General features: G+C 37.1%; 57 protein-coding genes and 1 riboswitch. Of the genes, 12 read left to right on the forward strand and 45 right to left on the reverse strand.

Going from position 1 to position 56,760, the window contains the following annotated elements; genetic code table 11:
• Window positions 1-240 (forward strand): hypothetical protein (locus tag ACQKN2_RS10750; RefSeq protein ID WP_427414963.1); only part of this gene is annotated, 240 nt, incomplete at its 5' end.
• Here ACQKN2_RS10750 and ACQKN2_RS10755 read toward each other — a convergent pair.
• A complete protein-coding gene (locus ACQKN2_RS10755) occupies window positions 237-1,925 on the reverse strand; it encodes a methyl-accepting chemotaxis protein (protein ID WP_427414964.1) in 1,689 nt (562 codons plus the stop codon). The two genes, ACQKN2_RS10750 and ACQKN2_RS10755, sit on opposite strands and share 4 nt — an antisense overlap.
• Window positions 1,926-2,228: 303 nt before the next feature.
• Between ACQKN2_RS10755 and vrrA the strand changes: the two genes are divergently transcribed.
• Together vrrA and ACQKN2_RS10765 are read left to right on the forward strand one after the other, a co-directional pair.
• Window positions 2,229-2,768, forward strand: coding sequence for a VrrA/YqfQ family protein (gene vrrA / locus ACQKN2_RS10760; RefSeq protein WP_427414965.1), 540 nt, complete (start codon window positions 2,229-2,231; stop codon window positions 2,766-2,768).
• A 72-nt stretch (window positions 2,769-2,840) separates the two neighbouring features.
• A complete protein-coding gene (locus ACQKN2_RS10765; RefSeq protein WP_427414966.1) occupies window positions 2,841-3,809 on the forward strand; it encodes a 4-hydroxy-3-methylbut-2-enyl diphosphate reductase in 969 nt (322 codons plus the stop codon).
• 41 nt (window positions 3,810-3,850) lie between these two features.
• Here the strand turns inward: ACQKN2_RS10765 and ACQKN2_RS10770 are convergent, their stop codons facing one another.
• Both ACQKN2_RS10770 and ACQKN2_RS10775 read right to left on the reverse strand, forming a co-directional pair.
• The gene (locus ACQKN2_RS10770; RefSeq protein WP_427414967.1) at window positions 3,851-4,552 is read right to left on the reverse strand and encodes a response regulator; all 702 of its coding nucleotides are present in this window, start codon (window positions 4,550-4,552) and stop codon (window positions 3,851-3,853) included.
• 237 nt (window positions 4,553-4,789) lie between these two features.
• Window positions 4,790-6,370, reverse strand: a complete 1,581-nt coding sequence (locus tag ACQKN2_RS10775) for an ATP-binding protein (RefSeq protein ID WP_427415063.1) — start codon at window positions 6,368-6,370, stop codon at window positions 4,790-4,792.
• 112 nt (window positions 6,371-6,482) lie between these two features.
• On the opposite strand from ACQKN2_RS10775, the gene ACQKN2_RS10780 reads away from it, so the two are divergent.
• The 3 genes from ACQKN2_RS10780 to ACQKN2_RS10790 all read left to right on the forward strand — a co-directional run bounded on the left by ACQKN2_RS10780 (window position 6,483) and on the right by ACQKN2_RS10790 (window position 9,878).
• Window positions 6,483-7,532 (forward strand): TRAP transporter substrate-binding protein, encoded by a 1,050-nt coding sequence (locus ACQKN2_RS10780; RefSeq protein WP_427414968.1) that lies wholly within the window; start codon window positions 6,483-6,485, stop codon window positions 7,530-7,532.
• Window positions 7,533-7,873: 341 nt separating this feature from the next.
• Window positions 7,874-9,139 carry a dicarboxylate/amino acid:cation symporter gene (locus ACQKN2_RS10785; protein WP_427414969.1) on the forward strand — a complete coding sequence of 422 codons (1,266 nt, stop codon included), beginning with the start codon at window positions 7,874-7,876 and terminating at the stop codon, window positions 9,137-9,139.
• 202 nt (window positions 9,140-9,341) lie between these two features.
• The gene (locus ACQKN2_RS10790; protein WP_427414970.1) at window positions 9,342-9,878 is read left to right on the forward strand and encodes a tubby C-terminal domain-like protein; all 537 of its coding nucleotides are present in this window, start codon (window positions 9,342-9,344) and stop codon (window positions 9,876-9,878) included.
• A gap of 191 nt (window positions 9,879-10,069) precedes the next feature.
• Here the strand turns inward: ACQKN2_RS10790 and ACQKN2_RS10795 are convergent, their stop codons facing one another.
• Window positions 10,070-10,762: a stalk domain-containing protein gene (locus ACQKN2_RS10795; RefSeq protein WP_427414971.1), complete on the reverse strand. Its 693-nt coding sequence runs from the start codon at window positions 10,760-10,762 to the stop codon at window positions 10,070-10,072.
• 383 nt (window positions 10,763-11,145) lie between these two features.
• On the opposite strand from ACQKN2_RS10795, the gene ACQKN2_RS10800 reads away from it, so the two are divergent.
• A complete protein-coding gene (locus tag ACQKN2_RS10800) occupies window positions 11,146-11,325 on the forward strand; it encodes a hypothetical protein (RefSeq protein ID WP_427414972.1) in 180 nt (59 codons plus the stop codon).
• Between the two features lie 65 nt (window positions 11,326-11,390).
• Here ACQKN2_RS10800 and ACQKN2_RS10805 read toward each other — a convergent pair whose 3' ends face one another.
• Both ACQKN2_RS10805 and ACQKN2_RS10810 read right to left on the reverse strand, forming a co-directional pair.
• Complete coding sequence (locus tag ACQKN2_RS10805) at window positions 11,391-12,152, reverse strand: PhzF family phenazine biosynthesis isomerase (protein WP_427414973.1); 762 nt, start codon at window positions 12,150-12,152, stop codon at window positions 11,391-11,393.
• Between the two features lie 160 nt (window positions 12,153-12,312).
• A complete protein-coding gene (locus ACQKN2_RS10810; RefSeq protein ID WP_427414974.1) occupies window positions 12,313-12,480 on the reverse strand; it encodes a PhzF family phenazine biosynthesis protein in 168 nt (55 codons plus the stop codon).
• A 375-nt stretch (window positions 12,481-12,855) separates the two neighbouring features.
• On the opposite strand from ACQKN2_RS10810, the gene ACQKN2_RS10815 reads away from it, so the two are divergent.
• Complete coding sequence (locus ACQKN2_RS10815) at window positions 12,856-13,356, forward strand: amino acid oxidase (RefSeq protein WP_427414975.1); 501 nt, start codon at window positions 12,856-12,858, stop codon at window positions 13,354-13,356.
• Window positions 13,357-13,474: 118 nt separating this feature from the next.
• Here the strand turns inward: ACQKN2_RS10815 and ACQKN2_RS10820 are convergent, their stop codons facing one another.
• The 12 genes from ACQKN2_RS10820 to ACQKN2_RS10875 form a co-directional block, all read right to left on the reverse strand.
• Window positions 13,475-14,011: an NADPH-dependent FMN reductase gene (locus tag ACQKN2_RS10820; RefSeq protein ID WP_427414976.1), complete on the reverse strand. Its 537-nt coding sequence runs from the start codon at window positions 14,009-14,011 to the stop codon at window positions 13,475-13,477.
• Between the two features lie 206 nt (window positions 14,012-14,217).
• Window positions 14,218-14,466: a DUF2164 domain-containing protein gene (locus ACQKN2_RS10825; protein ID WP_323647226.1), complete on the reverse strand. Its 249-nt coding sequence runs from the start codon at window positions 14,464-14,466 to the stop codon at window positions 14,218-14,220.
• 558 nt (window positions 14,467-15,024) lie between these two features.
• Window positions 15,025-15,180, reverse strand: coding sequence for a hypothetical protein (locus ACQKN2_RS10830; protein WP_427414977.1), 156 nt, complete (start codon window positions 15,178-15,180; stop codon window positions 15,025-15,027).
• Between the two features lie 134 nt (window positions 15,181-15,314).
• Window positions 15,315-15,539, reverse strand: a complete 225-nt coding sequence (locus ACQKN2_RS10835; RefSeq protein WP_427414978.1) for a hypothetical protein — start codon at window positions 15,537-15,539, stop codon at window positions 15,315-15,317.
• Between the two features lie 15 nt (window positions 15,540-15,554).
• Window positions 15,555-16,676: a Nif3-like dinuclear metal center hexameric protein gene (locus ACQKN2_RS10840; RefSeq protein ID WP_427414979.1), complete on the reverse strand. Its 1,122-nt coding sequence runs from the start codon at window positions 16,674-16,676 to the stop codon at window positions 15,555-15,557.
• Between the two features lies 1 nt (window position 16,677).
• A complete protein-coding gene (locus ACQKN2_RS10845) occupies window positions 16,678-17,370 on the reverse strand; it encodes a tRNA (adenine(22)-N(1))-methyltransferase (protein WP_427414980.1) in 693 nt (230 codons plus the stop codon).
• Window positions 17,371-17,540: 170 nt separating this feature from the next.
• Entirely contained in the window at window positions 17,541-17,891 is a 351-nt protein-coding gene (locus ACQKN2_RS10850; RefSeq protein WP_323647236.1) for a cytochrome c, read from the reverse strand.
• Between the two features lie 842 nt (window positions 17,892-18,733).
• The gene (locus ACQKN2_RS10855; protein WP_427414981.1) at window positions 18,734-19,297 is read right to left on the reverse strand and encodes a hypothetical protein; all 564 of its coding nucleotides are present in this window, start codon (window positions 19,295-19,297) and stop codon (window positions 18,734-18,736) included.
• 250 nt (window positions 19,298-19,547) lie between these two features.
• Window positions 19,548-20,675: an RNA polymerase sigma factor RpoD gene (gene rpoD, locus ACQKN2_RS10860; RefSeq protein WP_053484645.1), complete on the reverse strand. Its 1,128-nt coding sequence runs from the start codon at window positions 20,673-20,675 to the stop codon at window positions 19,548-19,550.
• A gap of 32 nt (window positions 20,676-20,707) precedes the next feature.
• The gene (gene dnaG, locus ACQKN2_RS10865) at window positions 20,708-22,540 is read right to left on the reverse strand and encodes a DNA primase (RefSeq protein WP_427415064.1); all 1,833 of its coding nucleotides are present in this window, start codon (window positions 22,538-22,540) and stop codon (window positions 20,708-20,710) included.
• A 207-nt stretch (window positions 22,541-22,747) separates the two neighbouring features.
• Complete coding sequence (locus tag ACQKN2_RS10870; RefSeq protein ID WP_427414982.1) at window positions 22,748-23,560, reverse strand: pyruvate, water dikinase regulatory protein; 813 nt, start codon at window positions 23,558-23,560, stop codon at window positions 22,748-22,750.
• A 19-nt stretch (window positions 23,561-23,579) separates the two neighbouring features.
• A complete protein-coding gene (locus ACQKN2_RS10875) occupies window positions 23,580-24,212 on the reverse strand; it encodes a helix-turn-helix transcriptional regulator (protein WP_323647243.1) in 633 nt (210 codons plus the stop codon).
• Window positions 24,213-24,667: 455 nt separating this feature from the next.
• On the opposite strand from ACQKN2_RS10875, the gene ACQKN2_RS10880 reads away from it, so the two are divergent.
• Window positions 24,668-26,053 (forward strand): glycine--tRNA ligase, encoded by a 1,386-nt coding sequence (locus tag ACQKN2_RS10880; RefSeq protein WP_427414983.1) that lies wholly within the window; start codon window positions 24,668-24,670, stop codon window positions 26,051-26,053.
• Between the two features lie 273 nt (window positions 26,054-26,326).
• Here the strand turns inward: ACQKN2_RS10880 and ACQKN2_RS10885 are convergent, their stop codons facing one another.
• The 15 genes from ACQKN2_RS10885 to rpsU form a co-directional block, all read right to left on the reverse strand.
• Window positions 26,327-26,869, reverse strand: a complete 543-nt coding sequence (locus tag ACQKN2_RS10885; protein WP_427414984.1) for a hypothetical protein — start codon at window positions 26,867-26,869, stop codon at window positions 26,327-26,329.
• Window positions 26,870-27,156: 287 nt separating this feature from the next.
• Window positions 27,157-28,875, reverse strand: a complete 1,719-nt coding sequence (locus ACQKN2_RS10890) for an HD-GYP domain-containing protein (protein ID WP_427414985.1) — start codon at window positions 28,873-28,875, stop codon at window positions 27,157-27,159.
• Window positions 28,876-29,789: 914 nt separating this feature from the next.
• Window positions 29,790-30,584 (reverse strand): DNA repair protein RecO, encoded by a 795-nt coding sequence (recO, locus tag ACQKN2_RS10895; RefSeq protein WP_427414986.1) that lies wholly within the window; start codon window positions 30,582-30,584, stop codon window positions 29,790-29,792.
• Window positions 30,585-31,057: 473 nt separating this feature from the next.
• Window positions 31,058-31,975: a GTPase Era gene (gene era, locus ACQKN2_RS10900; RefSeq protein WP_427414987.1), complete on the reverse strand. Its 918-nt coding sequence runs from the start codon at window positions 31,973-31,975 to the stop codon at window positions 31,058-31,060.
• Window positions 31,962-32,375, reverse strand: coding sequence for a cytidine deaminase (locus ACQKN2_RS10905; protein WP_142509859.1), 414 nt, complete (start codon window positions 32,373-32,375; stop codon window positions 31,962-31,964). The genes era and ACQKN2_RS10905 overlap by 14 nt, the downstream gene beginning before the upstream one ends.
• 76 nt (window positions 32,376-32,451) lie before the next feature.
• Window positions 32,452-32,808: a diacylglycerol kinase family protein gene (locus tag ACQKN2_RS10910; RefSeq protein ID WP_427414988.1), complete on the reverse strand. Its 357-nt coding sequence runs from the start codon at window positions 32,806-32,808 to the stop codon at window positions 32,452-32,454.
• Window positions 32,809-33,282, reverse strand: coding sequence for an rRNA maturation RNase YbeY (gene ybeY, locus ACQKN2_RS10915; RefSeq protein WP_427414989.1), 474 nt, complete (start codon window positions 33,280-33,282; stop codon window positions 32,809-32,811).
• An 8-nt stretch (window positions 33,283-33,290) separates the two neighbouring features.
• Window positions 33,291-35,411, reverse strand: coding sequence for an HD family phosphohydrolase (locus ACQKN2_RS10920; RefSeq protein ID WP_427414990.1), 2,121 nt, complete (start codon window positions 35,409-35,411; stop codon window positions 33,291-33,293).
• A 347-nt stretch (window positions 35,412-35,758) separates the two neighbouring features.
• Entirely contained in the window at window positions 35,759-36,715 is a 957-nt protein-coding gene (locus ACQKN2_RS10925) for a PhoH family protein (RefSeq protein ID WP_427414991.1), read from the reverse strand.
• Window positions 36,716-36,717: 2 nt separating this feature from the next.
• Window positions 36,718-37,836 (reverse strand): sporulation protein YqfD, encoded by a 1,119-nt coding sequence (locus ACQKN2_RS10930; protein WP_427414992.1) that lies wholly within the window; start codon window positions 37,834-37,836, stop codon window positions 36,718-36,720.
• A complete protein-coding gene (locus tag ACQKN2_RS10935) occupies window positions 37,826-38,086 on the reverse strand; it encodes a hypothetical protein (RefSeq protein WP_323647264.1) in 261 nt (86 codons plus the stop codon). The genes ACQKN2_RS10930 and ACQKN2_RS10935 overlap by 11 nt, the downstream gene beginning before the upstream one ends.
• 55 nt (window positions 38,087-38,141) lie before the next feature.
• Entirely contained in the window at window positions 38,142-38,630 is a 489-nt protein-coding gene (locus ACQKN2_RS10940) for a hypothetical protein (RefSeq protein WP_427414993.1), read from the reverse strand.
• A 26-nt stretch (window positions 38,631-38,656) separates the two neighbouring features.
• Window positions 38,657-39,661 (reverse strand): flotillin-like protein FloA, encoded by a 1,005-nt coding sequence (gene floA, locus ACQKN2_RS10945; RefSeq protein ID WP_053484661.1) that lies wholly within the window; start codon window positions 39,659-39,661, stop codon window positions 38,657-38,659.
• Between the two features lie 3 nt (window positions 39,662-39,664).
• Window positions 39,665-40,975, reverse strand: coding sequence for an NfeD family protein (locus ACQKN2_RS10950; RefSeq protein ID WP_427414994.1), 1,311 nt, complete (start codon window positions 40,973-40,975; stop codon window positions 39,665-39,667).
• A 331-nt stretch (window positions 40,976-41,306) separates the two neighbouring features.
• Complete coding sequence (gene rpsU, locus ACQKN2_RS10955) at window positions 41,307-41,480, reverse strand: 30S ribosomal protein S21 (RefSeq protein ID WP_004227078.1); 174 nt, start codon at window positions 41,478-41,480, stop codon at window positions 41,307-41,309.
• A 252-nt stretch (window positions 41,481-41,732) separates the two neighbouring features.
• Window positions 41,733-41,875: riboswitch (cyclic di-AMP (ydaO/yuaA leader) on the forward strand.
• Between the two features lie 144 nt (window positions 41,876-42,019).
• Between rpsU and ACQKN2_RS10960 the strand changes: the two genes are divergently transcribed.
• On the forward strand, window positions 42,020-43,357 hold the full coding sequence (locus tag ACQKN2_RS10960) for a TrkH family potassium uptake protein (RefSeq protein WP_427414995.1): 1,338 nt from the start codon (window positions 42,020-42,022) through the stop codon (window positions 43,355-43,357).
• 24 nt (window positions 43,358-43,381) lie between these two features.
• Entirely contained in the window at window positions 43,382-44,038 is a 657-nt protein-coding gene (locus ACQKN2_RS10965) for a potassium channel family protein (protein ID WP_427414996.1), read from the forward strand.
• Window positions 44,039-44,095: 57 nt separating this feature from the next.
• Here ACQKN2_RS10965 and ACQKN2_RS10970 read toward each other — a convergent pair whose 3' ends face one another.
• The 4 genes from ACQKN2_RS10970 to ACQKN2_RS10985 form a co-directional block, all read right to left on the reverse strand.
• Window positions 44,096-44,665 carry a manganese catalase family protein gene (locus ACQKN2_RS10970; RefSeq protein ID WP_427414997.1) on the reverse strand — a complete coding sequence of 190 codons (570 nt, stop codon included), beginning with the start codon at window positions 44,663-44,665 and terminating at the stop codon, window positions 44,096-44,098.
• 208 nt (window positions 44,666-44,873) lie between these two features.
• Window positions 44,874-45,137 carry a spore coat protein CotJB gene (locus ACQKN2_RS10975; RefSeq protein ID WP_427414998.1) on the reverse strand — a complete coding sequence of 88 codons (264 nt, stop codon included), beginning with the start codon at window positions 45,135-45,137 and terminating at the stop codon, window positions 44,874-44,876.
• Complete coding sequence (locus tag ACQKN2_RS10980; protein WP_427414999.1) at window positions 45,130-45,357, reverse strand: spore coat associated protein CotJA; 228 nt, start codon at window positions 45,355-45,357, stop codon at window positions 45,130-45,132. The genes ACQKN2_RS10975 and ACQKN2_RS10980 overlap by 8 nt, the downstream gene beginning before the upstream one ends.
• Window positions 45,358-45,658: 301 nt before the next feature.
• Window positions 45,659-46,144, reverse strand: a complete 486-nt coding sequence (locus ACQKN2_RS10985) for a DedA family protein (RefSeq protein ID WP_427415000.1) — start codon at window positions 46,142-46,144, stop codon at window positions 45,659-45,661.
• 378 nt (window positions 46,145-46,522) lie between these two features.
• On the opposite strand from ACQKN2_RS10985, the gene ACQKN2_RS10990 reads away from it, so the two are divergent.
• A complete protein-coding gene (locus ACQKN2_RS10990; RefSeq protein WP_427415001.1) occupies window positions 46,523-46,684 on the forward strand; it encodes a hypothetical protein in 162 nt (53 codons plus the stop codon).
• A 63-nt stretch (window positions 46,685-46,747) separates the two neighbouring features.
• On the opposite strand, the gene deoC is transcribed toward ACQKN2_RS10990, so the two are convergent.
• From deoC to ACQKN2_RS11030, 8 genes are all read right to left on the reverse strand, one after another.
• Window positions 46,748-47,419 (reverse strand): deoxyribose-phosphate aldolase, encoded by a 672-nt coding sequence (deoC, locus tag ACQKN2_RS10995; RefSeq protein WP_427415002.1) that lies wholly within the window; start codon window positions 47,417-47,419, stop codon window positions 46,748-46,750.
• A gap of 253 nt (window positions 47,420-47,672) precedes the next feature.
• Window positions 47,673-48,866, reverse strand: coding sequence for a hypothetical protein (locus tag ACQKN2_RS11000; RefSeq protein ID WP_323647329.1), 1,194 nt, complete (start codon window positions 48,864-48,866; stop codon window positions 47,673-47,675).
• Window positions 48,867-48,894: 28 nt separating this feature from the next.
• Window positions 48,895-50,109: a M20 family metallopeptidase gene (locus tag ACQKN2_RS11005; RefSeq protein ID WP_427415065.1), complete on the reverse strand. Its 1,215-nt coding sequence runs from the start codon at window positions 50,107-50,109 to the stop codon at window positions 48,895-48,897.
• Between the two features lie 176 nt (window positions 50,110-50,285).
• Window positions 50,286-51,584, reverse strand: a complete 1,299-nt coding sequence (locus ACQKN2_RS11010) for a hypothetical protein (RefSeq protein ID WP_427415003.1) — start codon at window positions 51,582-51,584, stop codon at window positions 50,286-50,288.
• A 270-nt stretch (window positions 51,585-51,854) separates the two neighbouring features.
• Window positions 51,855-53,204, reverse strand: coding sequence for a tRNA (N(6)-L-threonylcarbamoyladenosine(37)-C(2))-methylthiotransferase MtaB (gene mtaB / locus ACQKN2_RS11015; RefSeq protein ID WP_427415004.1), 1,350 nt, complete (start codon window positions 53,202-53,204; stop codon window positions 51,855-51,857).
• A gap of 627 nt (window positions 53,205-53,831) precedes the next feature.
• Entirely contained in the window at window positions 53,832-54,620 is a 789-nt protein-coding gene (locus ACQKN2_RS11020) for a CsxC family protein (RefSeq protein ID WP_427415005.1), read from the reverse strand.
• Window positions 54,621-54,847: 227 nt separating this feature from the next.
• Window positions 54,848-54,997 carry a hypothetical protein gene (locus ACQKN2_RS11025; protein WP_427415006.1) on the reverse strand — a complete coding sequence of 50 codons (150 nt, stop codon included), beginning with the start codon at window positions 54,995-54,997 and terminating at the stop codon, window positions 54,848-54,850.
• 218 nt (window positions 54,998-55,215) lie between these two features.
• Window positions 55,216-56,760 (reverse strand): BC_2427 family protein (locus ACQKN2_RS11030; protein WP_427415007.1); only part of this gene is annotated, 1,545 nt, incomplete at its 5' end.

The following is a 56,760-nucleotide window of genomic DNA, read 5'->3' on the forward strand; positions in this document are numbered from 1 at the left end:
TGTTTTATCTGTGCGAAAGCGAAGCGTCAGCAACAAATGTTTTATCTGTGCGAAAGCGAAGCGTCAGCAACAAATGTTTTATCTGTGCGAAAGCGTAGCGTCAGCAACAAATGTTTTATCTGTGCGAAAGCGAAGCGTCAGCAACAAATGTTTTATCTGTGCGAAAGCGTAGCGACAGCAACAACAAAGCGCCCAGCCGGAACGGAAATCAACCACTCACTTTGCCGATGCGCCTCTTAAATTTTAAATTTATTCATTTCTTCCTTCACGGACACCGCTTCTTCACTTAATGCCTTTGCAACAGCATTAATTTCTTGAATGGTCGCAGTTTGCTCTTCTATTGTCGATGCTATTGTTTCAGATTGTAGTGCAGTATAATTGGAAGAAGTGGACATTTCATTGACCGATGCTGCTATTTCTTCAGTACTTGCAGAAATTTGTTGCGTAGAAGCAGACACATCCTCGATCTGAGATGTCATATCACTAATTGCTTTTAAAATTCCTTCAAAAGCATTCTGGGCATTCTGAATAAATGTGACACCCTCATCTACATTCAATACAGTTACACTTACAGCCTTTTCTACTTCCTTCGTTTCTTGCTGAATAAGTGCTATTACATCCACTATTTGATTGGCAGATGCTTTGGATTCCTCTGCTAATTTGCGTACTTCATCTGCCACGACCGCGAAGCCTTTACCATGCTCTCCTGCACGAGCCGCTTCAATCGCAGCATTTAGTGCTAGAAGATTTGTTTGCTCCGTAATCTCAGTAATTACTTTCGTAATATTAACGATTTCAGCTGATTGTGTGCTTAGCTTTTTAATACGTTCATTTGTTGCATAAGAAGATTGTTGGATAATCGACATTTGGTCTTCTGCGACATGCAACGTTTTTTCACCATCATTTGCAATAGATTGAGTGTCGACTGCTTTAGAATGAAGCATTTGAGTTGCCTCTACTATACGTTGAACACCTTGGGCAGTTTCATCCATTGCGATTGAACTTTCGCGACCAGTAACCGCCGCTTGGTTGTCTCTAATCGCCATTTTCTCCACAAGATTTGCAATATCATGAGAGGAATTTGAAATTTCATCTGTACTTGCTGCTAACTCTTCAGCTGCTGATGTTGTATGCTCAACATTTGCAGTCATGCTATGTATTAATGAATGTAAATTAGACTTCATCAAATTAAAAGAATCTGCCAAATCTTTCATTTCATCCTTCGTTCTAACTTCGATATCCTTTTGGCATAAGTCTCCTTTAGCAATTTCCTTTGCTGCAGAAGTTAACTTATTAACAGGAACAACGATGGAACGTACAAATAGTATCCCAACTACTACACAAATCATTAAAATAATACAGAACATCCATAAGAACCACTGCTTATTATCATCAATAAGCTTTTCAACATGTGCTAAAGAATTTTGCGTGTCTGTAATGTTTTCTTGTTGAAACAATTCTACTTTGTCATTAATCTCAACTGATGTAGTATCAAATTTCAGCATTATTTTATTTCCTAGCTCAGGCCCTCCTTGAATATAACTATGAGCCATTTTCTGACCAGAACTATAATACTCATCAAACGCTACTTTAATCGCATCTAATTTTTCCTGCTCTTCCGGATGCATTTTTTTCACTTGTTCCAAATTTTCATAAAAAATTTTGCTATATTTTTCTGCTTGCTCAAATCCATCATCTAAATTATTGAGTGCTCTTGTGGCACTAATATCCGTTAAATACTGCTGAACCTGTACAACTGCTAACTTCATTTCATCTGCTAATAACGTCGTTTGAAGTGTTTTTTCTTTTATCAAATGTACTTGCTCTAGTTGGGATTTGGCATTTTGTTGCTGAAAAATCCCCATCACTAAAACTAATACGACGATAAGACCAAACGACACTATACTTCTCACTTTAATTGTCACAGAATACCCCCTATTTTTGTCTAGTAACTTCAAAATCATCTTTTTGTAATGTAATGATTTACCAACAAAACATTATACCCTTCTTATCGATCGAAAAAGTGAAAAAATGTGTAGTTTTCAAGAATTTTTTACCACTTATTGACTACATATAAAATAAGAAAACCTGACAGGATATAGTGAGACACATTTACAATCGCCCTAGTTATTTATTTGAGCGTGTCGAACGCTAGCTTACCCATCTGCATATCATATTTATAATCAGGTATGTCATCAATGTTAAATCACTATTGAAAGGAGATCGTTATGGTATTTAGACCACAGTTCCCGATGTATCCTGGTGGCATGAGAATGCCCATGCAAATGCCTATGCAAATGCCGATGCAAATGCCAATGCAAATGCCTCCACAGATGTCACCACAGTCCTTTTTCCCGCCTGGAGGCTTCCCAAATCAACCACGAATTCCGGGTGGCTTTCCAATGTCTAGTGGAATAGGATCATTTGGAGGACAAATGCCAATGCCATCCATGCAGGAACCTTCAAAAATTGGTTCATTTCTGCAACAGGCGAACAACTTATTTAACTCAGCGAAAACATATACGCCTTACATTCAGCAAGCAATGCCAATGGTGAAAAATATTCCGTCACTTTTAAAATTGTATAAAGGATTTCAAGGTCTTCCTGCTGCAGGAGCTGCCGCGGGGGCTGGAGCAGTAGCAGCTGAAGCAGCGGCTAGCGGAGGAGCAGGTTCTACTAAAAGTCGAAAAGCGTCTCGACAAAATGCATCATTAGCTCCTGCTGACCCACTTCCATCTAAGCCCCGTATATTCCAGCCGCCTATGTAGATGAGGTTTCTTTGTATTCGCCCTTCCTGTCCGTTATAATGTAGATAGGTAAGCTTGAAAGGAGTCACAACCATGCAAGTATTAAAAATTAATCCACGTGGCTATTGCTACGGTGTAGTTGATGCGATGGTCATCGCTCGAAACGCCGCACTCGATAAAACATTACCAAGACCTATCTACATTTTAGGTATGATTGTGCATAATAAACATGTCACGGATGCCTTTGAAGCAGATGGCATCATCACATTAGATGGCGAAAATCGTTTAGAAATTATTGAACAAGTTGAAACTGGCACTGTTATTTTCACAGCGCATGGTGTTTCACCTGAAATTCGTGAAATTGCGAAGCGAAAAGGCTTAGTATCCATTGATGCTACATGTCCTGACGTAACAGTTACACACGATTTAATTCGTGAAAAATCATCAACTGGCTATGATATTATTTATATCGGTAAAAAAGGCCATCCCGAGCCAGAGGGAGCAATTGGCGTTGCACCAGATCATGTGCATTTAGTGCAATCATCCACTGATATTGATGCATTAAATTTAACGAATGATAAATTACTAGTAACGAATCAAACGACGATGAGTCAATGGGATGTCGCTCATTTAATTGATAGTTTAAAAGAGAAATTCCCACATATTGAGGTGCATAAGGAGATTTGTTTGGCAACCCAGGTTCGTCAAGAGGCAGTTGCACAGCAAGCGGGGGTAGCAGATTTACTTATTGTTGTTGGTGACCCAAAATCCAATAACTCAAATCGTTTAACACAAGTGTCTGTTGAAATAGCAGATACGCCATCATATCGAGTTGCAGACGTTTCTGAACTAAAAATTGAATGGTTAAAAGGAATTAATACCGTCGCTGTCACTGCAGGGGCGTCAACGCCAACACCAATTGTAAAAGAGGTTATTTCATTCCTTGAGCAATTCGATGAAAATGATGAATCAACACATAGCATTAAGCGTACAATTACATTAGATAAAATTCTACCTAAAATTAAAACGCCAAAGCCTGTTGATAAAATTATGCCTTACTAACTGAAAAATCCTGATTGTCTGTTTTGACAATCAGGATTTTTTTATTTACTAAAATAATAGTTAACCGGACGACCAATGCCACCATAATGCACATCCATCGTAATTTCCTCTTGCTTCTCTAAATAATCCAAGTATCGTCTTGCTGTTACACGTGCAATACCTATACCACTGGCAACTTCTTCGGCCGATGCCCCTTCTACAGATTGCAAATAGTGCACAACCTTCTCAAGTGTTGCACGATTAAAACCCTTAGGTAGACTTTTTTCCGACCTTACGAAATTTGTTTGCTGAACCTCATTATGCCCATCATGATAATGGAATAATTGATCGAGCTCGCCCTGTGTTAACTCACGCTCTGTTTGTATTTGCTTTTTGAAGCGTAAATAATTTTCAAGCGTGCCTTGCACTCGTTCAAATGAAAAAGGTTTCATAATATAATCAAAGACGCCAAGATGCAGGACCTGTTTGACAGTTTCCAAATCATTAGCAGCGGTTACCGTAATTACATCTACCGGTAATTCAAGTTCACGAATTTTTCGTAAGCTGGTCACTCCATCCTGTTCTGGCATGAAAATATCCATAAATACTAATTCTGGTTTAAGTTTTCGAATTTGAGCAATCCCCTCTACTCCATTTGAGGCTTGTCCAATTACTTCAAATCCAGCTATCTTTTCGATAAATTGACGATTAACTTCTCGCACCATTGGATCGTCCTCTATTAATAAAACCTTTGTTTGTGTCACTGTTAGCCCTCCATACACTCTGTTCTATCTCTATATGTGTAAATTTTTAACTTAAGGAAGCTATCTAAGAGAGCGTCACATTGTTCCCATAGAATTTCTCGCTTCTACTTCAACTATAAATACTTAAATCCTTAACTTTCCACTTTCTAGAACGTCAAATGAACTCCAAGTAGTCGCCCAGTCTCTTTACTCTAATCAAAAAACAAATGTTACCCTCAGCCTTTGGTGATACGCCTATTAAGTATGGTAAAAAGTTATTAAAAAACTTGTTCCCTTATTTGCATCACTTATTACTTCAATTTCTCCCTTTCCTTTCTGTACAATTTCTTTTATTAAATAAAGTCCAATGCCTCGACCTTTTTTCTCTTTTGTTGAATAACCGTTATCAAAAATATGTGATTTTACTTCATTTGTCATGCCTATACCATTATCCGTTACTAAGATTGCCAGTACATCCTCATCTTCATCAACAGAAACATGGATCATTTTTTCTGTAATTTGTACATCCCTTAGTGCATCAAAAGCATTTTCGATTAAGTTACCAAATAAAATAACGAAATCATGATGGTCTAAATTGTTAGGAAATGTTGTCAAACGGCTTTCTCTGTCAATCTCCAGTATGATCCCCTGCTCTTTCGCATAGGAAATTTTACTTAGTAATAGCCCTGAAATATTTTCATTTTTAATCCGTTCATTTAAAAAGTTTGTAATTTCATCGTGTTCTTCTTTTACTTGCGTTAAGTACGATAGTGCTTGTTTATGATGTCCAAGCTGCAAAAGACCAGCAATTGTGTGCAATTTATTTTTATGCTCATGTGTTTGTACGCGTAATGCTTGTACAAATGCCTTCACACCGGTTAATTCCTCTGCAAGCTTTTTCACTTCTGTACGATCCTTAAACATAGCTACAGCGCCAACCGTTTTTCCATTAACTTGTATAGGAATACGATTACTCATAATACTGTGATCATTAATATAGAGCTCACGATTGAAAATAGGTTGATCTAGCTCCAAAATTTCCGGTAATCGTGTATCAGGTAATACATCAAAAATTTTCTTCCCAATTAATGTTGATGGTTGTTTATGTACACCTAATATTTCAGATGCTTTTTCATTAAATATTGTGATGGTCAATTCATTATCTATAGCAATAATTCCTTCATGCATCGCGTTAAAGGTTTCTGTTCGTTCTACATACATTTTAGCAATTTCATGAGGCTCAAGCCCAAACATTTGCTTTTTCATATGAAGGCCTAACGTATGAGCCCCCCATGCACTAAAGAAAAGAGACAATAAAATAGTAATCATTAATTCTGTTTGAATCGATTGTAGTAACTCCGCAACAGTTAAAACACTATAGCCTGCTACTACTACACCTATTTGTCTTCCTTCCTTACTCATAATCGGAACGAATGCCCGTAGCATATCTCCATGTTTACCATGTGCGATGGATGTATAATAATGCTCAGAGAACGCTGCGTTTAGATCACCTGATTGCGAGACTTGCCCAATCTCTTCTGCATTTGGATGTGAGTACTTGCGCCTTTGCATATCAAGGACAACAATATATTCTGCACCATTTATATCACGTATTTCTTCCACTACAGGATTAATGTGTTTCGTAGCCTCATTAAAATTATTATTTGCAATGTACGTTTTCAGCTCAGGAAGCTGTGATACGGTTTTTGCCACGAGTACAGCCTGATTTCCAAGCTTGTCCTTTTGTTCATTCATGACATACCCTAGCAAAAATGTACCACCTATACTAAAAGAGAGCATGAGAATAAAAAAAGTCAAAGACATAATTTTTCTCTTCATCGATAATTTTTGAAATTTCAAGATGTCCGCCTCCCTCTTACTATATTTTAGCTTACTCCATATGTTAGAATAACAAAAACATCAGAAAATACGAAAAAATTGGGTGTAATAGATGAAAAAATTTATTATTGGAACAATAGTAACCGTTTTACTATTAACGATAGCGATTGGTGTTCAACAAGGCTTACTATTCTCCAAGCCTCTTCCTTATGACGATGAGCAAAAAGGCTTGGATACACAAATTACAATTCATTTAAGTCATGTGGTAGCTGAGAATACTCCAAAAGGACAAGCGGCAAGTAAATTCGCCGAGCTTGTTGAGAAAAAAACAAATGGTGAAGTGAAGGTACACGTCTACCCAAACTCTTCCTTGTTTAATGATGAAAATGAGTTTCAGGCTTTGCAAAATGGAGAAGTAGAAATGATTATCCCTACTTTTTCAAAGATGACATCCTATGTACCAAATTGGCAGGTTCTTGATTTACCTTACCTTTTTAATACGGATGATGAAGTCCACAAAGTTCTTACAGGTTCGATTGGTGAACAGTTGTTAAATGAGCTTGAACCTTTTCATATAAAAGGACTGGGCTTTTGGCATAATGGCTTTAAACATTTAACCTCTGTCAATCACCCGATTCATACATTTGAAGACTTAAAAGGCTTACGAGTCCGTACAATGCCAAGTAAAACTCTTGAAAAGCAATTCGAGGCTGTTGGGGCTACACCAATTCCAATTTCCTTTAGTGAGGTTTTTACTGATTTAGAATCAAATACCATTGATGCGCAGGAAAACACAGCATCAAATATTTATTCTAAAGGTTTCTATAAAGTGCAGAAGCATATGACCTTAACTAAGCATGGCATTTTAGGATACGCTGTTTTAATTAATGATAAGTTTTGGGAATCTCTACCTCCGAAAATTCAAAAACAAATTATGGAGGCTATGAAAGAAACAACAGACTGGCAATTTGAACAGGCTATAGAAATGAACGAAGAAGATTTGCAAAAACTTGAGCAGCAAGATAACTTTGAGATTTATACGATGAGCGATAAGGAACGGCAACGCTTTAAAGAAAAACTAGCACCTGTCTATGATTTTTATAGAAACAATGTACAAAATAACGATGCTTTATCGGAAATTGAAAAAATTGTTTCCCCTTAGAGTAAAACTTTAACTTCTGTATGCCGAGGCATACTTGATTCAGAAGCGTTTTCTTCACTGCCCGTTTAATGCGGGAATACTTTTGTTCATTAATGATGAAATCCTCACTTACGTGGGGATTTTTTTCTTTTGTATTATAATAGATTCTAAAATTACAAAACTACTATAAAACAGCTTCAAACCCTTACTATCACTAATTTTATCGACTCCCTAACTAAAAATGAACAAAATGAACAATAGAAACATTACGGTCATAAAAGCTATTGTCGGAAAATTTCAGCTATGATAACCACATGAAAGCGTTCACATAATATTCATAAGTAGTGTAAGGGGAGAACTTTATGCATATAAATTTTAAAAACTTAACTGTACAAGTACTGATTGCCATTGTGCTAGGTATTATTGTAGGTGCTACGTTTCCAGAGTTCGGAGCGCAGTTGAAAATATTAGCAGATATTTTTATTAAATTAATTAAGATGTTAATAGCTCCTATCATTTTCTTAACAGTTGTTATTGGAATTGGTAGTATGGGCGATGTAAAAAAAGTTGGTAAAATTGGCGGGAAAGCATTAATTTATTTTGAGATTGTCTCTACTTTCGCACTAGCGATCGGCTTAATCGTTGTCAATATTGTACAACCTGGTAAAGGATTTAATACTGCAGCTGCCAACGGTGCAGATGTTTCTCAATATACAGAGGCGGCAGCAGCTACAGAACATGGTATTGATGCATTTATTATGCAAATTATACCTGATAATGTTGTCGGCGCACTTGCAAATGGAGAGTTATTACCTGTTTTATTCTCAGCTGTTTTATTCGGCATAGCTGCTGCTGCTATTGGTGAACCAGCTAAACCAGTTATTACATTTTTCGAACGAGTAGCAGATATCTTCTTTAAAATTGTTAATATGGTCATGAAGGTTTCCCCGATTGGTGCATTTGGCGCTATGAGCTACACAATCGGAAACTTCGGTCTTAAATCACTTGGAAACTTAGGATTTTTAATGTTATCCGTGTATATTACAATGTTTATTTTTATCGTAGTGATCATAGGTCTTATTTCACGTTACTTCGGGTTTAGTATTTTTAAGTTTATTAAATATATTAAAGATGAAATTTTTATCGTTATTGGGACATCATCATCAGAATCTGCACTGCCTTCGATGATGCGCAAATTAGAAAACTATGGATGCTCGAAACAAGTCGTTGGTCTTGTCATTCCAACGGGGTACTCCTTTAACCTTGATGGTACGTCCATTTACTTATCCATGGCAGCTATTTTTATCGCACAGGCTTATGGAGTTGATTTAGATGTTTGGCATCAAATTACATTGCTTGCTATTTTAATGCTAACATCTAAAGGTGCAGCCGGTGTAACAGGCTCAGGCTTTATTACGCTCGCAGCAACATTAGCAGCATTCCCTATGATTCCAGTAGAAGGGATTGCACTTTTAATCGGGGTCGACCGCTTTATGTCAGAGGCTCGCGCCGTGACAAACTTAATTGGTAACGGTGTAGCAACTGTTGTCGTTTCAAAAATGGAAAAAGAATTCGATCCAGAACAAGAAAAACGTGCTCTTGCAGGAGAAGTCACAACTCAATCATAAAAATGAAGGCTGACCGGACGTGAGAATTTCACATGTTCGGTCAGCCTTTTTTATTGTTATATCTTATTGATTCCTATTCAATTACTATGTATTTTACGAATTTTTTTTGTGATTCAACGCCCTCACTGTTTATCAAAATTTTGTTAAAGGTGAAACCTGGCGTTAAGCTTCCCCGTATAGTAAGTAGATTGGAGGCTTTTTTATGACTACATTTACCCTTACCTACCCAAAAGCTTTCGAAAGCTTTGCAAATATCCCTATTGTGAATGAGCAAAATGAGACGGTTTGTGTGCTACAAAAGGTTGAACGTTCATCCGTTGGAAAAGTAATCAACGCTGTCATGCTCGTTGCTGCACAACAAACATTGCCACATCGCTATGAAACATGCACTACTTTAGGGGCACCACTTTTTCAAGTGCAATTTACACCTTTAACAAAGGGTGTTAGTCATCAACTTATTATGCCAGATGGATCCATTTTACAAATAAAACGGAAGACGGTTCAATTACTTGAATCCTCCTACTCCTTTTCATTGGATGGACTCGCTTTTCGCTTTGAAAAGGATTTTACTTCAACCGCCTATTTATATTGTAATGATGAAAAGATCGCAAGCGCTAGTACTATAGAAACTGAACTTGTGCGTACTGGAATATCTTTTAAACTTTTTAACTCTGACGATACGCTCTTTGTTGCTTTGCTAGCAACTCTGTATCAGGCTTTATTCTCAATGAGTAATTAGTAGGCTCGCACTTTACTACAATAAATGTTGGGGAAAAGGTCACTGTCTTGTTGGGTTGAAATGAAGTTTCGATATAACTTGATTTGCGAGAAAAGAAGAATCTGTTTTTGAAAAAAGTTCAATCGTATAAAGGAACTCCCTTATAAAAACTTCTTTTAAGTTTCAGATTCTTCTATATTTACTTTGTTAAATTATTGAATAAATTTAGGATTTAATATACCTAAACCACTGCCTTCCATTTCAAACTTCACTTTTGAAGCACCTTCTAAATTAACATTAACCTTTACCTTGTCTTTTATCGATCCACTATCATAAATCAATTTATTATCTGCGTAAATTTTCATAGAACCTATGCCGAAAGAACCTGCCACTAACTTTTTAACTGGTGCTAAATACGTTTCAAACCCTTTGTACTTTCCATTAGCTAAGTATTCAACTGTATGATCTTGTACAGCCCCTCCACCATGATATCCACCAAGTTGATAGGATTGTTCAAACTTCTCTCCAGTACTAATCACAATAGAGCTTGGGTTATGGAAGAAGTGGTCTTCATCACTCCCAATCGGTTTTACATCTTTTAAAGAGATGAATTTTGGAACATCACCAATATAAACGGATTTTGATTTTCCATCCCATGTCACTTTTTTCCCTAAAGATTCAGCAATAAAACGCATTGGAACATAAGTAGTACCTTCATAAATAAAGCCAGATTGACCCTCTGGTGGTTTTTTTCCAACCTTATCTACATAGTAATTGATTGTATCTTGAAATACGCTAATCTTTTTCATATTGCTCGCTGCTTCCGTTGTTGAGAAGTAAGTAAAGGTTAAGCCTCCTAATATAAAAAAGCCTAAATAACTTGTTACTATAAGTAGTTTTTTCATATAATCACTCCTTAATATATATAGTTATATGTAATTATACCAAAAATTACATACTATATTTCAAATTATTAATCAACTATTGACTATAGTGGAATAAGAAGAAATTCTGCTTATCCTCACAGGATTATTAAGTAATCTTTATTCTACATATTAGATTTCAATGACTATTCAACAAGTATGATGTATGACTTCGAAGCCTCTTAAATGTCGATTGATATGATTCATAAAAGCTAGTGATTATATGTCTTCCACTACTGCTAGAATCATTCAATATATTCCGGAACACGAAATAAATTCGCTTTGTTTTGACCATTTTATGCCGTCCTTCTAAAAAAGGAGTACACTAAATAGGTAGAAATACTATACTTTCGGAGGCATTCAAAATGGATACAAAAGCTGCAGACATTAAAAATTTAATGACGCTAGATCTACTTGTTCAAATTCTAGAGGAACGCGGTATTATGACAGATAGGGAATTAAAAGAACGTCTCACTAATAACGTTAAACTTTCCTCTATGGATGCAGATTTAAAAGAAAAAGTCATTGAACAAATAAAACATTAATGGCATGGATGCATATCAAAAAGGGCCGCTTCCTCAGCAATAAAAATACTATAAGCGGCACCTTTTTAAATATGCACTTGTATTTCCCTCAAATGTACAGCCGTTCCTGTAATCGAAATATTCAATTTCCCCGCATCTTTTTTTACATGTACATGTACACGCCCATCCTTCCCAAGTTCCTGACCCTGTTCTACAGTAAGTGTTTTTGGCAATTGGGCTTCCCGATCGATATAATTTGCAAAATATGCTCCCATAACACCAGAGGCAGTACCTGTAGTTATATCTTCAATTGTTCCAGAATAAGGTGATGAAAAGTGTCTTGCGTGCATATCAACATTCCTATCAATTGCCTCTAAACAAAAAGGATGCAAGGATGCTTTTGGCATTTCTTCTAGAATAGCTGGAAAATCTACAGATTGCGGCGTCATTTTGTCAAAGTATGATAAATTTTTAATAGGGATTAGCAATGTCCAAATTCCTGTGCTTCCATAAACTATCGGTAATTCAGGATGTATTGCTTCCTCTGTTAGTCCAATTGATTGGGCAAGTTTAGATCTTGAACCGTTAAAGGCTTCAAACTGAGGTGTTGCATGTTGCATGGTGATGTAAATTCGTCCTGCTTTTTGTTCTTTTATCTCAATTGTGAGAATTCCTGCCTCCGTTTCAATAGTTAGTTTTGATTTATCTTCTAGTAAACCTTTTGTTTTTAGTGCATATATCGTTGCCATTGTTGCATGTCCACATAAATTCATCTCATGCCCTGGTGTGAAATAACGTATACGTAAATCTGCTTTATCCGATTTTAGCGCAAAGGCAGTTTCAATCAATTATGCCTCGGCATAATTGCGTCCGGAATCGGCTTTGTGCTTAGGCCTGCGTGATGCAGGTCAGTTAGCCGTTATCGCATGGATGCGATGTTTTTAGGCTAACATCCTATATTGAAATCCTTTCCGATTCCGTGACATCCGCCGGAGGCTTTAACTTCTTTTAGCGGGTGTCCAAACACCCGCTAAAGAAGTTAAAGCCTACTTGCTTAGCAATAGCCTGCATTTCTATTTCACTATACTGATCTCCCTCAACGACAACACCTGCTGGATTCCCCATATTAGGGATCGTGCTAAACGCATCATAATGATGGACAGTAACCATTTTCATATACTTTTCCTTCCTTTATTTAAGTTTTGGCATTCTTAGTTTGTTTTTGTGTCACACTAGACTCCAATCCTTTTTCTTTAATATCCAATTCACTTGCATTAATGGATACGAATTCCATACAGAAAAGTTCCATTATTCTTAAAATGATGAAGTGATTCTAAAATATCCCCTTTTATAAAAAGGATTAGCACAGAAGCATTTAGCAACGCTAAACTACCATAAAAATACCTAATCAATCATGCATCGACATAAAAAACGAAACAAACGCAACGATACCATTAAGAAAAATGATAGCACAACAAATTTTTTGGGAATATTTGTAGAATGATAATATATAATATAAGAACAGTATTACTAAAAAAATGGGGAATCAATTTGAAGAAAATTTTATTCATATTAATTTTGTTATTATTGGTTGCATGTTCAAATGATGAAGTTAAATATGATGGAGCACCTTTAAAAATTGCTGTAGTTGGTGATATTCCTGAATTACATAACGAAAAAATTCATTTCGAACCAATTTCATTAGATGAATTTAGTGAAGATACATTGACTATTTCAACAAATTTTGATGCTGTAATGATAACACCAGTGATGTTTGAAGAAGCATCAGATGATAAATTTGTTAAAGTTTATAAAAATTCTAAAATACCTTTTATTTTTTTTGATTCAACAAAACGTAATTTGCCATTTACAAACGAAGGGCTTACCTATGAATCAGCTCATTGGGAAGCATTAAATAATGGTTCTCATACGACAATTTATTTATCTAATATCGATGCAAATCGCGAAGATGCTTGGTACTTCTATTTAAAAGGTGAAAAAGAGTTAGATATCCTTTACAAAGAGATTTTTCAAAAGATTGAAACGTTATAAAGGTAGATTTTTATGTATTTGCCACTTGAAAACCTGCGTATTTACACAATAATCCAATAAAGCAGAGCCAAATAAAAAAAGCAATATGCACTCCTTACTGTACATATTGCTTAAGCTTTTATCGAATTGTTTTTAATGCTGTTGCCCAAGGGATAAGTTGATCAAGCATTTGATTTACTGAATCTACTTGCATTTCCTTTGGTTTAAATACTGTACCATTTTCGAAATCTGTAAATAAAGATAAAGCAGGATGTACGCGAACATCCGCTACTAATAATTCACCAAGAATTCCGCGCAAATGTTCAGCTGCTCTTGCACCACCAACAGAGCCGTAAGAAACAATACCTGCGGCCTTATTATTCCATTCCACGCGTAAGTAGTCTAATGCATTTTTTAGTGCACCCGTAATGGAATGGTTATATTCTGCAACGATAAAAACAAAACCATCACATGCAGCGACTTTTTGTGACCATGTAGCTACTCCTGAAGCATCTCCACCAGGCTCGCCTAGAAGTGGTAATTTAAAATCCGCGATATCAATAATTTCATACTCTGCATCACCACGTTTTCCAGCTACTCCCTTAACCCATTCGCCCACTTGTGGACTTAAACGACCTTCACGCGTACTCCCTAAAATAACCCCAATTTTCAACATAATATTCCTCCTTCATTCATCCCTCAAATTGTGACCGAATCATTCATTTGAACTAAAAACGGTTCTCTTAGCCATGTTGTACAGGAATGCGTTTCTTTATTCAATACAAAGATGGTTAATGAAACCATTGTTTTTTACTTCGAATTAAATTATCTTCAATCCAAGATAAAAGTATCATATATTTATGAAAATTTCCAATTATTTGATTATTTTATTTTAATAGGTCTTTCTAATGCCGCAAGTTCATCCTCAATCGATGCATATTGTCTTTCTACAACATATTTTGTATCCGATATAGCTGCATTATAAATATGTGGAGCAATATTTTCCTTTATAAAATCAAATACTCTTTCTGCTTCAAATTCTGAAATATCCTCATCTCGATTATTGTAGAAAAATCGTTGAATATCAGCTATTATTGTTTCCTGTTGTTCTTTTGTTAAACGAATAAACATTAAAAAATGCTCCCCTCACTACAATTTATACTCACCTATCATAACACTCTAAAATTAATCCATGCATATACAAAAAGACTGAATTATATTAACTATAGCCTTTGTATAGAGTTGAAAAACAAAATGCACAAAAATAATTTGGTGAATGTTATGGCACTTGCAGTGAGGGTGATTTCCGTTCCAGGCTACTCGCTTTCCTGTGGGCGAGCGTCGAGCCGCTTCCTCCGCTTAAGCTCCGTGCAGGGTCTCGCCTGTCTCGCTTTCCCACGGGAGTCGAGTAGCCTTCCACTCCAATCAATGATAGCGTAGTACTTTTAATTTGTGCAATTAAGAATGAACGCTATGGCCAATTAACATAATTAAACAGAATAGGTAATATTATTGTACATCTACTGCGCAAATATTTTGCATACTATCACTATGAATTAAAAAGTGAAATGCTAAAAGATACTTACTAAACGAAGTCGAGGCTGGGCAACATAAAAAAGGATTCACGCAAAGTTTTGTGTATGAATCCTTTTCGCTCTTCGGAAGGTGGATGTCGATAAAATTTAAAAGTTAGGTGATAAAACGTGAAAGTTGGGCGATAAAATTTAAAAGTTGGGCAATAAAACGTGAAAGTTGGGCGATAATTTCTGAAAGTGTTTCGATAAAACTAAAAGTTGGAGTCATTTTGTTAAAAGTGGAGGCTGGGCGGCTCATCGGACGCCCCAAGGAAAGCAGCCCCTAGTTTTGCCGAAAAGCCATATTTTATATAATAGGACACATTAATTTCTTTGACGCAATATTTTTTCAACAACATGAAAAGGCTGAATTATATCAAATTCTATAATTCAGCCTTGTTATTATTACTGGTTACATTTAAATGAATAGTTTGTTGATAGAAACTTCTTTTCTTTAGAGACGATGGCCTCTCCACCATCTTTTTCACATTGCTCGGTCATAGCATCAATTTTTTTGGCATTCATTGTATTCGTCATAAATGTCATGCCTACCCCAAACACAGCAATTAGTAAACCAATCATAATCCATAACTTGCCGGCTTTATTGCCAGCAGGTCTTTCATTCTTCACAGATATTCCCCTCTCTTACACGAATAAAAACGGTTCTGTATGAACTGTAGATTGTACAAATTCAACAGAATATTTTTTATCCTCACACATTCTTGCCATTTTTTTAGCTACTCCGGCAATCATCACCTTCTCTACATGATGACCTGGATCTACGATTTGCAAACCAATTGCTTGAGCGTCCTGGGCAGTATGGAAATACATATCTCCTGTTAAAAATACATCTGCTCCAGCACGTTTCGCAGAATAGATATATTTATTGCCGTCGCCACCGACAAGCGCAACTTTTTTAACCTTCGACTGTAAATCGCCAACAACTCTTACAGCGGGTACGTCTAGCTGTTTCTTGACAAATTGCGTGAATTCATGAAGAGTCATTTCTTGTGGTAAATAACCAACTCGTCCTAAGCCCATAACATTTGTTTGCTGGTCTAGACGAATGAGATCATAGGCAGGTTCTTCATATGGATGTGCGTTTAACATTGCCTTTAACACACGATTTTTTACGGGTTCCGGAAATACTACTTCTACCTTCACTTCTTCTTCAACGTGTAATTCACCAATAGAACCTACATGTGGATTTGCACCTTCTAATGCACGGAAACGCCCTTCTCCCATTGTCGTATAGCTACACGCTTCATAATCTCCAATACGGCCCGCTCCTGCCTTTGCTAATGCTTCACGTAAATCAGTGGCATTTGTAGTCGGTATAAAAACTACCAACTTCAACATAATTTCCGCATAAGTTTCTTCTAGAATAAAACGGTTTTCAAGCTGTAGCGCATCTGCTAGTAAATCGTTGACACCACCTTCAGCCACATCTAAATTCGTATGTGCTGCATAAACAGCAATATCATTTTTAATAAGCTTTTCATATAAACGCCCAGCTGGATTGTCAGTACGAATATTCGAAAGTCGTCTGAAAATCGGTGGGTGATGCGCAATTATTAGTTCGCATCCTTGAGCAATAGCCTCATCCGCTACTGCTTCATTCACATCTAACGTGACTAATACTTTACTTACAGGTTTGTTTAATGTGCCAATCGCAAGACCAATTGGGTCATTTTCCATACAGGCTAGCTTTTTAGGCGACCATGATTCGAACAATTGGATAATTTCCTGACCGTTTACTGTTTTCATCTCACAGAACCCCTTCCACTAAATTGAGTAGAGCCACTAACTCTGCACGTTTTTCTTCAATTTCAGGTGTTTGATCTGCCCCTTCAATAGACTGTAATACACGTTGCCAATTTTCTTTTTCACGCGACCATTTTTTAATAAATGCTGGTGATTTTCGTTGCATTAATCTTGGACCAAATAAAATTTCCGGTTCCGTTAACGTCATTGAGCTTCTTTGCAATACAAGAATTTCATAAATTTTTTCGTCTTCCTCTAAAATCTCTTCGTCCTGGATTGCCCAATTATGTGCTAATGCCCATTCGCGAATCACTTTAGCATGAATATTTGGCTGCAAAATAAGCCTTGTTACCCCATTTAATTTCTCAGGATGCTTCTCTAAAATGGAGACAATCAGAGGCCCGCCCATTCCAGCAATAGTTACGGTATCAACATGGTCCGCTTCTTCCACTGCCGCTAAACCACTCACAAGTCGTACTGTAATTTTTTCTGTTAAGCCTTCTTTTTGCACTTGTCCAACTGCTGATTCAAATGGCCCTTTCACTACTTCCCCTGCTACTGCATAAGAAGCAATACCTTTATGAATTAAGTAGCATGGTAAATATGCATGGTCGCTCCCAATATCAGCTACAACCGCGCCTGAGGGAACAAAGCTTGCTACTGTTTCTAATCGTTTTGATAATTTTTGTGCATTCATTTTTTTACCGCCTGTCTTCAATAGTGTCCATTCTTAGTATGTATGATGTCGAGAAAAAAAACAAATGGAGTTGTCTCAAAAATTTTGAGCAACTCCATTTTACTGAAGATAAATAAATTGTAGCTGCACCAATTACGATTAAACGCTTTCAGTGCAGCTACATCTTTAAACTATTTTAGAGTTGAAATGTACTTAGCGATTTCTTTTGCTTCCGCTTCAGTTTTCATTCCAGGTTGCATTGGAGTTCCTTCGATACCCTTAGTTAAGACTTCAACGATACGAGCCTCATCTAAGCCATGTAAGTTTGGACCTACAGAACCAGTTAAGTCAGCAGCGTGACAGCCGATACAAGATTGTACTAAAGCTGAGCCGTCATCAGTAGCTTCTGTCTTTTCGCCACCGCCCTCTTTTTCAGCAGCAATCTCTTTTTTGTTCTCTGCACCTGTTAAAGACATGAAGAAAATAAGACCAATACCAAATGCAAGAATTAAGATGTAAGGAACGACTGGATTGTTTTTCATATGTTTCCCCTCCTCATTGTAAATCTACTTCTATTATAATATAGAATCAGTCAACATCTAATATTGTACTTCATTAACCATGAAACGAAAAGACCATTCGCTAAGTTTTCCTTTGTTTGTAACAAATTCGACATTTCTGTATCTATTGGATAAAATATGTCTTGAAATCACCAATATTTGGACTATCTATACTCTATTTAGCATTAAACTTTTGCTTCATTACATGTTGTTATCTTTCCTCTCTTTTCGCATCATATACCAAGAAAATCAAAATAACTTATTGATATTTGCTATTAGAAAATTTGTATTTCTGATATTGGAAAATATAGAATATTAATAGTTCATTACCAAAAGTTGTGGATGATTTTTATTATTTTAAAGTATGCCATATATAAGTTGATTGGAGTGGAGGTTGGGCGACTCCTCGGGGATCAGCGATAGGGGAACAAAGGCTAAAACCATCACATCCTGTGATAACGCCTTCGTGACCAACATCGTGTTAGCCCGAGACCCTGCAGCGAGCACATAGGGGAACGAAGGCTAAAACCATCACGTCCTGTGATAACGCCTTCGTGACCAACATCCTGTTGCCCCAAGCGGCTCATCGGACGCCCCCAGGAAAGCGCCCAGCCGGAACGGAAATCAACCATACGTTATGGTGATTAGCCATGATAATAGGACTTATTGCTATGGCTCAATACTCAGATTATTGTTTTTAGTCGTCAGCAATTTACATGGGATAAATTTCGAGATCACATTTTGATGCAAAAAAGAATCCGTAAGCTATCGAAAGCAAACAGATTCTTGTCATTTGTCAGCGAACTAATTTACAAAATAAGTTCTTATAATAAGTTTATGATATAATAGCTAATCAGTGCTAGTAACCCTAGGACACCTGATACCGTGAAATAAAGTAGCTTCATTTTAAAACCTGACCAAAGCCAAACCCCACAGTTCGCTGCAATCAAGCAAAACAATGCAATATTATTTCCGTTAAAATATGTAGTGTAAATTCGAATAGACATACTAAACAATAAAACAGCGGCCAACAAATGGAAAACAGGCGCTAATAAATCATTTTTTCGTGCCATTCGAAATGCCGTCAGAAATAATACTAAAGCAGCTATTCCAACGACAACCGTTAAAATGATCATGTAGGAGGTTATTGTAAAATAAATAGTTAGCAGAGCAATCATCGCAATACATATACCTGCAATTATAAATAGCAGCCTTCTCTTTTCTGAAGGCAATATAGCTTGTTTATGATGTACGGGTTCTAATTCCTCTATATCTGCCCCCTCGGCATAAAGAGCCGCTAAAAAGTCACAGTATTGTTCTGGTAATAGCTTATTTTGCTTCCAAAACAAAATCTCATTCAAGATTATTTTTTTTCGAGGATTTGTCATAGTTTTTGCTCCAAACATTGCTTTATATGGTTGTTATTCCAATTTTATCTCAAAACATTGCAAAACACATCTATATAAAGTAGCAAAAATATTAAGTTTGTCACATTCTAGTACATAATATAAACATTTTCGAAACAATATTTTCTTTTGATAGACTTCGCTTATACGAGTATTCTCCTGATTCAATAGTAGCGCAAAAAGGGCTATCCAATTAGTCATCACTAATTAGATAGCCCTAACCTGTATAGCTTTATTCTAAGAAATCTTTTAAACGTTTACTACGAGAAGGGTGGCGTAGCTTTCTAAGCGCCTTCGCCTCAATTTGACGAATACGTTCACGTGTTACACCAAATACTTTCCCTACCTCTTCTAATGTACGTGTGCGACCATCATCTAGACCGAAACGTAAGCGAAGGACATTTTCTTCACGGTCAGTTAATGTATCTAACACGTCCTCTAATTGCTCTTTTAACAATTCATAAGCTGCATGGTCAGATGGAGATTGAGCTTCAGAATCCTCAATAAAGTCCCCTAAATGTGAATCATCTTCTTCTCCAATTGGTGTTTCAAGAGATACTGGTTCTTGCGCAATTTTTAAAATTTCACGGACTTTTTCAGGTGTTAAATCCATTTCTTCCCCAATTTCTTCTGGAGATGGTTCGCGACCTAAGTCTTGTAGTAATTGGCGTTGTACACGAATTAATTTATTAATTGTTTCGACCATATGCACTGGAATACGAATTGTACGTGCTTGGTCCGCAATAGCACGTGTAATCGCTTGGCGAATCCACCATGTTGCATAAGTGGAGAATTTAAAGCCTTTACGGTAGTCAAATTTCTCAACAGCCTTGATAAGCCCCATATTCCCCTCTTGAATTAAATCAAGGAATAGCATTCCACGGCCAACATAACGCTTAGCAATCGATACAACAAGACGTAAGTTCGCTTCTGCTAGACGTTTACGTGCTTCTTCGTCACCTTGCTCAATACGCTCAGCTAGAGCGATTTCTTGCTCGGCAGAAAGTAAATCAACTCGACCAATTTCTTTTAAATACATACGTACAGGGTCATTTATTTTAACACCCGGTGGTACACTCAAATCATTTAAATCGAAAGTCTCTTCGCTCGCTTCTTCTTTCATTAAGCTTTCTTCTTCAAACTCTTCTTTTCCAATGATTTGAATGTCTTTTGCCTTTTCAAGATCCTCAGCAAAGTGGAAAATCTCTTCGTTCTCCAATTCATAAGGCGCAAGTTTCTCTGAAATTTCTTTCATTGAAATTTCACCTTCTGTTTTTGCTTTTTCTTGTAGTATCTTTTTTGCTTCGTCTAATGTAATTTCTACTTCTACCTCTTTTGAACGTTCTGACTTGTCCGCCATAAACCTTCCTCCTTCTAAACAACCGAATCGGGTTAAATCGCCGATAACGATTTTCTTAAATGAATAATCTGTTGGGCGATTTCAAGTGCACGCGCATACTCGTGCATCTTCTCCGCTTCCTTTGACTCATGCATCTTTTGTTGAATTTCTTGCTCAATTCTATATTTTTGCAGCTGACGTATTGAGTCTGTGACCTCTGCCTCTGCTTGGTCGGGATCCCGTTCCGTTAAAGCCGCTTCCATTACTATCTTGCGTAATTCAGAGTCATCTAATATCTCAACAAAACGCTGATAATCAGGATGACCATATTCCTCATAAAATCCTACTAAGCGAACAAAAACTGCCAAATAGGCATCTCGTACAAACGGTTCTTTTTGCTCACTACGTAATACCCTGTCCACTACATCTATATTATGAAGCATATGAGCCAGTAATAAACGTTCGGCACGTTCAGCTGCGTCCATAGGCTTATGTTGCTGCGTGACCGGCATCGAAGGCGTTTGAACAGGCATCTCTACTTTTGTAGAACGTACCTGATTTGCCTCTAGCTTTCGGAATTGAGCATAAATCGCTTCTTCCGAGATATTTGTCTCATTCGATAGCTGTCTTATATACAAATCTCGCTCAACCGGTGACGATCTACCTACCAGTTGCTCAAGAACTTCTTGAATATATTGAAGCGTATCATTTTCAAACTGAAAGTTCTTATTTCGTCTAGCATGCATCATCATAAAAGCAATATACGCATGAGGGTTTTCCAAAATTTGTTCTTTAAATGCTTGTCCACCTAAACTACGAATGTATTCATCGGGATCTAGCTTATCTGGTAACACCGCAATATTGACTTTCATACGTTCCGTTTGAAGTAACTGTGCCGCTCTTTTTGCCGCATCAAAACCTGCATTATCACCATCATAGCAAACCGTAACCTGCTCTACTAAGCGCTTTAGCTTTGTGATATGCTGATTCGTAAGCGAAGTGCCCATTGTTGCTACAGCATTCGTTACACCAACAGAAGTTGCTGCTAAAACATCCATAAACCCTTCCATCAATACTACTTGACGATTTTTTCTAATGGAGGTTCGTGCTTTATCTAGGTTATATAGCACTTCGCTCTTTTGAAAAATCGGTGATTCTGGACTATTTAAATATTTTGCCTCTTCACCAGTCGATGCAAGAATTCGTCCAGAAAATGCTATAATCTTACCGTTCTCATCACGGATGGGAAACATAATACGCCCTCTAAAACGATCAAAATAGCGTTCTTCCCCTTCACGTTTGATCACTAAACCACTTTCCGCGATTTCTTGTAAGTTATAACCTTTTCTTTCAAGCAATATCGTTAATGCATCAAAGCTTGGAAGAGACCATCCAATGCTATTAGATTCTATAAGTTCCCTTGTAAATCCTCTTTCTAGCAAATAATTTAAAGGTTCTTCTCCATCTTCTGTATTTAACAGTAAATGTTGAAAAAAATCTGCTGCAAAAGCGTGTGCTTCTTTCATCCTTTCTTCTGCTTTAGATACCTTTTTCGCTACTTCAGGTAAACTAGGCCCAACATCTAAATGTATGCCAACACGTTCACCAAGTTTCACAACAGCGTCAGGAAAAGAAATACCTTCTATATCCATGACAAAAGTAATAGCATTACCACCTGCACCACAACCAAAGCAACGGAAAATTTGTTTGTCTGATGACACAGAAAAAGATGGCGTTTGTTCTCCATGAAAAGGACAGAGACCAAACCAATTGCGCCCACGCTTAGTAAGCTGCATGTATTCGCTTATGACATCAATAATATCCGATTGTGTGCGAATCTGTTCAATCACTTCTTCAGGAATCTTCCCTGCCAAATCCATCACCATCTTTAAATTACGTTCTAAAACACAATTCGCTATCCGATTTAAAAATCCTTTATTTCTCGACAAAAAAATAGGATTTTTCTCTTAATAAATATTTTTACCACAATTTTATTATTATAAAACAAAAATTAGTTTTTATCTATACTATTTTCAAACCCGACTCAAAAAAACCGCCTCTTATAACCGAGGTGGTTTATCATCATTCGTTTCTTATTTACATTTCAAAATATGCTCGATAATGACGTTTGCTGTTTCTTCAACAGCTTTGTTTGTCACATCAATAACCTTACAGCCAATTTTAGCAGCAATTTTTTCGAAATGCTGGATTTCTTCTAATATTCGATTATGCTGTGCATAGATAGCATCATCATTCAATCCTAGAGACATTAATCTCTCTTTTCTAATTGAGTTTAATTTATCAGGAGAAATAATTAAACCAAAACATTTTTTGGGATCAATTTTTAAAAGTTCTTCAGGTGGCTCCACTTCTGGTACTAAGGGTACGTTCGCCACCTTATAGCGTTTATGTGCTAAATATTGTGATAGCGGTGTTTTAGAAGTACGGGAAACACCCACTAGCACAATATCAGCCTGTAATAGACCACGTGGATCTCTACCATCATCATATTTTACAGCAAATTCAATAGCCTCAATTTTTTTAAAATAATCATCATCTAGCTGGTGAACAATTCCTGGTGCTTCTAATGGGAATTCTTCCACAAAGGTTGCCATTGTTTTTAAAGCAGGCCCTAAAATATCGACGGCATATACCTTTTCTTGCTCACACAGGTCATGCAATAACGATCGCATCTCCTGTCGAACAAGCGTATACACAATAAATGCCTTCTGTTTTGCTGCAAGGCATACAATTTTCCGAATGAGCTCCTCAGATTGTATATGAGGAAAACGACGAATTATCGTGCTTTCCAAACCAGGTCGAAACTGGCTAATAACCGCTTTCGCTACTTGGTCACCAGTTTCACCGACTGAATCAGATACAACAAAAACTCGTAGTTTTTTCATGCTGCTCTCCTTCAACTATTTAGTCATTCTGTGCAAGTGATAAGAAAGCTCGTGTTATCGTCGTTTTTGTAAGACGACCAACGATTGTCAATCCACCTTCTTGTGGCTCAACTACTGGTAGCGAATCCACTTCTCGTTCAATTAGTTTATTCGCTGCGACAACTAAAGAATCTGATCTCTCGCAGTACGAAATATTTGGCATGCGTGTCATAATTATATGTACAGGAATTTTGTTTAAATCCTGCGTGCCAATACTTGTACGTAGTAAATCCTTACGAGAAAGCACCCCTGTCAAAAATTCATTCTTATCTACGACAAAGAGTGTTCCAACATCCTCTGAAAACATGAAGCAAATCGCATCATAAACAGTCATTGTTTCTGGCACAACAACAGGGCCTGAATGAAAATCTTTCACCTTTAAATTGTTAATACTATCCGTCAATGTAACGGATGTTTTTTTACCTGAATAGAAATAGCCAACACGAGGTCTAGCATCTAAAAAGCCTGCCATTGTAAGTATTGCTAAATCTGGTCTTAAAGTTGCTCTTGTCAGATTGAGACGTTCTGCAATATGTTCGCCTGTAATTGGGCCGTTTTCTTTCACAATTTGTAAAATGTCTTCCTGACGTTTATTGAGTTCGATTGGACTCACCGCCTCAAATCTAATAGTGTTATACTTATGCTCAATTATTATATACTATTTTAATAATTATTGCGAAGAAAAGAACTACATGCTACAATATTGACACATACGCTTGCTCTCGATGTATTTTCGAGTGATTTGCGTTATATAGGCGATGACAGGAAAAAAGTATCTGTTCCATTTTAAAGCGAGTAGAAGATGGTGAAAGTCTACACAGCAACAGAGAAAAGGCACTCCTTGAGCTACCTTTTTAAAAAGAGGTTTTAAACATCACGTTTAAAACAATCAGGGTGGAACCGCGGGTTATAGCACTCGTCCCTGGGCATTTATTGTGCCCGGAGACGGGTGCTATTTTTAATTTAGTCCTACCTAAATTAAAAATATCTAGCGAATTTATCAATCGTATAAATGCGCTAACCAAAATCAAAGTTCACTCTTTGAAAACTATAAAGGAGGCTATTTTTATGGCTAACAAATCAATGGAAACAATTGTATCATTAGCGAAGCATCGCGGCTTTGTCTTCCCAGGTTCTGAAATCTACGGAGGCTTAGCAAACACTTGGGATTACGGTCCACTAGGTGTTGAATTAAAAAACAATGTAAAAAAAGCATGGTGGCAAAAATTTGTCCAAGAATCAGAGCACAATGTTGGGATAGATGCTGCAATTTTAATGAATCCAAAAGCTTGGGTTGCTTCTGGTCACGTTGGTAACTTTAATGATCCAATGGTCGATTGTAAGGCATGTAAAGCACGCCATCGTGCTGATAAAATCATCGAGGATGCTGCGCTAGCTAAAGGCGATGAAATCATTGTCGATGGTATGACATTTGACCAAATGAAAGAAACGATGATTAAGTATGACGTAGTGTGCCCGGATTGCGGTAAAGCTGATTTTACAGATATTCGTCAATTTAATTTAATGTTTAAAACATTCCAAGGTGTAACAGAATCTTCTACTAACGAAATTTATTTACGCCCAGAAACAGCACAAGGTATTTTCGTGAACTTTAAAAATGTACAACGTTCTATGCGTAAACGTACACCATTCGGTATTGCACAAATTGGTAAATCGTTCCGTAACGAAATTACTCCAGGTAACTTCACTTTCCGTACACGTGAATTTGAACAAATGGAACTTGAATTTTTCTGTAAGCCAGGAGAAGACCTTGAATGGCACGCATACTGGAAAGAATTTTGTAAAAATTGGTTATTAAATTTAGGCATGAACGAAGAGTCTATGCGTCTTCGCGACCACGAAGACGACGAATTGTCTCACTACTCAAACGCTACAACTGATATTGAATTTAAATTCCCATTCGGTTGGGGCGAGCTTTGGGGCGTAGCGGATCGTACAGATTACGATTTAAAACAGCATATGGAGCATTCTGGTGAAGATTTCACTTACATTGATCCAGTATCAAACGAACGTTACGTTCCATATTGCATCGAGCCATCTTTAGGTGCAGACCGTGTGACATTAGCATTCCTTTGCGATGCTTATGACGAGGAAGAGCTTGAAGGCGATGATAAACGTACAGTTTTACGCTTCCACCCTGCTCTAGCGCCATTTAAAGCTGCAGTTCTACCACTTTCTAAAAAGCTTTCTGATGAGGCTACTACTGTATGGGCAGAGCTTCGCAAAGCATTCCCAGTTGACTTTGACGAGTCACAATCAATCGGTAAACGTTACCGTCGTCAAGATGAAATTGGTACACCATTCTGTATCACTTACGACTTTGACTCAAAAGAGGATGGTCAAGTAACAGTGCGTCATCGCGATTCAATGTCTCAAGTTCGTATGCCAATTGCAGATGTTAAAGCATACATTGAAAAACATCTGCAATTCTAAATTCATAAGTATATAAAGAGGGAGTCGCATTTTAAGCGGCTCCCTTTAGACTATAAACAAACGCTACTCTTGATAGATTTAATCGTTAGACCCCGACGTTCCCATTTTGTGCGGAGCCTTAAAACCATCTCGTATGGTGAGGCTTTCTTAGATAAAGGCTGTTTTCGTATAGATTGTTGCTCCCTTGAAAATATCGATGTGAGTAAATTAAAGAGAGCAGACCAAAAAGCCTTATTTAAGACACTGGACATGCTCTCTATCTAAAAGAAGTAATTAAAATCGAAGTCGAAGTACAGATATAAAAGAAAAAACGGCATAAAATATCATAAGAATACCGAAAATCATCAACGTCTTATTGTTCTCTCTTAAATCACCCGATTCTTTTTTCATCTCTTTGTAATATTTTGTCGCCATAAACAAGCCGCACATCAATAAAACTGCGCAAACGATAAATGAAACGTTGTACGCTCCTGTACCTTTACTCGTATCTAAAGCCCCTACCGCATTAAGGTATATAAAAGCTGCAAACAAATAAGGTGCTCTTTCCTTCCTCTTTAATTTTCTACTTTTCTTTTTCTCCACTTTATACGACCGCTGCAAATCTTCTTGTGACACATACTGCGCAACTATGGTTTCTACTTGTTTCGCATATTTTTTTTGAACTTTGACCGTATAAAAATTTTCGTATACTTCAGATGACCGCTTTAAAATTCCTTTGATTCCTATTTCAAACGGAATGTTACTTTTCTCTATGTGTTGGCCAATTGCCAGGACTGTATCTACTGAATGTCCAATCAATAATTTCTTTTCAAACAAACTTAGCACCTCTTACGAAATAAGTAAATTACGCTTAATTATACTATTTCATTCGCCCTTTTCTGCAATCCAAAATATAGCATATTCTTTTAACTAGGGGACTCTCATTCGTTTAACAACAATCTTAGAGAAAACAGCCTAGATAAAAAATGCTTACTCAGACTTATGATGAGGAACCGTTGATTTTCCACTGAGTGTGGTGATTCCCGCGGGGTGAACTTGCGCGGAAAGCGCCAATTCGGAGTGAAAATCAACCTTTGTTTTAGGATACACAATTTATTCTTTTGTTAGGTCTTTAATGATGAAAACAAGCGCTCTTGCATCTTCTCCTCAAACGAAAACCTTTTCATACTCATACCTACTAAGCTTATTAATATTTCCTCGATATCTGCAAGTGTATAGTAAAGGAATGTTCCTTCTCGCATTGGACGAACCCTCTTATCAATTGTTTGTTGATCCTCAATAAAGTAAGCTACATTTACATTACAATGTTCCATCAATTGTGAAATGCGTTGGTCATCATCTGGATTAATAAAAAACGGCACAATTTTGTCAATATACAAAATACTTTGCACAAGTTTTATGAAGAAATTTTCACGAAGAGAAGTTTCCACAACAAATACAGCTGTTTTCTCATGCTGATAATCCATATACAATATATTTATTTGTTCTTCTAATAACTTTTTTAGAATATTAATAGAATTTCTATACTTTGTCATATCCGTTTGGATTTCTCTTGTTAATAAACGTAGAATTCGAAATGCAGGTAAAAATATTTTTAAAACAATTTCTTTAGGATGTAAATGATCTATTAATTTTTTAAAGTAGACTCTTAAGCTATTTTCGTCACAGCGAATTAATTGTTCTATAAATAGGTTAAAAATTTCTTCAAAGCTGTTAGCACGATAATCTATCATTTTCGAAATTTTTACACTGTAATTCAAAGGTAATATCATAGTCTTTTGCTCATCTAATAACTTAACTTTAGGTAATGTCGGGAATAAATCATAGACAAGTTCAACTTGCGCACTTCGATTATCAGATAATTGAACGACTGAGTTGACAGGATAAATCCCTAAACACTCTACAAATTTATGCATAAATTTCTCGTTATATAAATGTCGATCACGATATAAAACAGCTAATGCATCTGTTGCAGCATATCCCGAATGATATACACGCTTCGATGTCATCGCTGAATAAACATCAATAATTTGCAGCATTTGAACTCCCTCACACATATCATCCTCACAAAGCTGATTCGGATAACCTTGACCAGCAAAGCGCTCATGATGATCACGTGCTAAATAGGCGATATCCTCTTCCCCATTTTTGATGAGTAGCTCATAACCTTTAGTCGTATGAGTTTTGACAATATCAAACTCATCTTCCGATAATTTTCGTTTTAAATTTAATATTTCTTGCGGAATTAATACCTTCCCAATATCGTGGAACAAATAGCCTCTTGCTAACGTTTCAATATCCATTAAACCTAAATAACGAGCAAAGATTGTACCTAAAACAAAAACATCAAATGAATGAACAAAAGAATATTCATCCCATTCTTTTAATCGCATGAGTAATTCATAGCGATGTTTTTTTTCTAAAACTCTTTCAAAAACATCTCGTACATAAGCAGTGTCTTGGGTGCTTTTTAAAATTTTGCCATAGCGCAATTCATGCACAACATTCTCTAATGTAGTCATAAAAAGTTGCTTTACTGTTTCTTTATACTCATCTGCCTCATCCTTTTTATCCATTAGCGGCGCAAATACATCCTCATAATCCTTGGAACGCTGAACACTTAAATCATGAACAATTCGGACTGAATCAGTTGGTAGATAAACAGATAATTCATCAACTTTTCTAAGTTTAAGTAAAGCAATAATTCGTTCCGTTAAAACTAAATCTTTTTTAGCTAATAAACGATAATCAGAAAAAATATCTTCAGCTAAAATATCATTTGCTTCAACTTCATCAATACTTAAGGTCACTTTTCTTAGCATATTTTCTGCCACATACGCAATGTTTAAGCATTATGTGACTCCCTCCTTCTTCCGTAAGACTGCGTTGTTCGTTGTTCATCAATTATGCCTCGGCATAATTGATCCGGAATCGGCTTTGTGCTCAGGCCTGCAAATGTTTTTTGTGCGAAAGCGCAGTGCTAACGTAGCGACAGCAACAGATGTTTTATGTGCGAAAGGCGCAGTGCTAACGTAGCGACAGCAACACGGTTTTATCTGTGCGAAAGCGAAGCGACAGCAACAACAACATGAGGGCCGACACGATGTCGGTATTTCGATAATCGCACAGATAAATTACCACAGGACGTAGCGATTTTAGACTGAGTTCCTCTATTTCAAGGGGGTTGGACCCCCGCTGAAAAGTAGCTTAAATCCGCATTCATCTCACCATCTTTAGAGGTGGGACACTTCTGTACCTGACGCTTTGCTTTCGCTACAGAGAATAATTGTTGAAAGAAGGTAAATATCATCATCTATATTAATTACAATATCATAGAGTAAAATGCCTTTTCAACTAGTATTTGGAATTAGAATGAACAGTTTCTACTATGTTTATATTAAAAACTATTCCAAAATTAATATTTTAGACCTAACTCAATTATTTCACATCAGCTATTAAGTTGAATTAAAAAGTACATAAAGACCTATAAAACAGAAAATAAAAGTTTGTTTTTATAAGTTATAATTAAATTTCTCTCATAAATAAAATTTCTGCAAATGATAAAGAATTACTCAATTTGACCTAATGCCATTTGCAAAAAAAATCAATGTCACTATAAAAAAATAACATTTTGACAAAATAACCGCCTAGCATTCGGATGGATAACATTAGGAGTCCGCCTTTTCCTTGTATTTTCAAGACGAATTAAAAAAGAAAAAATGCCAGAAGATCAATGTTAATGGTCTTCTGGCGTTTTTTCTTGTTCTGTATTTGTTCTTAACTGAAATTCAGGCGTTCGCTCTAGCTGTTCAATAAATTTTTTAGTCTTAAAACGAATTCCTGTTTGTTCCTCGTAAATGGTTGTAATTATTTTTTTTATAAAATATTTTGTTTCCTTTTTCAAATCTAGTTTCCCAATCTGGTCAATTGGTACAGTATAGAACATCCGAATAAGCTTAAGCTGAGTCGGTGTTAATCGAATGATATAAGGATCCTGCTGATAACAACGATGACACAAAAAACCTCCCTGCGCAAAAGAAAATGCAAATTCACCGTCTACGGCACCACAAGCAGCACAAGCATGTAATATAGGCTGCACACCTGTATAGGGTAGCATTTTCCATTCTACAAACAATGTAATGGCCTCCGGGTCATAACCTTCCTCAATTGCTTGTAATGCTTGAAGGAGCACATCAAATGCATATGGCTCCGGTTTCCCCTCTTCTACTACTCGCTCGACAAGTTCCATTATATAACTTGCATATGCTGTTGCCATAATATCCTCACGAATATGGCGCATTGAATTGAGATGCTCACCTTGTTGCAATGTCCCCATACCAGTATGATGCTGCACCATAAACATGCCATACGTAAATGGCTGTGTCACAGATGCTAATCTGCTAGAAGGCTTCTTCGCTCCTCGAGCCATCGTTGCAACCTTTCCCGCTTCTCTAGTTAGTAATGTTACAATTTTATTTGATTCTCCATAGGCACGTACCTTTAGGACAATCCCTTCCCATTTATGAAGCATCGATCCCCCTCCTTTCTACAAGCCACGCAATCAATTATGCCTCGGCATAATTGTGTCCGGAATCGGCTTTGTGCTTAGGCCTGCGTGATGCAGGTCAGTTAGCCGTTATCGCATGGATGCGATGATTTTAGGCTAACATCCCCTAAGAACTCCTTTCCGATTCCGAGACATCCGCCGGAGGCTTAGGCCAACACGATGTTGGTCACTCAGTCGTTGCCACAGGACGTGGCGTTTTTAGACTGAGTTCCTCTATTTTAGCGGGTGTCCAAACACCTGCTGAAGGAAGTGAAAATGGAGCTGTCCAATAAATTTATTGGACAGCTCCATATCAATTATGCCTCGGCATAATTGCGTCCGGAATCGGCTTTGGACCAACGTAATGTTGGTCACTCAGTCATTGCCACAGGACGTGGCGTTCTTAGACTGAGTTCCTCTATTTTCAGCGGTTGTTTGGACACCCGTTGAGATAGAAGTTAATATTCATCATCACGGAAACCGAAGTCACGTAAATGTGTTGATTTATTTCGCCAATCCTTTTGCACCTTTACCCAAAGCTCTAAATACACTTTTGAACCAAGAAGCATCTCAATATCTTTTCTTGCACGTATCCCTACTTCTTTTAATAGCGCGCCACGTTTACCAATGACAATCCCTTTTTGCGAATCTCTTTCCACGATAATCGTAGCTGCTACACGAATTTTATCTTCATTTTCTTCATCACGGCGAATTTTATCAATTACAACAGCAATGGAATGAGGTATTTCTTCACGCGTTAAATGTAACACTTTTTCACGAATTAACTCTGAAATAATAAAACGCTCAGGATGATCTGTTACTTGATCTGCTGGATAATATTGTGGACCCTCCGGTAAATATTTCGCTAATGTCGATAATAAATCTTCTACATTATTCCCTTGTAATGCTGAAATCGGTACTATTTCAGCAAAGTCATAACGGTCTTTGTAGCTTTCAATAATCCCTATTAATTCATCAGGATGAATTTGATCGATTTTATTGATTACCAGGAAGACAGGCGTTGGATTACCTGCCAGCATTTCAAGGATGAATTCGTCACCCTTTCCAAGTTTCTGTTCTGCATTAACCATGAACATAATAACATCCACTTCACGCAAAGTATTTTTAGAAACCTTTAGCATAAAATCCCCTAGCTTATGTTTCGGCTTGTGGATTCCTGGTGTATCTATAAAAATCATTTGGCTATCATTTGATGTTAGTACACCTTGTACTTTATTTCGTGTTGTTTGTGGTTTATCACTCATAATCGCAATTTTTTGACCAATAACACGGTTTAAAAACGTTGATTTCCCAACATTTGGTCGACCGATTATGGAGATGAAACCTGACTTATAGCCATTATTATTTTCCAGCATTCTCTAAATCCTCCGTTGTAAATGCAAACGGTAGTAATTCGCCTACAGACGTTACCGTGACATCACCTTTTAAATTTGTTAAATATACAGGCATAGATGGCTTGCAAAACTCCATCATCACTTGACGACAAGCTCCGCATGGCGCACATGGTCCATCCGTATCAGCTACAATAGCAATCGCCTCAAAATCATAAATACCTTCTGACACAGCTTTGAAAAATGCTGTACGCTCAGCACAATTCGTCATACTATAGCCTGCATTTTCAATATTGCAGCCATGAATGACCTCTCCATTTTTCGTTAAAATCGCCGCGCCAACTTTAAATTTTGAATAAGGTACATAAGCCTTTTCACGCGCTTTTTTTGATTCTTCTAGTAATGCATGCATATCAATTGTCATCATGTTCTCCTCTACATCATCAATTTCGCCTTGGCGTAATTGCCTCGGTCGCTTTCTCCAGCACACTTGCTACTACTTAATGACCGAACCATTTCGGTATAAATATGAGTAATCCGATTATAGCACTGAATATCGCAAATACAAGTACTGCACCTGCTGCAAGATCTTTAGCCTGCTTAGCAAGCGGATGGATAGTAGGTGAAGCTAAATCCACTACTCGTTCAATTGCTGTATTAATCATTTCAAGTGCAAACATTAGAGCAATTAATAACAATATAATATACCATTCTATACGTGATAAATCCGTAAAATAGCCAGCAATCAAAACAATTCCCGCACTTAGTAAGTGGGATTTAAAATTTTGCTCCGCACAGGCTGTAATAATACCTTTAAAGGCATACCCAAAAGAGCGTACAAATTTGCGAACATTCATCTATTCTCGTCCTAAGCCGAAAGATTGTAAAATCTCATCCTGCTTACTGAACATCACCTTTTCATCTTCTGGTACCATATGATCATAGCCAAGTAAATGTAAGAAACCGTGGACCGCTAAAAAGCCTAATTCTCGCTCAAATGTATGTCCATATTCCTCTGCTTGCTCTTTTGTACGATCCGTTGAAATAATAATATCTCCTAAGATACGAGGCATCCCTTCAAATGTTACTTCCATTTCTCCCTCACCTAATTCCTCCAGGGCAAACGAGATCACATCTGTCGGTTGATCCTTGTCACGGTATTCTCGGTTTATTTCTTGAATCGCTTCATTTGTAACGAATGTCACTGACACTTCCGTTTCCGGCTCAATATTCTCAAGTTTCGCAGCTTGCTGCAAAAGCTTTTCAACAAGCTCCATATGTTCAGTAGCCACTTCATTTGTTTCATCTGTAAAATCAATTGTTAAAATCATAGATCCTCCTACTTATCTGCCTTTGGATATTCAATTCGCGAGTGGAAAATTCCATTCAACGTTTCACAAAGTACTCTCTCTATACATTTTAACTCTTTTATTGAAATATCGCATTCATCAAACTGACTGTCTTGTACTCGATCGTCAATAATTGCTCGTACCAACTTTTGAATTTTCTCTGCATTCGGCTCCTTCATGGATCGAACCGCCGCCTCAACGCTATCTGCAACACTGATAACTGCCGCTTCCTTCGTTTGTGGTTTCGGACCTGGATATCTGTACGTTGTATCATCTAAGCATTTTCCTTCTTCCTTCGCTTTAAAGTAGAAGTATTTCAACAGACTAGATCCGTGATGTTGCAAGGCAATATCAATAATTTCCTGTGGCATCTTATATCGTTTTAGCATTTCAGCCCCATCAGTTGTATGCGCGAGTATAATTTCCGCGCTTTTTTCCGGGGACAATGTATCATGTGGGTTAATACCAGACATTTGATTCTCGATGAAAAAGGCAGGACGCTTCGTTTTACCAATATCATGATAATAGCACCCTACACGAGCTAGTAATCCATCCGCTCCAATTTCCTCACACGCAGCCTCTGCTAAGTTCGCTACCATTACACTATGATGATATGTTCCCGGAGCCTCCATTAGTAATTTTTTCAGCAATGGATGGTTTGGGTTCGACAATTCAATTAAACGCAACGACGACAATAAGCTAAATGCTGATTCAAAGAATGGTAAGAGACCCATTGTAAGAGCCCCTGATAGTAGAGCCGATATCATTGCCGCGATAAAGTAAAACACTAACTCTGACAAACCGTAGGAAGATTGTGTCATCAGTAAATAAAATGCAATAAATAACATATTTACTAGCCCTATGACACCTACAGTATGTAAAATATGCGAACGCTTTTCCATACTTTGTAAAAAGAATAAGCTCGCAAATCCTCCAAAAATTATATACAGTGTAATTTCCATCTGCATGACAGAAGAATAACCCTCTTGGAAAATAACACCCGCAGATGCTGCTGTCATAACCGTAATAAGTACTGCAGCACGGTCATCCGCTAATAACCGTACTAGCATTGTTGCCAAAGCCGTTGGGAAAAGGAAGGCAACAGTAACATCAAAGCCACCTGAGACTAGGCTAATAAATTTCATCAGCAGGATCGATAAACTATAAACAATTACTGTTACCAACAGGGCATTACGTTTCTTGCGCTCATCTATATTCCAGCGTTCGAATAAAACAAACATGAACATCATTTCAAGAAGTATTAAAATAATCAGCCCTGCAATCGGTTTCATCGATGCCTTATTACTTACCATACCTAGAAGCTCTAATTGACGGAACGCCTCATTATCAATAATTTGACCTTCCTGTACAATGATTTGACCTTGAAGAATTCGAGTTGGTTCAACTGATTCCTTCACTTGTTCCTTTCGAATTTTCGTTTGTTCCTCGTTTATAGTCTCGTTTTCGATAATACTCGTACGTCCAATTAAAACTACCGTATTAAATATTTTATCAGGATAGCCTCGTTGTCCACGAATTTTTGCCTCAAAATCATTTTGAGACGCAAACACATTTTCAGATCGAATGGATTTTTGTAAATAGTCCTGCACGAGTTTTGATAGTTGCGTACTTGTTCTTTTTAAATCTGCTTCACTTTGTACTAACAAACCTTCTAGCTGTGAATCAGTGAAGATAATTGGCATTTGATCTGAATCTATAGATTCAAGTTTTTTACGAAGCTGCGCCACTTGGTCGACTACAGGAATAGGCTCTTTGTTACTCTCAACATCCGCCTTTACGTCAAGAACATAGTCGAATAAAGACGTTACAATCGCAGCTCGCTGTTTAGCAACATCGGCAGAAAATTGATAGACTGGTGCAACCGAATCTGTTGCTTTTTCTCGTTCCTGTTGCGTTTTATAAGTATCTTCTATCGTTTTAGTAGATCGTACTGTTTCAGGCGCTAGCTGTAATGGTTTAAAATCATATGTAACACCTTTAACATTGCCATACATAAAAGTAAATTGTAGGGCTCCTGTTAAGATGAGAACGACAATTAAAAAGTAGCGAAAGCCAATAAGTTCTGTAATTTTTTTTAATTGTTTCTCCATCTTGCACCTCCTCTATCTACCTACTATCATACCAATTCAAAAAACATTTTTCCTGAAAAATGTATAAGAAAGTAAAAAAACAGCTATACACATCGTATAGCTGTCACATTTTTTTCCATTTTACAACCAATTTCTATTTTGTTCTATCTTTTATATCTATCGCTAAGCTTCTTTTAAAACCCTTTGCACCTGCCGCTTCGCTTTCGGTGCAGACTTTTTAAACCCTGTTGCACCTGCCGTTCCGTTTCACTCCACTTTCGGTGCAGACTTTTTAAACCCTGTTGCACCTGCCGTTCCGTTTCACTCCACTTTCGGTGCAGACTTTAATATGACCGCTAGCGGTCATATTAAAGTTGCTGTTCTTCGTATGCTTGGATGATTTTTGCTACGATTGGGTGGCGTACTACATCGCCTTGCTCCAAAATTTGGAAATGTATAGATTTTACATACTTTAATGTTCGTTCTGCTACGATTAATCCAGAATCCGTATTTTTTGGTAGGTCAATTTGTGTTTTGTCGCCGGTAATGACCATTTTGGAGCCAAAGCCTAGTCGCGTTAAAAACATTTTCATCTGCTGATGTGTCGTATTTTGAGCTTCATCTAAAATAACAAAGGCATCGTCTAATGTACGTCCGCGCATATACGCTAAAGGCGCAATTTCGATTGTGCCTCGTTCAATCAGTCTTTGTGTTTGTTCAGTCCCATAAATATCGTTTAGAGCGTCATACAGGGGGCGTAAGTATGGATCTACCTTTTCCTTCAAATCCCCCGGAAGAAAGCCTAGAGACTCGCCTGCCTCTACTGCAGGGCGTGTTAAAATAATACGCTTAACGTGTCCGTTTTTTAGCGCCTGTGTTGCCATGACTACCGCTAAATACGTTTTCCCAGTACCGGCTGGTCCGATACCAAAAACAACGTCCTTATGACGGATTGCTTGTATGTATTCTCGTTGACCTATTGTTTTTGCACGAATAGGCTTCCCTTTCGTCGTGCGAGCTATTTCTTCATCATAAAGTTCTGCAAAGTATTCAATCGTTCCTTTTTGTGTCATTTCAATAGCTGTTGCAACATCACGCTGATCAATATTAATTCCTTTACGAATGACCTTTAAAAGAGCATGTAAAAGGAATCTTGCTTGTTCCTTTGCATCCTCTTCACCAGCAAGCTGAATTTGTTCACCACGTGTAATAATGTGAACTTTTAGAGCCTCTTCGATTAATTTCATATTGGCATCGGATATTCCGAGTAGCATAACCGCTTCGTTTGGATTATCCACTTGTAATACAGTTAAATGTTCTGACATAATCATTCTCCTTGTAGACCTTGTATTGGACTGGCAATGTTTTCATTGATTAAAAATAGAACTTTCCCTTCAACTGTACCATTCCCCCACTTTACCTGTAAAAGGTTTTCTTTTTTAATAACCGTTTTCGCAGGTAATGAACGTAGTACCTTTTCATGAAGCAATGGTATGAGCAATGAATCTATTTTGGATTCATTAAGCTCTACTTGAGTTTTTTTTGTGTACTGCTCCTCAACAATTGAAACATATGGATTGAGCCAATTAGGTAAATCTTTCTTTTGAACATAGTCAACTTTTTCTTTTTCTTCATGAATGCCTTTCACTAATACACGCCACTGCTTTTGTTGTAGCGTTTCCATCGTTAGTTTTGTAGGAATTTTAAATGAACATTCAAGCCAATAATCAGCGTAAACCTCTCCCTTCGCCCCAACAAACACTTGATCTTCACCACTTTCAATTACGCCACTTACGAGAACATCACCTTCGTAAGCAGTATCGTTAACTGAAATTTTTCGTTCTCCATTTTGAATATTAAAGTGAGTAATAACACCACTTTTTGTTGCTACTAAATGCGTCGCTAGCTTTTCATTCGTTTGTTTAGTTTGTTTCGGGGACTCCTGAGGTCGTAAAATTACACGTCCACCATGCTTTTCAATATGCACCCACGAAAGATCTCGGTGCCCTTCTAATAGCTTCTGACGAATGACAGCATCTGAGGGTAAGTCTTTTTTAGAAATGGGTGTTTCTAATTGAAAGGTATCTTGAAAGGTCTCTCCTAGACGTTCCTCTAATTCAGGTGTTGCCGCTTTAATATCGATCCGCCAAATAACCTGTGCACATAGTAATGGTATTAATATCATCAACGTTAGGCCAAGCAAAGTCCAAAGCTGTGCTCGAAAAACTTGAAGTTCATCTGCATAATAGATAGCCATTTTAAGTCGGTAACGACTACGCACACGGCGAATCTTTGGTAGATAATGCATAGTTGTTTCAAAGGCAACCTCTTGCTCACGAAACACAACACGCTTTAATGGCACATGTTGTGCATGCAATGCTTGAATAAAAGGATGAACATTTTCATGGCGCTTTATACGTATGATAATTGGCCGATTATTCCACATTATCGCTCACACCCATATCCTTTGTCATTTTCAAATGAAGCTCCTGCAAATCCTCTACAGAAAGATGTAGCATTTCTTCTTTAAGAGCATTAATTTCCACTGATTTTCCACGCACAGTAATATGATAATCTGCATAGATAAATGAGCACGATGTAGCATCAGCATGTAGAAAACGATATGGGCCAATGATTTTTAATGTTTCATATTGTAATAATTCAAGTAGTGGCGTTAATTGAAATAGTTTTCTCATAAAAAAATGCCTCCTTCTTCGGCAATATATGCATCGAAAAAGGAGGACATGCTAGTTATTTTCTTTTTGCTTTTGGAGGGCCTAAAACTTCTGCCATTACAACAGCTTGCATAAGTGATTTTTTTGATGTCGGTAATTGAAAAGCCGATTGTGATTCAGCTACTCTCTCGACTTTTTTCCCAGCAGCTAAACGACCCATACTTTCTCTATTCGTAGGACGACTCACTTTCTCAGTCGGGATTAAGGATGGTGCTACATAGCTTGGTACTTTCTCATTTACTGTTTCTTCGACAATTTTTTTCGGCTCTTCAAATTTAGGCTGTTCATTTTCCCATTCACCTAAAAATCCACGTGCAAAATCCTCAAAGCTCTGTGGTTTAGAACGTTGCTGTGGATTCACCTCTGCTTTTTTTATAACAGGAGGCTCAACATGTGAATCCTTATTATTAAAAGTTGGCATTGGTTTTTGTTCTTTTTTATTTTTTGATTTACCGAAAATAGAGCTGACTATGGCAATTATCACAAATATAATTAATTGTTCCATTTATTAGTACCGCTCCTTTCAGTTTTTTATTCATTAGGTTCATTTGATTCTGTTTTATCTGAGCTTACTTTAGAAATGGAGTCTCTCATAGCTGTATCTGCTTGAATGTTGCGGTAGTTCATATAGTCCATAATACCAAGATTACCTGAACGTAGAGCTTCTGCCATCGCCTGTGGTACTTCAGCTTCGGCTTCTACTACTTTTGCCTTCATCTCTTGTACGCGTGCAATCATTTCTTGCTCGTTCGCTACAGCCATTGCACGACGTTCTTCAGCTTTCGCTTGGGCAATGTTTTTATCAGCCTGCGCTTGTTCAATTTGTAATTCAGCACCAATGTTTTTGCCGATATCAACATCAGCAATATCGATCGATAAGATTTCAAATGCTGTCCCAGAATCTAAACCTTTTGCTAATACTGTTTGAGAAATCATATCAGGATTTTCAAGAACTGTCGTATGACTAGTGGCGCTACCAATTGTAGAAACGATCCCCTCACCTACACGGGCAATAACCGTTTCTTCACCAGCACCACCGACTAAACGTTCAATGTTTGCTCGCACTGTAATACGTGCCTTCGCTTTTACTTCAATCCCGTTCATAGCAACACCTGCAATAAATGGTGTTTCAATAACTTTCGGGTTAACAGACATTTGTACCGCTTCTAATACATCACGTCCAGCTAAATCAATTGCCGCACAACGTTCAAATGTTAACTCAATATTTGCACGATGTGCCGCGATTAACGCATTTACTACACGGTCAACATTACCACCTGCTAAATAGTGACTTTCAAGTTGATTGATCGTTACAGGTAAACCTGCTTTATGCGCTTTAATTAATGGATTCACGATTCGTGATGGGACTACACGACGTAAACGCATACCGATTAATGTGAAAATACTAACGCGGACACCTGCAGCAAGTGCAGAAATCCACAACGCCACTGGTACAAAGGTAAAGAATACCGCGACAACAATGAATAATAAGACTAGCCCCACAATTGGACCTATTAAAGCTAAATCAAAACCCATTTGCTATTCCTCCATCTCTTTTTCTGTTTGTCTCACAACAATACGTGAGCCCTCTACTTTAATAACTTCTACATGTTCCCCAACATCAACATAGCCACCTTCCGATACTACGTCAATGCGCTCACTTCCAAATAACATTGTACCCGCCGGACGAAGTGGTGTAATCGCTTTACCCACTTTTCCAAGCAGCTCTGTGCGATTCACGTTAGATACATAACCCTCTTCCGTCGTTGTCGCATCCATCAAGACTAGCTTGTTTAAAACATGCAATTTCTTACCAAAAAATTTCATCAGAATCACCATTCCTATTATCGCTACAAGAAGCGCAATGAAAATCGCTATAATCATTTGCATCATGTTTGCACCTGCCAGTATTAGACTTAGTAATATTAGCGCACCACCTAAAATACCAACAATACCTCCGGGGACAAAAAACTCCGCTATAACAAGCGCTAAGCCTACAATAAATAAAAGTAAGGTCTCATAACCTGCCAAGCCCGCCACCATATGACCAAAGAAAAATAATCCAAGTGCTGACAATCCCATTATACCTGGAACACCAAAACCTGGCGAATAAAGCTCAACTACAAGTCCCAAGCTTGCAATCGACAATAAAATCGGAACTATAATTGGATTCGTAATAAAACGAGCAAGCTTTTCAGCAAAAGTAGGTTCAATTGAAACGATATCACGCTCATCTAATTGCGTTGCTTTTAAAAGGTCCTGGAAATTTGAAACCGTTCCATTTGAATAACCAACTTTTTTTGCCTCCGAAGCAGATAAAGTTAATAAATCCCCTTTTCCTGCTCGAGATACATCAGCCATTGCTCGTGCATATATTGGATTACGATTTTTTGATTCTGCAGCTGCCTCCATTTGAGCAACCCATGCACTATGAGCCTTTAAATCTGCAGCATTTCCTGCTGAATCAATAACTGCAGCCGCCCCGATCGTTCCATTTGGCACCATATAGATTTCATCCGCATGTAAGGCTAAAAAGGCACCTGCAGAATGAGCATCTTTGTTAATATACGCAATCGTACGTATATCCGTTGCATCCATAAGCATAGCAATATCACCTGCTGCATTCACGAAACCGCCAGGCGTATGAATGTCTAAAATAATCGCCTCTGCATTGTTTTCTTCCGCCTCTTTAAAAGCTCGTTCTAAAAATGCGTGAAGTCCTCTTTCTACTTCATTATGAATTGGTATATGGTAGACCTTATTACTTGCAAAAGCAGACGTTAATGGAAACGCTAACAAAAATGTCATCCAAATAACTATTAAATAGCTGAGGATTCTTCGTCTTCGCATCTTTTTCCCTCCCTTCTAACATGCTTCTCTCCTGTATATACGACTGACTATGCAAAAAGTTTCATAAATCTTAATAATTTTATTATATAGTGAATCATTAACTTAAGTGGCCTTACTAACCGTAAATAATTTATACAATAAGTATATAACATAAAAGCCGAATGAATCACAGGGATCACATTCGGCTTCTCCAATATGTACGTAAATTTGAGCTTAATGTAAAATACCTGAAATTAATCGACATGCGATTAATTTCAGGTATATTTTTGTCTGCTCAGTGAATCATACAATTGCGTGTTATGAACGTAGGGATTTTTAATGGGAAATTAAATTACCACTTACGTTTACGTGCAGCTTCTGATTTCTTTTTACGTTTTACGCTAGGTTTTTCGTAGAACTCGCGCTTTCTAACTTCTTGAATTGTACCACTTTTTGATACAGTACGTTTGAAGCGGCGAAGAGCATCTTCAAGCGATTCGTTTTTGCGAACGACAGTTTTTGACATCTCTCTTTCCCTCCCTCCGAACACACGTCAATACACAAATAGGCTAATAACCAACTGCTGTGTACTAAAGAATTATAACGTATTGTCTAAAAATGGTCAATAGAAAGTGTACGAATTAATCTGGTGAATTTTTTGTTTTAATTTCTTTAGGAATTTCCGGCTTACTTTTTGACCACAATAAATATAAATATTTCTTTCAAAAAATTTAGGGTTTACAAAAAATAGAATATGGGCGTAGAATAATCACATTCAATTGTATATCAGCCAAATCTCAATCATTTATGAGAACGGAGGACCCAGTATTTTGGGGTTAATTCTGCATTTGCAGGAGGAATGAGAAACTCTTTCGCCATTCTACCCGTCAGCTAACTTCGTCGGCTCAAGCGAAGGAGGTCATGTTAGACCACCATTATTAGTATGATTATTTTTCTGCCTAAATAATCTCGAAGCATACTAAAAATCAGTTGGTCTTTTTATTATGTCAATTTAACATTTTATAGGCGAATTCAAATTTTTTTCAAAACATTGAGGAGAATAAGATGAAAACAGTTAAAAATAAATTAAATCCTCCTAAAATACTTGTGCTGGGCTTTGCAACTATTATTCTGATTGGAGCGTTTTTGTTAACTTTACCTATTTCAACGGAGAATGGCGAGGGACTGTCATTCTTAAATGCCTTATTTACTGCTACTTCTGCAACGTGTGTAACAGGACTAGTCGTTGTAGATACTGGCGATACATTTTCTACATTTGGAGAACTAGTTATTTTATTTCTTATCCAAATTGGTGGATTAGGCTTTATGACGTTTGCAACATTAGTATTTTTACTATTAGGAAAAAAAATTTCCTTAAAAGAAAGACTTTTATTAAAAGAAGCCTTCAATAATATTACAATGGCTGGTCTTGTTAGACTGGTTAGAAGGATACTACTATTTACTGCCGTAATTGAATTAATAGGTGGTTTAATTTTATCTATCCGTTTTTCGTTCGATATGCCTGTAGGTAAAGCTATATATTTTGGCTTCTTTCATTCCATCTCGAATTTTAATAACGCTGGATTTGATTTAATGGGAGGCTTTAATGGGTTAACCGAATATGTAGACGACCCGTTTATCGTTTTAACTATTTGTGCTCTTATTACAATTGGTGGCTTAGGGTTTATCGTCATAAATGAACTATATGAATATCGAGATACGAAGCGCCTTTCCGTGCATTCAAAAATTGTATTAACTACAACGCTTATTTTAACAGTTGGATCGACGATTTTAATTTTCTTATTTGAATACGGAAATAGTAAAACCCTTGGACCTTTGACTGAATGGGGCAAAGTTCTTGGTTCATTATACCAAGCTGTTACCCCAAGGACTGCAGGCTCTAATACCCTTCCTATAGCAGACTTAACACAATCTACATTATTTTTAATTATCTTGCTGATGTTCATTGGGGCAGGTTCTGGTTCCACTGCTGGAGGAATAAAAATAACAACCTTCGCGCTTTTAGTTGCTACGATGTGGTCACAAATTAGAGGAAAAGAAGATGTTGTCCTCTTTAGACGTAGAATAGTTAACGAAACAATTTTAAAAGCTTTAACAGTAACAATGTGTGGAATGATGATTGTTATACTCGTCACGTTTGTCTTAAGTATAACCGAGCAAGGACATGATTTTATGATGTATTTATTTGAGGCCACCTCTGCTTTTGGTACAGTTGGACTATCGATGGGATTAACTCCAGAGCTATCACCTGGTGGTCGACTAGTCATCATACTTACAATGTTTGCAGGTAGATTAGGTCCATTAACAATTGCTTTTGCCATAGCAAAACGACGGAAATCTGAGGCATTCCGTCATCCTAAAGGAAATATTATGATTGGGTAATCACGATAAAGGAGAGTGAGTGCAATGACTATCAAACAATATGCTGTAATTGGCCTAGGTAGATTTGGAACAAGTATAGCTCGCAGATTACATGAGGCTGGGCAGGAAGTGTTAGGAATCGACATTAATGAGGAAAGAGTCGAAGATGCCGAACTATATGTTACACATGCAGTAGTCGCTGATTCGACAGAAGAAAAAGCTCTTACCGCTTTAGGAATAGGCAATTTCGATTATGTCATCGTGGCAATAGGCAATGATATGCAGTCGAGCATTTTAACCGTATCATTATTAAAAGAACTCGGAATCAAAAAAGTGATTGCAAAGGCTCTAGGAAAAAGACACGGGCAAGTTTTAGATAAAGTAGGAGCAGACTGGGTTATCTATCCTGAACGAGATATGGGAGAGCGAGTTGCCAATCAGCTTCTCTCACCCAATATGCTAAACTATATTGAATTATCAAAAGAATACAGTATAGAAGAAATTATGATTCCTTCAAAGATGGCTGGACAAAATCTTCGAGATTTAGATCTTCGTGCGAAGTATAATGTAAGTGTCATTGCCATTGTTCGAGAAGGAGACATTATCATTTCTCCCTCCCCTGAACAGATTATTGAAAAGGAAGATTTATTAGTAATGATTGGTCATCGGAAGGATCTTGCTTTATTTTCCAATATTGAATAGTAATCAAATAGGCTGTGTCAAAAGGAGTTTTCTTTTGAACCAGCCTATTCACCTCTTTTAATAGACCTTCTTGCTATCCCTATCATCTTTTAAAATCTCTACAGCCTCTCTGAAACGTAGAGAATGGACAATTTCTCGTTCACGTAAAAACTTCAAACTATCATTCAAATCAGTGTCATCCGATAAATCAATAATCCACTGATAAGTCGCTCGTGCTTTTTCTTCGGCTGCGATATCCTCATACAAATCAGCGATTGGATCCCCTTTAGCCTGAATATAAGTTGCCGTGAACGGTGATCCAGCTGCATTCTGATAAAATAATGCCCTGTCATGGTTGGCATAGTGTTCTCCAAGACCAGCTTCTTTGAGCATCTCTGGAGTAGCATCCTTCGTTAGTTTATAAATCATCGTAGCAATCATTTCTAAGTGCGAAAATTCCTCTGTTGCTATATCGGTTAACAATCCGACCACTTTGTCGGGAATCGTATACCGCTGATTCATATATCGAAGTGCTGCTGCTAATTCCCCGTCTGCACCACCATACTGCTCAATTAAATACTTAGCAAGCATAGGGTTACATGTACTCACCCTCACTGGATACTGGAGCTTCTTTTCATAATACCACAAAAAAAATTCCTCCTAATTACTTATAATCACTTATGCCTCGGCATAAGTGCGTCCAGAATCGGCTTTGTGATTGCAAAAAAAAACTAAACATCTGTAGCTGACGTTTCACTTTCGCTACCAAAACATGTGTAGCTGACGTTTCACTTTCGCTACCAAAACATGTGTAGCTGACGTTTCACTTTCGCCACTAAAATATTTGATAAAAAAGTTAGACTTGCCATGGCCAAGGTGTATCTATCCAAGTAAAAGAATAATTTGAATAACTTCTCCCAAAATTCATAAGTGGACCAAATTTCTGTTCAAATTCAACCTTAAATCGCATACTGATTTCAGTGTTTTCGTTAAATTGCTGAATAGCATCAAAATCGTGAGGATGAGTATCTAAATATAGATTTAATTCCACTATGACAAAATCAATGGCTTGGATTTCTTCAAGTAGCTTATAAAATTCGGGTGGCATCTCTTTACTCATTCTTCACCTCTCCTTTTTGGGGATTTGGATAGGGGCTAAATAATTGAGGCCATAACGTGCCCGATCTGAGAGCATCTCTAGGAGTTGGATATTGCGGTAGCCCAGGCGATTGAAAACCCATATATAATTGAGGCGGTGTAGAAAAACTTTTAACCCTTATAGGTGGACATGGATCGTATTGGCTAATAAAAGGCTTCCAGTATTTATATTGCGAAAACATTGTATCCTCCCTTCTATAATCCATTTCATCAGTGGAGTATATGAGGTAGATAAAATTATTATTCTGACTAGAGTTGCTGCTATCTGATGAAAAATCACCTAACCAGAGTGCCAATAAACTTGTTTCCGAATGAGTTGTAAAAGCTCATTACTTAGACGATTGTATTTCGTAGGGAATAACTCCTGCACTAAGCATCTATCGTATACATAAAACAGCTCGCATTTCGAAAAACGCGAGCTGTATTTCTATTAAGCATTTTAGTTCCATTCAAGCTTTATATAAAAAGTGCATTGTAATATCCTTATAAAGTTATACCAAGAAAATATCCTATAGAAATAAAAATAATTACCCATACCATAGCCCCAAAACAAGCAAAAGCCAGATAAGTACTAAATTTCATTTGTGTTATTCCGGACATGTAACTTGTAACATGTCTAATACCCGGAACAAAATATCCGATAATTATTGTCCACGGTCCAAAACGATGAAACCACCGTTCAACTTTAGTAAACCGCCTATTATTGAGTCCAAACCACTTTCCATATTTTAATATTAATGGTTTCCCTAATTTATTTCCAATTGCATAGCTAAATACCATACCAATGGATGCGCCTAAAAAGCTTAAGATAATACTCAATAGAAAGTTTAAATGTCCCTCATGACACAAAAATCCCACAAATGTCATTAAGATCTCATCGGGAATGGGTAAGCCAATTATTCCTAAAGATAAGATTAAAAATATAGCTAGATATCCATATTGACTTATAAAACTGCTTATGAATTCCACGAATAGTTTCTCCTTTTTTAATACAAATCGTTACCTATATCATCAAACATCATATATTCCCCCATTTTTTCACTTAAAACACTGGAAGGATTATTAAAAACCGAGAGGCAATTAAGATTAAATAATAGTAGTTGATCGACCTGTTAATTCTACACATTCAATCTTAAATACCCTATGTTATCGATGTTACTAAGTTATGTAAGAATTCAGTGCATAACTATACAAAGTTCTTGTAAAATGATCCAATCATCAAGATTTTTATAGTTATAAAATTCTTGTTGATAACCCATAAAAATGATAATATTCCTCTCTGTACATTTTTACAAGTACTCTTCATAATACATCATCTACTATGAGTTAAAAAGAGGAGGATTGTGGATGAAACAACTACAATCAATCAATAGGTTAAATTTTGATAATAACCATATAAATATTAAGGGAATTTTCCAACTTGCACAAATTGGAATTTCAATCATTTCAGGAAATGAATATTTTCCATTATTAGACTACCAGAAAAGGCATTTATCAAATTCCCAATGAAAATGGGGCTAGTTCATAAAGAACAGCCCCGTAACACTTACTATATAAAGATTTTCATTACTATTAATAATTAGAATCTGCAATTAATCCGTTCATAATAGCAACACCAGAGCTTGCTCCAATACGAGTGGCTCCAGCCTCAACCATCTTTTTCATATCCTCTAAGCTTCGTACACCGCCAGAAGCTTTTACACCTAAATCTGGGCCTACTGTTTTACGCATTAAGGCAATATCTTCTGCTGTTGCGCCTCCTGTAGAAAAACCTGTTGATGTTTTCACATAGTCAGTACCTGCTGCCACAGCTAGCTCACATACTTTTACTTTTTCTTCATCAGTTAGAAGGCAAGATTCAATAATTACTTTTACAAGTGCGCTACCTTTTGCCGCTTCAACAACTGCAGCAATATCCGCTTGCACAAGGTCATAGTTTTTATCCTTTAATGCACCAATATTGATAACCATGTCTACCTCTTTTGCACCGTTAGCAATCGCATCTTTCGCTTCGAACGCTTTAACAGCTGGCGTGTTAGCACCTAGAGGGAAGCCAATTACAGTACAAACTAAAACTTCCGAGCCTTGTAAAAGCTCGCTGCTATATTTCACCCAAGTTGGATTTACACAAACAGAAGCGAAGTTAAATTGTTTTGCCTCTGCACATAGTTTTTCGATTTGCTCTTTTGTAGCTTCAGCCTTTAATAATGTGTGATCAATCATTCGTGCGAAATTTTGTTCCATTTTTATTAGACTCTCCTTCTATCAACAAGTTGTACGTACCTCTCTGGAATCATAACATTTTTTAACGTTTCCGTCTAATTTTGAATAAAATTAGATGAATTCTAATTATTTTTGAAACCAGTAAACTTGTATCTAATGATAATGGAAAATCAACTATAGTTGCAATTATTTACAATCTGTTTGCGTATGCTCACAAATTGGCCGAGATATAAACAGTTATTTCTAACTAAACGTTTACATTAATATAACGTGTCTACAATGTTTTGATTAAGATACTAGCAATAACGACTGATCCAATTGTTACAGTTGTAAATCCACCTATTAACATTGGCGTTAATATTTCATTTAATATTTTTTCTTCTTCGTCTTTATTTCTACCTACACTTCGACTAATTTCCTCACAAACAAGATAATCACCCGGGAACCCCACTGTAGCTGTTAGTGCTACTGGAAGACCTTTTAAAGGATCCCATTTAAATAGTTTTGATCCCAAAAATCCCCCTATCAAAATACCGAAAACTCCAACAATCATGACTAGAAAAGTTTCTGGAAGTCGATTAATAAACATACTAAATGTTATGTCATTCATTGTGGCAATAATCAAAAACACGAGTCCAGCCATCCCAACTGTAAAGGCATTAGCACGCTCCATGGCACGGTCTGGATACAAACCAATTAATCTTCCACCAATACCAAGCGCCAAAGCCCACAAACTATACGGAATGCCAGTTAATCGATCTAAAGCCATAGCAATAGCACCACCGACAAATAGTAAGAAAAGAAGAATCAGATTTGTTTGATATTTCTCCGGAATCCACGTCCTATTTCGTACCTCTACTTTTTCCTCATCGATAACATCTTCTACCCTCACATCTAATGTGGCAGCTACATACGTTCCGGAATCTATCGTATTCCTAAACTTTAATGCATATCGACGTAACAAATTTGCTGAAAGTGGCATACCAATAAGTGATTGTAATGATAATATTAAAGCTGAAATTGTCACAAGGCTCGTCAAGCCCATCTCTTTTAGCCCCTGCGAGGTTACAAGAAAAGCAATTACTCCACCCGTTAATGGACCTGTTCCTGCAACAGCTGTTTCATAGTCAAACAGCATTGGAATCAAGAGAAGGATTAAACCAGCACCAACAATAATACCCATCAAAGAAATAGCTACTGCCTTCCATTGACTGCGAATAGTATTAAGAGGTATTAGCGTTCCCATATGAATGATTATCGGAGCAGTTCCTAATACAACACCAATTTCAATAAATTTAGAATCACCGATAAGACTCTTCGGTATAATTCCTGTCCAAATTAACACAAGATAACCAACTATAGCGACTAGAAACATAGAAACCCTAGCCCTTGTAAAAATAGAAATAATTTCTCCCAATGCGACTAGCGAGAAGATAATCATAGTTGCAATAACAGGTTCATGTATCATTTTTCCATCCCCTTTGTTTATCTATTTTTCAATGAAAGTAGATTGATTTTTCATTCATCTTTTTAGTACTCTCTATCCCTAATAATTTAAAAGATGATTGAACAAACAGTTCCACACCAATCTCTAGTGCATCTTCATCAAAGGTAAAGCGTGGATGATGGTGCGGATGAATAATCCCCTTATTTTGATTTCCTGCACCAACAAAGATGAAGCAACCTGGTCGTTCATCTGAAAATGCTGAAAAATCTTCACCGCTCATCAATGCGGGTAGTCTTAGTAAATGATCCTTTCCCCATACCTCATCTATCGTTTCTTCTATCAACTCTCTTACCCTATCGTTATTGATTACTGAACTGTAGCCAAAATGATAATCAACCTCAAATGACGCATTATGTGCTTCTGTAACTCCCTTAGCGACTTTTTTTATTAAACATGGAACTTGTTGACGGATGTCAGGATTAAGGCTTCGCACCGATCCGCCAATAATTGCAGTATCAGGAATGACATTGTAAGCACTTCCGCTATGAAACTTCGTTACAGATACTACTAATTTTTCAAGTGGATTAAGATTTCTTGAGACAATATGTTGCAGATTGTTAATTACTTGTGCCCCAATTGCAATTGGATCAACCGTTAAATGAGGTTCTGAAGAATGACCTCCTCTTCCTTTAATTTTTAAATCAAAGGTATCGCTTCCTGATGTAGCTGGCCCATCACAAATCCCAATTTTACCAATCTCAACAGTGGACGCAAGATGAATTCCGATTACTTCATCCACCCCCTCTAACACACCTACTTTTACCATTTCTTGTGCGCCGCCTGGGAATAACTCTTCAGCATGTTGAAATAAAAAGCGTACCTCCCCCTCAATTAGATCTTTTAACTGTGTAAGAATCTTTGCTGCACCGAGTAGCATAGCTGTATGCCCGTCATGTCCACAAGCATGCATCACGCCTGGATGCTTTGATACAAAGTCAAAGTCGTTTTCTTCTTCAATTGGAAGCGCATCCATATCTGCCCGTAGTGCAATAACTTTTCCTGGTTTTGAACCAATTAAACGGGCCATAACACTTGTTTTAGTTGGACGTGAAATTTCCAAATCTCCAAAAGTCCGTAAAGTTTCATAAACAAATTGTGCTGTTTTATCTTCGTGAAAAGATAATTCTGGATATTTATGTAAATACCTTCGCCATTCAATTACCTCATCTTTAGCAATTCCAACTAATTCTTGAATCAACATCATTAAAGTCACACTTCGCAGCCCCTTTTCAATTTTCCTTTTAAGGAATATTTAAAGAAAAAATTCCTTAAATGCAGTATAAGAGTTTAATTATTTAATTTCAAGACTTTTCTGAAAAATACAAATTAAATTTTCGGTATACTAAAATAGAACAAAATAAAAAGCACCCCAATAGGTGCTTATAACAATCGATAAATTTTAGTTGGTCTTCCACGAGTAGCATACGTCTCCTGACCAACGCATTGTGCCAAATCAACTTTGCACATATCTGTAACAATACGTCTGACATTACGCTCTGTCATCTCAAGGTGTGTCGCTAAGTCCTTTGTTGTAAAATCCGTCCACCCCATCTTTTGTATGAGAGCTACTATTTTTTTATATGTTTTCACACTAATGTTACCTTTTTTTAACTTTTCAATAAGGATTTCATTTTGTGTTCGGCTTGAATAATGAAGTTCCCCTTGTTTTCCTGGAGACTCTACGATTAGTCCATCCTCTTGAACAATGACAATTTCTCGTTTCTTCATCGCTTTTGAATGCTGAATAGCACGAAAAGCATTAATTTCTGCCGAATAAGCTGTTTCTCCAAATCCAATACCGACCGCAACAGTAGTATCTGCTTCAAACGCTAATCTTTGAACAGTTTCTTCAAGTGTCATGATTTCTCTTTCAATAGCACCACGGGAACTAAAAATCATATATCTTCCGTTTCCTTTGTCAGAAAAAGAGCCATTTATTTTCTCACCAAGTTGAATTAACATTTCTTTTAGTCGAAGTTCTAAATACTGTAGATTATAAGGTGTTTTCATTTCCTCCGCTACTTTGTTAAAATATTCAACTTCAATAATTTCTACGCCTATTTGAGTATCTTTAAAATAAGAGGTCTTGACCTTTTCTGAAAGAACTCGAAGTGATTGTCGTATTTCCATCGTACTCATTGACATTTTGTATGCTGGGATTCCCTGTTCTCTTAGTGCCTCACACACAGATGGAAAACAGGTTAGAGCACCTTCTGTCTTTCCCTCACTCCATAAGTTCAAGTGAAAATTTAATAATTCATTTGTATCTACATCTAACTCAAACATTTTCGTATAAATTTTCGGGATATTCATCGTTAACTGCGACATAGCTTCTTTACTAATATTATTTGCAGTCATCGTATCAATACTTAGCTTCTCAATAATTTGACCCTGATCATAGACCATCTCTAAGAAGGCTTTATAAAGACCTGATTCTGTAGCAGGAACATGCACCATTATTTTATCTGTACCTAATTTTCTTTTGGCAATTTCATATGGAAGTGGCCCAGAAAAAAACCAAGCATGCATATGAAAATTGTGTTCCTCAATAATATTCTCTACTTCTTCAATTTCAACATAGGGAAGGGATATAAATTCTAACTCATATTTATATTCATCTGCTAAGTCTACTATTTGCTCGACAGAAGTTTTTAGTCCAACTAATCCAATTTTGTACATGCTGTTTACCAACTTCCTTTATCAGCCGAGATAAGTTCAAGTTCAAATCAATTACGCCTCGGCATAATTGCGTCCGGAGGCTTTAGCTTCTTTCAACGGGTGTTTTGACACCCGCTGAAAGAAGTTAAATAAACCTTTTAGTAATCTAATTACACTTATATTCTATTTTAGCATGATATTTGTAGGAAAAATACGTAATAACTTTAATCAAAATAGAACAAAACACCGTTCAAAGTTTGAACGGTGTTTCTATTGATAGGTACTCTATTGTTATTTTACAGTTTTTAATACACGAACAAATTGTCCTTTAGAATGAGGATATCCTGCTTGCGTAATTTTCACTTTCACAAGCTGACCGATTAGGCTTTCAGGACCTTCAAAGACTACTTTTAAGTAATTATCAGTATACCCTGTTAAAAGCCCTGCCTCATCGCTTCCATCATGCACGAATTCTTCAGGGATTACCTCTAGCACTTGATTTTCAAAGCGAGAAGCATATTCCTTCGCTAATTGATCATTTAAAGCGATTAAACGGTGAACACGTTCGTTTTTAATGTTCTCGTCAATTTGGTCCTCCATACGCGCGGCTGGTGTACCTGTACGTGGAGAGAATGGGAATACGTGTAATTCAGAAAACTTATGATCACGAATAAAGTTATATGTTTCCATGAACTCTTCCTCAGTTTCTCCTGGGAAACCTACGATTACGTCAGAAGTGACAGCCAAGTCTGGTAAAGCTTCATGTAGTTTTGTTAAGCGTTCACCGAAGAACTCCATTGTATACTTACGACGCATACGTTTTAAAACTGTATCAGAGCCTGATTGGATTGGAATGTGTAAGTGGTTAACAACGATTTTTGATTCACGTAAAACTTCAATCACTTCATCTGTTAATTGACTTGCCTCAATTGAAGAAATACGAAGACGTTTTAAGCCTTTCACATTTGCCTCTAAATCACGTAGTAGCTGGGCTAAATTGTAATCTTTCAAGTCTTGTCCATAGCCACCTGTATGAATACCCGTTAGAACAATTTCAAGATACCCCGCATCCACTAGTTGTTGGGCTTGGCTCAATACTTCTTGAGGATCTCGAGAGCGCATTAACCCACGTGCCCATGGAATAATACAAAACGTACAGAAGTTATTACAGCCTTCTTGTATTTTTAACGATGCGCGTGTACGGTCTGTAAATGCAGGCACGTCTAATTCCTCATACACACGATTTTTCATAATGTTGCGTACAGCATTAATTGGTTGGCGTTCAGTAAGATATTGGTCTATGTAGCCAAGTAATTTTGTACGGTCTTGTGTTCCTACAACAATGTCAACACCAGGAATCGCCATAATTTCAGCTGGAGATGTTTGAGCGTAACATCCTGTAACACAAATGACAGCGTCTGGATTTTGACGAATAGCTCGTCGGATAACTTGACGTGATTTTTTATCCCCTGTATTTGTTACTGTACATGTATTAATGACATAGACGTCTGCTTGACGATCAAACTCCGTACGATCATAGCCTTCTTCTTTAAATAACTGCCAAATTGCTTCTGTTTCATAATGATTTACTTTACAACCTAGAGTATGGAAACTCACGATTTTCGGTCGCTCGTTACTCATAATATATATCATCCTTTCAAGAGTACACTACAATAAATTAAATTATCAACGTGTCTTATAATAGCACAAATAAATATAATGAGCCTAGCTTTTTGGCTAGTCTTATTTTTTTGCATAATAAAACAGGCACCATAATATTGAGTACCTGCTTGTTATTAGCTGTTCCACTAAAACCAAAAACGGCCATTTTATCATTCTTGCTCCATTTATAGCAATTATACCTCGGCATGTTTGCGTCTGGCATCTGCTTTGTGCTTAGGACTGATGAGGGATTTTGGGCCAACGTGGGTGCTATTAAAATATGTAGAGTCAATTGCTATGAACATATCTTAATGAATAAATCGTTTTTTAATTGCACTTTCTGTAGATGTAATTTGATCAAAATATTTTTTATTAACTGTTAAAAAAACCTTCGCGACCCCCTAGCTCCTCCCAATACCCCTTGGAAGAAATCTATTCCGTTAGTTATTAAATTGCAAAAAGGCAGTTAAAAATTAGATTCAACTGCCTACTCAAATGTAGGATTTTTATCAGTGCCCATTAAATATTACATGTGTATTTTCAGTTTACATTTTTTTGCAAAGAAATGCTTTTTTATTTGTTTTGCTCCTCTAAAAACTAGAGTTACTATTGACTCATAGGAGGAGTAAGCCCAAAAAGATTAGGAGTTATTACATTAGTACCCGATCCAAGGCGGATTTGTTGAACTTGCAGTACTTTTACAGTAAGCTCTAGCACAATTTTTTCACGTAATGTGCTGAAAGTACCTTCTGGTGCTGCCATAATTGGTGAAAAATCAAGTTCAAAGAAGTTTGCAGCTACTAATTCACCAAATGGTTGTTCATTGTATTTAACGAGATTTTGGAAGAAAGCCTTATCCAATCGAGCATCCATTTGCGTTTTATCATTAAGGAAGTTCGCTTCAGCAAACTCGGATATTCCTAAAATCGGTGTAGGACCTCCAGGTGTTTGTGGGAAATGAAGGTCTGTAAAACCCGAAAACTGAACATCAGCAATTCTATCTCTAAGTGCCCCATTACATGCTGATGAAGCATATTCTATATTTTTGCGAATATGTCCCGCTACAAATAATTTTGCTCTTGTCACCTTAAAAAAGTCAGTGCCATCAATACGTATAAAAGCAACTGGTACCAGTTTCACTTGATTTAGGAATACATTTTTTTTCACTCTTTTGATTTCAGTGGCTGCAGGAGTAAGAGTAATATCTGACTCCACAACTATTTGAAGTGTTGGTTCTGAAAGTACAACTGGAACTTTAATAGTTGGAGTCACAAGCGGTGAAGCAACTACTGGAGTAGTCTCACTATTTAATGGCATTTGTTCAGTTGATGCTACTGGACAAGGTTCCTTATGACCGCCATGACTAACTAATTGATTATCTAATTGTTCACTCAAAAAAATCCCTCTTTTCATTTTTTTTAACTTTCATATCGCTAGAATATGTAGCCATTTAACCTATACATGGACGTATATACTAGTTTTTATGTTTTTTGTGCGAAAGCGTAGTGGCTAACGCAGTGACAGCAACAGATGTTTTTCCGCGAAAGAGAAGCGTCAGCGGCAGATGTTTTTTGTGCGAAAGCACAGTGCTAACGTAGCGACAGCAACATGTTGTTGGTCACTCAGTCGTGTGTTGTTGCTGTTGTTGTTGTTGCTGTCGCTTCGCTTTCGCACAGATAAATTGCTACAGGACGTGGCGTTCTTATACTGAGTTCTTCTATTTCAGCGGATGTTTGTACACCCGCTGAAAAGTAACTTAAACTCGCATTCATCACACCACCTATAGAGAGAATTCTGTACCTGTCGCTTCGCTTGCGGTACAAAAGACATTTGTAACTGCCGTTTCACTTACGTTACAAACACTTGTAGCTGACGCTTTGCTTTTGCAGCTTAAAACAGCTGTACAAGTCGTTACACTTCCAAAACAAAAACTTTGCTAAAAAGGTGAAAAAAGGGATTTTTAGGGAAATGGATTAGTTTCAAGTATCCTCTAGATCCTTGGCACTCGAATTTTCTGTGCTTGTAGCATATGAATGATTAATTCTAATACTATGTTCTGACACATCTGATTTGAATGATTAAATGACTCATTTTGTGCAGGTACTGCATTCCCAGTGTGAGGTGCAGTATACTCAATACTCTGATGAATATAACCTTCAATATATAATTTCCCCTTCAATGCCGAACATGTCCCATTACCTAATGATTGAGAAAACTTAGGAACAAATCTGCAATCGGTTAATACTACCTCATTCGAGATATCTTTAACTCCCATAATTCCTTTTTCAAACACGATATTCTCTTCAAGGCATATTTCTATTTTATATTCCCCTACTACAACTGGAGCTCTAATGTGTATAAAGTCATCGGAACTGTAAGAGTGATTATTCGTTTCTCTTTGTTTAATTGATCGTTTGTTATGTAAGGGAATTCCAACTGATTTAGATGGATAACTCTTCTGATTATTCTTATCATAAGTATTAGTTCTCTTTAAAAATATAATTTCATTAAATTTCGAGCGGACCAAACGACATTCAGGCAGTTCAGGATAATCTGTTGTAGTATTAAATAACTTCGTTTCAAATTGAGGAGTAAGATGGTTGTCTAGATCAAGAAAATCAAATGTATTTTTAACAATCTCACCACATATAGGAGCATGAAGAAAATCATCAATTTCCACGTGAGTAGAAATTAGAATTTTTTTCGTTATAGAACATACTGTTCCTTGCACTGAACCAGATGATGCACTTTCATGACCTGTAGAATTGGTTTTCTCCAACTCTTTTGTATCAATAGGACTCATAATTTTATCATTTCCGTTGTATTTAGAAGGACTTAAAAATTCACGATTAGAGTCTAGTTGAGATGCAAAATCCTGTTCTTCCACAAGATTGGTTCCTTCTACCTCGTCTATATCAAGCGGGTCATTCATTTCATCCTCAACATCAATTTCAGATGGGATAAGTAGCTCACAATTGGAACCTAGATGCGCTGCAAGCTCCTGTTCCTCTACAGGATTGATCTCTTCATCTTCTGTATCACAGAGATTATTCATCCCTTTCTCTACATAAGTTTCGGAATTAATGAGTAGTTCACGATTAGGATCTAGATGAGCTGTAGAATCCTGTTCTTCTACAGGATCGGTTTCATCCGCCTCTTCTATATCAAGGAGATTATTCTTTTCATCCTCAATATCAATTTCAGATGGGATAAGTAGCCCACAGTCGGAGTCTAGATGCGCTACAAGCCCCTGTTCCTCTACAAAATTAGTTTCATCCGCCTCTTCTATATCAAGGAGATTATTCTTTTCATTCTCAACATCAATTTCAGAATGGATCAGTAGCCCACAATCGGAGTCTAAATGCGCTACGAGTTCCTGTTCCTCTACAGAAATGGTTTCATCCGCCGCTTCTTTATCAAGGAGATTATTCTTTTCATCCTCAACATCAATTTCAGAATGGATCAGTAGCCCACAATCGGAGTCTAAATGCGCTACGAGTTCCTGTTCCTCTACAGAAATGGTTTCATCCGCCGC

Source organism: Lysinibacillus sp. NPDC093688 (assembly GCF_050280145.1).
In the GTDB taxonomy this organism is placed as follows: Bacteria; Bacillota; Bacilli; order Bacillales_A; family Planococcaceae; genus Lysinibacillus; species Lysinibacillus xylanilyticus_B.

Excerpts from the sequence above, each read along its gene's own strand:
- ACQKN2_RS10960 (WP_427414995.1), top strand. The coding sequence starts at position 42,020 with ATGAAAACAGTTAAAAATAAATTAAATCCTCCTAAAATACTTGTGCTG.
- ACQKN2_RS10905 (WP_142509859.1), bottom strand. The coding sequence starts at position 32,375 with ATGACAATTGATATGCATGCATTACTAGAAGAATCAAAAAAAGCGCGT.
- deoC (WP_427415002.1), bottom strand. The coding sequence starts at position 47,419 with ATGGAACAAAATTTCGCACGAATGATTGATCACACATTATTAAAGGCT.
- ACQKN2_RS10935 (WP_323647264.1), bottom strand. The coding sequence starts at position 38,086 with ATGAGAAAACTATTTCAATTAACGCCACTACTTGAATTATTACAATAT.
- ACQKN2_RS10825 (WP_323647226.1), bottom strand. The coding sequence starts at position 14,466 with ATGTTTATTCGTTTAACAAAAGAACAACAGGAAACAATAATAGCTGAT.
- ACQKN2_RS10795 (WP_427414971.1), bottom strand. The coding sequence starts at position 10,762 with ATGAAAAAACTACTTATAGTAACAAGTTATTTAGGCTTTTTTATATTA.
- dnaG (WP_427415064.1), bottom strand. The coding sequence starts at position 22,540 with ATGGTGATGGATTTGGCAGGGAAGATTCCTGAAGAAGTGATTGAACAG.
- ACQKN2_RS10780 (WP_427414968.1), top strand. The coding sequence starts at position 6,483 with ATGAAAAAATTTATTATTGGAACAATAGTAACCGTTTTACTATTAACG.
- ACQKN2_RS10950 (WP_427414994.1), bottom strand. The coding sequence starts at position 40,975 with ATGCGAAGACGAAGAATCCTCAGCTATTTAATAGTTATTTGGATGACA.
- ACQKN2_RS11010 (WP_427415003.1), bottom strand. The coding sequence starts at position 51,584 with ATGTACAAAATTGGATTAGTTGGACTAAAAACTTCTGTCGAGCAAATA.
- ACQKN2_RS10765 (WP_427414966.1), top strand. The coding sequence starts at position 2,841 with ATGCAAGTATTAAAAATTAATCCACGTGGCTATTGCTACGGTGTAGTT.
- ACQKN2_RS10870 (WP_427414982.1), bottom strand. The coding sequence starts at position 23,560 with ATGAAAAAACTACGAGTTTTTGTTGTATCTGATTCAGTCGGTGAAACT.
- ACQKN2_RS10910 (WP_427414988.1), bottom strand. The coding sequence starts at position 32,808 with ATGAATGTTCGCAAATTTGTACGCTCTTTTGGGTATGCCTTTAAAGGT.
- ACQKN2_RS10890 (WP_427414985.1), bottom strand. The coding sequence starts at position 28,875 with ATGCTAAGAAAAGTGACCTTAAGTATTGATGAAGTTGAAGCAAATGAT.
- ACQKN2_RS10980 (WP_427414999.1), bottom strand. The coding sequence starts at position 45,357 with ATGTTTTCGCAATATAAATACTGGAAGCCTTTTATTAGCCAATACGAT.
- ACQKN2_RS10880 (WP_427414983.1), top strand. The coding sequence starts at position 24,668 with ATGGCTAACAAATCAATGGAAACAATTGTATCATTAGCGAAGCATCGC.
- ACQKN2_RS11000 (WP_323647329.1), bottom strand. The coding sequence starts at position 48,866 with ATGATACATGAACCTGTTATTGCAACTATGATTATCTTCTCGCTAGTC.
- ACQKN2_RS10800 (WP_427414972.1), top strand. The coding sequence starts at position 11,146 with ATGGATACAAAAGCTGCAGACATTAAAAATTTAATGACGCTAGATCTA.
- ACQKN2_RS10845 (WP_427414980.1), bottom strand. The coding sequence starts at position 17,370 with ATGAATGCACAAAAATTATCAAAACGATTAGAAACAGTAGCAAGCTTT.
- ACQKN2_RS10840 (WP_427414979.1), bottom strand. The coding sequence starts at position 16,676 with ATGAAAACAGTAAACGGTCAGGAAATTATCCAATTGTTCGAATCATGG.
- ACQKN2_RS10920 (WP_427414990.1), bottom strand. The coding sequence starts at position 35,411 with ATGGAGAAACAATTAAAAAAAATTACAGAACTTATTGGCTTTCGCTAC.
- ACQKN2_RS11025 (WP_427415006.1), bottom strand. The coding sequence starts at position 54,997 with ATGAATGCGAGTTTAAGTTACTTTTCAGCGGGTGTACAAACATCCGCT.
- ACQKN2_RS10940 (WP_427414993.1), bottom strand. The coding sequence starts at position 38,630 with ATGGAACAATTAATTATATTTGTGATAATTGCCATAGTCAGCTCTATT.
- ACQKN2_RS10975 (WP_427414998.1), bottom strand. The coding sequence starts at position 45,137 with ATGAGTAAAGAGATGCCACCCGAATTTTATAAGCTACTTGAAGAAATC.
- ybeY (WP_427414989.1), bottom strand. The coding sequence starts at position 33,282 with ATGATTTTAACAATTGATTTTACAGATGAAACAAATGAAGTGGCTACT.
- ACQKN2_RS10785 (WP_427414969.1), top strand. The coding sequence starts at position 7,874 with ATGCATATAAATTTTAAAAACTTAACTGTACAAGTACTGATTGCCATT.
- ACQKN2_RS10850 (WP_323647236.1), bottom strand. The coding sequence starts at position 17,891 with ATGAAAAACAATCCAGTCGTTCCTTACATCTTAATTCTTGCATTTGGT.
- floA (WP_053484661.1), bottom strand. The coding sequence starts at position 39,661 with ATGGGTTTTGATTTAGCTTTAATAGGTCCAATTGTGGGGCTAGTCTTA.
- era (WP_427414987.1), bottom strand. The coding sequence starts at position 31,975 with ATGCTGGAAAATAATAATGGCTATAAGTCAGGTTTCATCTCCATAATC.
- ACQKN2_RS10790 (WP_427414970.1), top strand. The coding sequence starts at position 9,342 with ATGACTACATTTACCCTTACCTACCCAAAAGCTTTCGAAAGCTTTGCA.
- ACQKN2_RS10965 (WP_427414996.1), top strand. The coding sequence starts at position 43,382 with ATGACTATCAAACAATATGCTGTAATTGGCCTAGGTAGATTTGGAACA.
- rpoD (WP_053484645.1), bottom strand. The coding sequence starts at position 20,675 with ATGGCGGACAAGTCAGAACGTTCAAAAGAGGTAGAAGTAGAAATTACA.
- ACQKN2_RS10820 (WP_427414976.1), bottom strand. The coding sequence starts at position 14,011 with ATGTTGAAAATTGGGGTTATTTTAGGGAGTACGCGTGAAGGTCGTTTA.
- mtaB (WP_427415004.1), bottom strand. The coding sequence starts at position 53,204 with ATGAGTAACGAGCGACCGAAAATCGTGAGTTTCCATACTCTAGGTTGT.
- ACQKN2_RS11005 (WP_427415065.1), bottom strand. The coding sequence starts at position 50,109 with ATGATGTTGATTCAAGAATTAGTTGGAATTGCTAAAGATGAGGTAATT.
- ACQKN2_RS10855 (WP_427414981.1), bottom strand. The coding sequence starts at position 19,297 with ATGACAAATCCTCGAAAAAAAATAATCTTGAATGAGATTTTGTTTTGG.
- rpsU (WP_004227078.1), bottom strand. The coding sequence starts at position 41,480 with ATGTCAAAAACTGTCGTTCGCAAAAACGAATCGCTTGAAGATGCTCTT.
- vrrA (WP_427414965.1), top strand. The coding sequence starts at position 2,229 with ATGGTATTTAGACCACAGTTCCCGATGTATCCTGGTGGCATGAGAATG.
- ACQKN2_RS10990 (WP_427415001.1), top strand. The coding sequence starts at position 46,523 with ATGAAACAACTACAATCAATCAATAGGTTAAATTTTGATAATAACCAT.
- ACQKN2_RS10930 (WP_427414992.1), bottom strand. The coding sequence starts at position 37,836 with ATGTGGAATAATCGGCCAATTATCATACGTATAAAGCGCCATGAAAAT.
- recO (WP_427414986.1), bottom strand. The coding sequence starts at position 30,584 with ATGCTTCATAAATGGGAAGGGATTGTCCTAAAGGTACGTGCCTATGGA.
- ACQKN2_RS10775 (WP_427415063.1), bottom strand. The coding sequence starts at position 6,370 with ATGAAGAGAAAAATTATGTCTTTGACTTTTTTTATTCTCATGCTCTCT.
- ACQKN2_RS10925 (WP_427414991.1), bottom strand. The coding sequence starts at position 36,715 with ATGTCAGAACATTTAACTGTATTACAAGTGGATAATCCAAACGAAGCG.
- ACQKN2_RS10810 (WP_427414974.1), bottom strand. The coding sequence starts at position 12,480 with ATGAAAATGGTTACTGTCCATCATTATGATGCGTTTAGCACGATCCCT.